We start from the raw sequence: 57,671 nt of genomic DNA, 5'->3' as shown, positions 1-57,671 counted from the left end.
CTCTTCCACAAGTCCTCTGCTTGTTACAGCAGGAGTACCTATTCTTACTCCACTTGTTGTAAAAGGACTCTCAGGATCGTTTGGAACGGTGTTCTTGTTCAAAGTGATATATACTTCATCACATTTATTTTGAAGTTCCTTTCCTGTAACACCTGTACCTCTAAGGTCAAGCAACATCAAATGGTTGTCTGTACCTCCTGTAAGTATATTGAAGCCCTCAGCTATCAAAGCATCTGCCAATGCCTTGGCATTCTTTACTATCTGCTCCTGATATGTCTTAAATTCAGGTTTTAGAGCCTCACCGAAGCATACAGCCTTTGATGCTATTACGTGCTCAAGCGGACCGCCCTGTATTCCCGGGAATACAGCCTTATTAAAGTTAAATTTCTCGGCGGCTTCCTTGTTTGCCAAAATAAGTCCGCCTCTCGGTCCTCTGAGTGTCTTATGTGTTGTTGTAGTTACAACATCGGCAATTCCGATAGGTGAAGGATGAAGTCCTGCAGCTACAAGTCCCGCAATATGAGCCATATCAACCATCAAATATGCGCCCACCTTATCTGCAACTTCTCTGAATCTCTTAAAGTCGATAGTTCTTGCATATGCACTTGCACCTGCTATTATCATTTTAGGTTTACACTCGATGGCAATCTTTTCAAGCTCATCATAGTCTATAAAGCCTTCATCATTTACACCGTAAGGTACTATATTAAAATATTTTCCTGAAAAGTTAACAGCTGAACCATGTGTCAAATGTCCACCATGATTCAAATTCATTCCAAGTACAGTATCTCCCGCCTCAAGCATTGCTAAGAATACAGCCATATTCGCCTGAGCTCCTGAGTGAGGCTGTACATTTGCATAGTCACAGCCGAAAAGCTTCTTTGCTCTCTCAATTGCAATACTTTCTACTATATCTACATCTTCACATCCGCCGTAGTATCTCTTTCCCGGATATCCTTCGGCATATTTATTTGTAAGTACTGTTCCCATTGCCATCATTACAGCTTCAGATACAATGTTTTCTGATGCAATAAGCTCAAGATTTCTTCTCTGTCTGTTTGCCTCTTTTTCTACTGCAATGCCAACCTCAGGGTCAAGTTCCTTTAAAAAGTTCATCACTTCATTAACCATATCTTTATCTCCTAACTACAACCGTATTGCTGTTGTCTATGAAAGTATACAATAAATCAAATCTCTTTGCTATATGTTTTTACCTATAATTACTTATAACTATCTGCAGGCTCTCTCTTCCGTTATACTCGTTGATATCAGGATAATATATAATATCTATCTCTTTTCTATCCCCTATATCTTCAAAGAACTCTTCACCGTCACCGAAATAGATTCCCTCAACCACAGTTCCGTCAGTATCTTCCAAGAGCATCTTTACAACATTTTTGTTCTTTCCGAGCACCTTTTTTGAAAGTATTTTTATATCTTTTCTTGCAAACTTGGGTTTTTCATTCTTATTTCCGAAAGGTTCCAGTTTCTCAAGTTCTTTCACGAAATCGAGATTCAAATATGAAAACGGAAGCGCAATATCTATCCAGACCTTTTGCACAAAATCCTCTTCGCAAAGTTTTGAATTCATATTAAGCCTGTTTCTGAACTCATCAAGTCTGTTTTTTTCAAGGCTCATTCCGGCAGCCATATGATGTCCGCCAAATTTTGCAAATACATCTTTGACTTCATACAGTGCTTCAAACATGTTGTAGCTTTCTATAGACCTGCCCGATCCCTTTATCATATCTTCCTCACCGAAGGCTTCCGTAAGTATGATGGTCGGTTTTCCGAGAGCTTCTCTTACTCTACCGGCTATTATTCCGGCGATTGATTCATGACAATCATCCAAATGTATTACAAGAATATCGTCATTTGTATATTCTTTTTCTGCAATCTCGATTGCTCTTTTTACATTTTTTAATGTCAAATCCTTTCGTTCATCATTTAATTCCTTCAGATGGGCGGCATATTCATCCGCTTCTTCTTTACTTTCAGCCATAAACATATTCAGTGCAATCAGAGCATTTTCAAGTCTACCGCCGGCATTTAGGCATGGTCCAAGTACAAATCCTATACTGTACGCACTTAGTTTTTTGCCTTCCATTCCTGTAGCCCTTATAAGAGCCTGAAGTCCAAGATTATTTGTATTCATCAGACTTTTCAGCCCGTTTTTTACCAATATCCTGTTTTCATCAATTAAAGGCATTACATCTCCGACCGTAGCTATAGCCGCTACTTCCAAGAGATCTTTAAGTTTGTGATCATCATAAATCTTTTTTCCGTTGTTTCGCTTCTCATAAATATATTCCATAAGCTTATATGCCACCAGACCTCCGCATATACTCTTAAAAGGATATTTGCAGTCACTTCTTTTCGGATTTATTACTACATTTGCAACAGGTAAAAGGTCCTTATCATTCTCCTGATACACCTCATGATGATCGGTGATAATTACTTTAATTCCAAGCTCCCTTGCAAGCTCCATCTGGGAATGTGCCGCAATACCGTTATCACAGGTAATAATCATATCTACATCCTCATTTGCGGCTTCGTTTATGATATTATCATTGATTCCGTACCCATCCTTTATACGGTCCGGTATCCTCACATCTACATTTGCACCGAAATATTTTAATGCTTTTACCAGGATATAAGACGAACATACTCCGTCTATATCATAGTCTCCTACTACTCTTATCTTTTTTCCGGTATTTATTTCCTCTGTTATGATATCATAAGCCTCATTTATACCTGCCAGATCTTTCGGATCATGCATCAGACTCATATCATTTTGAAGAAATATCGGGAAATCTTCTTCCTTTATATCCCTGTTTATTATTATCCTTGCCAATACCGGTGAAATATTAAAACGGGCTGATATTTTTTCAAACTCAGCCCGCTTTGTATAAAGCATCCACTTTGACTCCATCTATTCTCCAATCTAAAAATTCAAAACGAACTTATAATTGCTTTTTCTTATTTACCTTTGTCTTTATTATAGCCAAATGTGTATTTGCAGCTACCGCATCACTGAATACTTCAAGCACAGCTCTTTGCAAATCACTTTCAGCATCATATCTTATATCTATAGCTGTATCTGAGCTTATATCGGTAAGACAATCATAAAGTGCATCAAGATTTCCCCCGTAATAATCGGGAAACTTCATTTTCTTTTTCAAATAATTATGTATCTCATTTTTTTCGCTGAATTTATCTAATTTCAAAGTTATATTATTCATTTAATTTTCCCTAATATATTTGTTCGAAAGTATTGTAATGATCTTCTGTGTAGAATACCAGACCGTCATTTGAATAAACAAGCCTTTTGGCACCTCTGTATCCACCGTCATAATCAATATCACATTCAAAATATCTTCTTCCGTTTGCTCTTGGGAGTGCACCCTCATAATTTCCGAAAGCGCTTCCGCCTATACTCATTCCCGGCAGTATATCTGAGAGATTTCCCTTTGAAGGATCCCATCCCATATCCTGTGCTTCTTTCTTTGTAATATAGTTTACCGGAAGTTTTCCATAAGTATGAATGTATAGTGCAACTTCTTCCTTGGAAGTATAGTTTCCGTTTTCTTCTACCTGTACCTCTTTTTCCGTTACACTTTCTTGAAGCGTTTCTTCTTCAGACTCGGTAATCGTGGTAGTTTCTTCTTCTTTGCTCGTCGACTCTTTACTTTGACTTTTTCCGTCTTTGACACTTTCCGTTTTGGAACTTTCTATCTTAGAGCTTTCTGTTTTCGCGCTCTCTTTCTTTGCTTCCTGTCTTGTGCATGCACCAAGAGCAAACATTAAGCCAAGTATTATTATCGGAAGCCACCAAAGCAGTTTTTTCAGCAAATTTCCACCGTCTTTTTTCTTTTTTGTCATTTCTCTCTTACCTCACATTTCTATAATTATACGTAATGAGATAGGTCTTAGCAACCAAAAAATATATTAAGTTTGACCTTAAGTATTATGTTTTGTATAATAGTATTTGAAACAACTAAAAATAAATTTAAGGTATGGTTATTTATGAAGATACATATATTACAAACCGGAGAAGTGATGGTTGCTCCTTCTCTCGCATATAATGGAAATACCGGCTTCAATCCGCAGACACATGGTTTATTACTTAAAAGTGAGGACAGAGTAAATATTCCGGTACTTTCATTCCTTATACAAACAGGTAACAAAAATATTCTTGTAGATACAGGTATAAAAAGGGAATTGGAATCTGAAGAGCCTCTCAGCCTTGACAAGCAGTTAAAAGCTATAAAGGCACCTCTGACCTTTGCTTCCACACATTTTCACTTAAAAAAAGATTCATCCCTTTTGTCAAGACTTGAAGAGATCAATATTTCACCAAAGGATATTGACTATGTGCTTCTTACACATTTAGACTTTGAGAATGTCAGCGGTGTTGCAGATATTTCTTCGGAAACCAAAATTCTTGTTTCAAGAGATGAAGCAAAGGCTGCCGTGAAAAATCCTTTAAGATATTCAAGAAGCTGGTGGAAGGATGCAAATATTTCTGTCTTTGACTGGAACGGTAAGGAAGGACCTTTTGAAAAGTCTTTGGATCTTTTAGGTGACGGCTCCATTATGCTTATGAAGCTCTACGGGCATTCTGCCGGAATGTTTGGAGTAAAAGTGACATCTGAAAATAATAAATTTACATTATTGTACTCCGACGCAGGATATGGAGAGCTTGCATGGAAAGAGCTTGCTCCTCCTGCTGTCACAGTTGACAAGGAGGCAAGCATGCGTTCCCTTGAATGGGTAAGAATGGAATCCCTTGATAAGAACTGTGCTTACAGTCTTGCATCACATGAAGCAACCTCTATGAAAGTTTTAAGATTCTAAAAAACGAGCTGTTATAAGGTCTCCCCTATAACAGCTCATTTTATATTTCAAAGTTCTCTCCCTTTATTTTATCTCTCAGTAAAAGTGAAAGTACTATTCCCAAAACCGCAATATTTATCCAGAAAAATCCCGAATCTCCTCCTATAAAGAAAGACATAACAGTGTTTATCGCCTTGACTTTTAAAACACTGCCCATAACTTCTATTCCGGAAAAAACAGTTGTTAAAATCACTGTAACAGCCATTCCGGACTTTGAAAGTCTTACAAATTTATTTAATATAATTATTGCAACTATAACTATTGTAATCGGATATAAAATTCTAAGTACAGGCACGGATATCTTAATTATAGTATTCAGTCCGAAGTTTGACATTGCAAATCCTATAAAAGTAAATATATTCACATAAGTCTTATAATTAAATCTTGGAAATGTGTCCACAAAATACTCCGACACCACCACAATAAGACCTGCAGTAGTTGTAAAGCAGGTAAGTATAGTCATTGCACCTAAAAATACCTGTCCGAAACTTCCAAAAAGTTCATATGAGCTTTTTGACAAGATATAGGTTCCTATATTGGTATTAGGATCTGCCAATACCTCTGCCGGTACACTGAATTTATTTCCCAATGCTCCAAGACCTATATACAGGCTGCTGAAGAATATGGCCGTCACTATACCGACTATCGCCATTATCTTTATATATTCCTTCTTTGACGAAAATCCGAAAGTCTTTATACTTGAAGTTGCAATCAGGCAAAAGCTCACTGAAGCCAGCGCATCCAAAGTATTGTAGCCTTCCAAAAAACCTGTCTTAAGAGCAGACATTGCATTACTCATTTCACCCTGATTTAATGCATGGAAATTCATATTACCAACAGCTATGAGAATAATTATAAGCATTGCAAACATAGGTGTAAGTATCTTACCGACTCTGTCCATCAGCTTTGACGGGTTGATTGCTATAAGGTATGCAAATAAAAAATAAATTGCACTGAATATAAGAAGCGGCAATCTTCCGTTACCTGTTACAGGAGCTATTCCTATTGAAAATGATGTTCCTGCAGTTCTCGGTATTGCAAAGAAAGGTCCGATGGCAAGATATAATATTGTCAGATATGATGTGGCAAACTTCTGGTCCACCTTTATACTGATTTCATTTTTATATCCGCCTTTTACCATGGTGCCAAGTACCAGAGTAATTATTGCTATACCTACTCCTGATAATACAAAACCGAGTATTGCCGGATAGAAATTCGCACCTGCTCTAAATCCGAGTTCTGCCGGAAAAATCAGATTTCCCGCTCCGAAAAATATACCGAAAAGCAAAAGCCCGATTAAAAAACCCTTTTTTATCATACTCTTACTTTTACAACCACCTTTTTGGCAGCTGCAGGAGCAGTAAGTGCGCATCCGGGCATATGTGCATCTTCCGGTGCTACTACTATAAAGTCTCCGGGATACAAAATGACATGTCCATATACCTCCGGTTTATCGTAGAAAATGACGTCTTTTTCAGGCTTACTTTCAATTACTGTAAGACCTTCTCTATTGCATACCCCGAAAAATTCAACACCCTCCACCAGACACTGGATATCAAAAAATTTATCATGTGCCTCAAATCTTTTTTCTTCAACAGGCAATGTATCGTATACTTGTACATTTGCAACCACATCATCACCCGCTATTTCATACTTACCCGGCTCCAATGCCTTTAAATCATTGTTTCTTAACCAGTCATATGCAGCCAAAAACTTTTCATTTAAGTAATTATACTTCTTAGCAATCTTTATGTTTGTAAAAAACATAATCTCTCCCCCTATAATAAATATGCAGTATTCGGATCTATACTCATTTCATCTGTATAAATAATCCAATCCGTTACATCATTGACGGTATATTCACCCTCATCGCCCTCTTTCATGGCTGAAACTCTATATGGTGCCTGTGTAAGAACCGCCTTAAATCCTTCCTCTGTAAATTCTATAAGTTCAAACCAGATGTGCTCAAGATTTTCATAATCAGGCTTTCCATCCTCACCGTCTGTAGGTAATCCGACCTTTATCAATGCTCTGTAGCTTGGATTTTCCAAAATTGCATTTCTCAAAAGTTCATATCTGTCTCTTGCCATAAACTTCATATGATCTGTTTGCTCATTTGTATAATAATAGAGCGGATTTTCGATAAGCTTGTCCTCTATCTCAGAAGGCTTTGTATACTTACCGTTATTTGCATCCTCCTCAGATAAGAAAAGGAAAATAACCTGACTGTTTGTATTGTGACTGTCAACTCTGTCCGCAGGGCCTCCAAGTATATTTGAAGGATACTTCTCAATAGCAACATTCCAAGGAAGTGGTGCAACTACTATCTCATTTCCGTCTATGAACTCACCCAGGAAAATATAATCTTCTATAGCCTCATTTTGATACAGTACTCTACAAGCCACTGTATTTAATAAGTAATAAATATCATTTGCATTGTCCTGACTTACATCTAAAAGTTCAAACTCCGAAAAGCCTGTTCTGCACATACCGTGTGTATGAAGCCAAACTTTCTTTGTTTCATCATCAAATACCGCCTGTACGGTAAATAAACTTTCGGCATTAGGTGTAACACTTGACTCTGCCGCAAGTTTTACCCATCTTCCGCTTAAAAGTCTCTCTGCACTTTCATCCACTACAGCAAGTGTATCAGGGAAAAATGCCATTATAAGCTTTAGCTGTAAATGATATGAATCAAAATAATTCTTATTAAAGTTCATATGAATAACAAATGAAGTATCCTTTTCCTGTATCTCTAAAAAGTCCTCATCATGAATCTTTTGGTTCTGCAAAGAATACAAACTTTCCAAAACAAAGTCCTCAAAATAGAATCCTACACCATACTCTTCACCCTTATATTCCAATGTAAGATTGCCTGAGCCGTCATCTTTTTCATTAAACTCTATAAGTTTTACACCTTCAATCGCTTCAATTCTTTCCCTTGCACCTTCAATATCTTCATCATCTACAAGATTTGAAAGTACATGCATATAGGAGTTTTCCTCCCATGCCGCCATTGGTTGTACCTGTGGTATCTCTACCTCATTCTGCTTTTTCTTAAAAAAATTAAACATTAGTCCTCCACAAAAGTTATTATTTTTGATATTTTTCTAAAAGTTTTATAGCCTGCAAAAGGTATTTTATTCTTTTCAAAAAAATCACATGCAGTATTCATTATAAGCATAAAACTTCCAAATATTAAAAAATCAAGATATCCGTATTTTTTACCGGTTGCACCCTCAAGGAATGCGATATCATGTTCTCTGTTTTTTTCTTTCAACCTCTTCATGATATATTCAATAAGCTGATTTCTTAAGTTCATTATTTCAAACTCATATTCCAGCATATCATCCGAGTATTTTTTTTGGTCAATGCTGAAGCAGAAAAATCCGGCCGCAACTCCGTTTCTGTATAACTCATCCATTATCGGCATTTTATCAAACAGATTTGAGGACATATACTCACTTACAAGAGAAGGTAAACAGGTGGTTCCTGTATATATATCCTCTCTTATCTCATCCTCCGTTATAGAAGGCAACTGATAGCCTGAATACATTTTCAGATAGTCTTTTGCATTTATTCCAAGCCTTGCGCCCTTACCCTCGGCACATGCTCTAAGTCCTCTGTAGTCAACACATTCTTTTAAAAAATCTTCTCTGCTCTTAAACTTAAGTACTATTTCACATGTCTCATCATTCGGAGAATCAAAGTCCTCTATATCTGCAAAGTCAAATTCAAAGTCATTTGCCATCAAATCTATTTCACCGAATATATCAATAAAGAGCTTTTCAAAAACCTCCAGAGGCATATCAAATTGATCCGCATAGATAACTATCTGCCTGTCATCACTGACAAAAAATCTTAGTCCTGTTATATCATACTCTCTGTCATTAAAAAAAGATGTATCGGGAATATCCGATTTCGGTGATATACCTATTCTTATATCAAAAAGCTCTCTTAAATCCCCGGGCATTACATCAAGTACATATTGAAGCATGAAAATATATGATTTATCATCACCTGCCTCAAGTTCCATTGTTCTATCACCTGTTATATGAACATCGGTTCTTTTTGATATTTCCTTAATACTTTTTGCAATGACGGACAAAGCATTTGAATAAAAGTCTTTATCAAGTTTATTGTACTTATTTATATCTTTTCTTACATCTTCCCACATCGTGCTTACTCTTTCAGACATTTTTATTCTTAAGTCCGATTCTGAAAGCATATCGGCACAGGAAGTCATCATTTCTATAGTATCACTGTCTCCCGGCTTTGAATCCAAAGCTTTTTTGAAGTAGTGCAGGGCAAGTCCGTCTTCATCCAAATAATAGTATGAATATGCCAACCTGAAATAATACTTATGATTTCCTCTAAAATATTCTTCATGAGGCTTTAACAATTCAAGCGCCTGTGCAAACAACTTATATTCCCCCGGTTCTCCAAGGTTATTATAGGCTCTTGCAAGTTCCGAATCCATCTCAGGTGTTCTGGCATTCTCCGGCAATATCTCAAGCGCATCAACTACGCTCTCATAATCACCGTCATCATTCCAGGTTTTACATTGTTCAAGTAATTCCATGTTATTTTCCTATAAAATTTATATTTTTATCTTACTGAACTTATATCAGTAAACTTAGGAATCCATCCTTAAAACGCCTTAAGCGCAATCAATATAAATATACCATATATAAAAATTACTGTCAGCAGATTTCATAATATAATATTTTTCAATAAAAATAAGGCACAAATCTTACAAAAATAAAATTTGTGCCTCTTAATAAAAGTCTATTTAATTAGTGTAAAAATAAGCTGAGAAGCATTATTTCAACAATACCTGCAATACCTAAGAGCAATGTACATACAGTCTGTGTCTTATATCCCTTTTCAGGTGACATCGCACCGAAGTTTGTAACAACCCAGAAATATGAGTCATTGGCATGTGAAACAGTCATTGCACCCGCACCGATTGCCATAGTTACAAGTGTAGCACTCATAGGACTTGCAAATCCAAGTGCCGGTAACAGTGGAGCAACAATACCTGCAGTAGTTGTAAGAGCTACTGTAGATGAACCCTGTGCACTCTTTAAAATAGCGGACAATAAGAACGGGAAAAGCATGCCCATTGTGCTGAGAACAGCTGCATGATCCTTTATAAAGTTAACCATATCCGAAGATGCTATAACCTTACCGAGTACACCACCTGCCGCAGTCACGAACAATATAGGTCCTACAGTCTTTAATGTCTCATTTGTAATGCTGTAAAAGTCCTTCATCTTGCCTGTACCCTGAAGCTGTAATACACCGAAAACCGTACCGACCGCAAGAGCTATAATAGGTGTTCCGAGGAATTTTAAAACGTCCGCAAATACTCCGTCCATCTTCATCATTGCAACTATTGATGCAATAGCCATAAGTAAAACAGGAACTAAAATAGGCGCTAAAGACATCGGTCCGCTTGGAAGCTTGCCGTACTCGGCTACAAGCTCTTCATATGTCTTTGTAACTTCACCTGAATCAGCCTCATCATCAGCCTTTACACTCTTGCCGATAAATTTAGCATAGAATAAACCTGCTATAAGAGGGAATATGGAACATACAGCACCCATACCCATTACAAGTAAGAGGTTATCACCTATACCAAGTGTAGAAGCTGCAGCTATAGGTCCCGGTGTAGGCGGTATAAATACATGTGAAATGTAAAGACCTGCTGAAAGACCAACTGTCATAGCCACAGACGACTGAGCCGTTCTCTTTACCAAAGCTTTTCTGATAGGGTTTAAGATAACAAATCCCGAATCACAGAATACAGGAATTGAAACTACCCAACCCATAAGCTCTACCGCCAAAACAGGATTGTTTCTTCCAACCAGCTTTATAACCATATCTGCCAGTTTAAAAGCCGCACCTGTTTTCTCCAAAATAGTTCCGATCAGAGCACCAAGTATGATAACAATACCTATACTTGAAAAAGTACCTGAAAATCCTGCTCCGATAACACTTGCAAGACCTTGTATCTTTGTTCCGTCTTCCAATGTCTTATCTACAAGCGGTATTCCTGCTACAAGTCCCAAAATAAGTGATATACACATAATAGATATAAACGGATGTACACCAAACTTTGAGATGGCAACTATCATAACGATAACCGCCAAAATAAACACGAATATAAGTGGTAAACCTGTCATATAAATCCTCCTTGTCTAGACATATGGGTATAAAATCACTTCATAATTGTTAATATTTATACCCTACTCCACTTAATAATATTGTAAGCTTATTATATCATAATATCTAATAAATGCAATTATAATAACAAATTTTATATAAAGAATAAATTTTTAACAACTGTTTTCTAACAAAAACGCCAAGCTGCAAGACTTGACGTTTTTATTATTGGTATTAGTATTTTATTTTTTAACTCTATTCTTTAACATATCCATTGTTACTGCAAATACTATAAGTACGCCGCTTGTTATTTCCAGAATATGAGTATTTAACCCGAATTGTACTCCGGCATTATTGATAATAACCATAAGTATAGTTCCAAGTAAAGTACCGCTTACCGTTCCTCTTCCTCCTGAAAGAGATGCACCTCCTATAACAGCCGCTGCAATGGCATTCATATCATATCCTTCACCGCCGGTAGGAAGTGCCGACTGTACTCTGGCTGCCAACATTATTCCCGCTATTCCGTATAATAATCCTGCCAAAGCATATACTGAGTAGAACATCTTTCTTACTTTAATACCGCTAAGCCTTGCTACTTCAACTCCGCTACCTATGATATACAGATTTCGTCCGAATATAGTATATTTCAAAACAAGAAATATAATAATTGCTACTGCTATCCATATAATAGCTAATACAGGTATCAAGTTAAACAGGCTAAGATTACCCATATCTAAAATACCTTTATTCAATCCACTAACAGTTAATGCTTTACTGATTATCTTTACTATACCTCTGATAATTGTTGCACTTCCCAATGTTGCAATCATTGGAGGTACTTTAAAATCATGTATAATAAATCCGTTAATAAAACCTGCAATTACAGATACTATGACTGCTATAATCAGTGTAACAAATACATTTAAATTGGTATCTCTCTGTAATAGTGCCAAGACCATACAGGATAATCCTGTTATAGCACCACCACTTATATCTATACCGCCTGTTGATATTATAATAGTCTGTGCTACAGCCAAAACTCCGATGATAGCACACTGCTTCATAAGGTTTGTAATGTTATAGGTCGAGAAAAAGTTCTCGGTAAAAACAGATGCCAATATAAACAGACCAACTATAATAATTATTAATGTAAACTCTGTATGTTTAGCCAAATCTTTTAATTTAAATGTTTTATCCTTATTTAACATCTGTTCCCCCTATACTGCAGCTTCATGAGATGCACATAAGAGCACATCTTCTTCTCGAAGCTTAGTTACTTCTTCTCTGCTAAAATCACCTGTAACTTGTCCACCTGCCATTACAATAAGTCTGTCTGATAATCCCATCACTTCAGGCAAATATGAAGATATCAAAATAATTCCCTTGCCCTGCGATGTTAAATCCTCCATGATCTTATATATTTCTTCCTTTGCACCTACATCAACACCTACCGTAGGCTCATCAAAAATCAATATATCAGGGTTCAAGCAAAGCAGCTTTGCAATAACGACCTTTTGTTGATTACCACCTGAAAGATTTCCCACCAACTGTGAAATATTTGGAGTTTTAACATTTACCTTTTTGCAAAATTCCTTTGCTCTTTCAATCTCTTTGCTTAAAGATATAACTCCGTTACTGCTTATCATTTTATATGAATTCATATTAATATTTATACTTATCGGTAACTGCAGTGCCAATCCGTCTTTTCTTCGGTCTTCCGTTAAAAAACTTATGCCTTTCTCCATAGCATCTGCTGGATTTTTTATATCAGTTTTGGCCTCTCTAATATAAACATCTCCTGTTTTATGACTAAGTCCACATAAAGCTCTCATCACTTCACTTCTTCCGGCACCGACCAGTCCTACAAAGCCGACTATTTCACCTTCATGAACCTGAAAATTTATATCTCTAAAATTATCATCATCTGAAAAGTTCTCTACTCTCAGCAACTCTTTTCCGGGTTTAAAATGTCTTATATTGTATATGTCCGACATTTCTCTACCCACCATCATAGAAATAAGTATATCTTTACTCACATTTTCAATAGGCTGAGTGTCCACATAGGTACCGTCTTTCAGTACTGTTACACTGTCACATATATCCATTATTTCTTCCAATCTGTGAGAAATATAAATAACACTTACTCCCTGCTCTTTTAAAGACTTTATAAAGTCAAACAGAATCTTTGTTTTTTCATTTTCCAAAAGTGCTGTGGGCTCATCAAAAATAACTAATTTTATATTATCATTTAAAGCTATCTTACTGATGGTAACCATTGCTTGCATTGCCAGTGGTAGCCTATTTATCTTTTCTCTTGGGTCAATGTCCATAGAAAATTTATGTAATATCTTGGAACTCTCTTCATTCATTTTCTTCCAATCTATAATGCCAAAAGCATTGCGTGGTTGATTCCCTAAAAAATAATTCTCTGCCACACTCAATTCGTCTGCAATGTTTACATTTTGATAATTAGCAAATACTCCATGCCTTTGCGCTTCCAATGCATCAGTATTTATAACCCATTCTCCATTATAGTTCATACTGACATGACCGGTATCAGGTCGTTCAACACCCATAATACATTTAATCAAGGTTGATTTTCCGGCACCGTTCTCTCCTACTAATGCTCTTACCTCACCCTTTTTTATTGTAAAACTGACATTATTCAGTGCTGTAACTCCCGGATAATATTTGGATACATTTTCCACTTTCAATATTAAGTCTTCCATGGTTTATGCCACCTTAATCTTATTTTTTTAGTCTTGTAGGATCTAACAGATCTTGCATTTCCTCTGATGCCATATTCTCAGAATTTATAACTACAGGTGGACAATTTACCTGCTTTTTACTTTCAGGATTTTTCCCCTCTAAAAGTGTCAATATTGCATTTTCCATGCACTTGTATCCCTGTGCATATGCATCCTGAACTATTATTGCATTTAAGTTTCCTGCCTTTAATGCTTCAATCTCACTATCATCCGAATCAACTGCTACTGAAACTATCTTTGATCCGATACCTGCTGAAGCTACTGCCAAGCAAACACCATCACCTGTTATATTATTTCCTGAGTACATTCCTACCAGCTTATCACCGTATGTAGAGATGACATTTTCTGCATTACTTTGTGCTGTTTCTACTACGTTTCCGTTATAGTATGTATCTGTCAGCTCAAATCCGGGTGCATTCTTTGCCATATAATCTCTAAAGCTTTGTATTCTGTGGTTTAGAGCCTCATTTTCAACATTCATATTTACTCCAACTACACCTGAAGTAATATTCTTTTCTTTTGCCGCATTTACAAATGCCTCTGCCGCCATTTCTCCAATAGTATCATTTGAGCAATAGTAGAATTGATTATAAGTATCTGCATTTGCTCCGTCATCTCCCACACCTAATCCGCAGTTTACGAAGTTTAAAACAATACCGTTGTTTGTTGCTTCTGCAGCCTTTGGTATAGTTGCATCTATTGCCAGAGTTGCGGTTACAATGGCTGCCGGTTTCTTTGCAATACACTGTTCAAACGCTGTTATATAATCCTCTGTCTGTGCTTCCTGTGCAGGGCCTACAGTAGAAAAATTAATCTTTATACCCTTACTTTCTTCCAAATCCTTTTTTGCATTCTCAATTCCTATACCGACATATGTCCAAAACTGTGAAGCTGTTGATGGTGACAGATATACTATATCATAGGTTTTCTCATCACCACCTTGAGCCGCCTGTTCATTTGCACCGCTACTTTGAGTATTTTCACTTGTAGCAGTCTTTCCTGCACAACCTGTTAAACTACTTGCTAAAACCATCATTGCCGCTAAAAATAAAGCTGTTTTTCTCATATTTTCCTCCTTTTACATTACACCTTTTTGTAATATGATGCAGCCATAAGGCTGTCTTTCACTTGTACAAACTGTTACAAATGCATCCTTTGCTTTTTCATAAAACTTTGTTCTCTCAATTGTACCTACAGCATCCTTATAACCATACTTTTCCATTACAACCTTAATATTGTCCCAAACAGGGTTGCTTTCCATCACTACACCTGAATCACTGTCAGGTACCATGTATTCAACCGGATGAGCAACATATTCAGTATCAATAGGAAGAAGCTTAAGTATAGCCTCCAACATTTCGGGTGCAGTATTACCCTTTGCCTGTATACTTCTGGCATTTGGACTTTTGCTGAACGGTGGATAAAAGTCATCTGCAATAACCAATAAATCACCATGTCCCATATCCGCCATTGCTTTAAGTAAATCTGAACCTATTATTTCCGGAATTCCTTTTAACATATCATCTCTCCTTAAATCTAAAATTATTCTACTGTCTTATACCTAAGCTTATTTTTTATTTTGTTCCAAAATAAAATCTTCAATTTCTCTTCTATCCGGCATAGACGGTGTTGTTCCATACTTTTGTACAGATAATGCTGCTCCTGCATTAGCAAACTTAACCGCTTCAAAAATATCTTTTCCTTCTGTCAATGCTGCTAACAGAGCACCGTTAAATGCATCTCCGGCTCCTGTTGTATCGACAGCTTTTACTTTATATGGAGATATTATGGCAGACTTCTCTTTGACAGAAACATATGCTCCCATCTCTCCCAATGTAATAACTACAATTTCAACACCTTTTTCTTTAAAGAAATTTGCCGCTTTATTACAGCTTTCAAGATCTTTTACTTCTACTCCTGTAATCTCTCTTGCCTCTACTTCATTTGGAGTTACCATATATACGTCTGATAAAAACTCCTCTGATATAGGAGAGTACGGTGCCGTATTTACAATAACTTTGCAATTATGCTTTTTTGCAAGCTTGACAATTTTTTCATTTGCATCTTGATTAACTTCCAACTGCAGTAATACATACTCGGCATCTGACAGTAATTTCTCAGTACCTTTTACTTCCTCATCTGTTATAGTATTTAACGCACATGGAACTATAATAATCTCATTTTGTGCTGTGTTTTCATCTACCAGAATCAGTGCTATACCCGTATCCTCAGTATCTGAAAACAAAAGATTATCCTTAGGCATATTTAGGCTATCCATTGTATCTGTTGCCACTTTACCAAAGGCATCTCTTCCCAATTTGGTCACCATGGTAACCTCTGCTCCGGCCTTATGAGCCGCTACGCATTGATTAAAACCTTTTCCTCCCGGTCCCATCTTAAAATAGCTTCCCTTAACTGTCTCCCCGGGAACCGGAAGATGTGGACTTCTGGCCATCAAGTCTACCACGAAACTTCCAAAAACAACTGCTTTGCTCATTTTACCTCCCTTTTTTATAAATTTATTTCGTCTATATCTTCGTTATGTAATCGGTTACATATTTTGCAACAAAAATATAGTCTAAGTTCACTTCTCACACTTTTCAGATCCTCTAAGTATAATTTTGTATGGAACCATTACCTGCTTTCCGTCCATACCGTCCTTTTTTATAAAACGTTCCTGCAACAACTCCATTGCCTCTTCCCCCTGCAAACCTGCATCCCTGCTTACGACTGATATATTATATCCAATCATTTTTAGAGCATCTATATCATCAAATCCAAGAACTGAAATGTCTTTTCCAAGCTTTATATTGTTCTCAGTAAGATACTTCAAGCATCCCATTGTTGTAAGATTATTTGATGTAAATATAGCAGTAGGTTTTTCCTCCAAACTTAACAGCTCTTTTGTACACTCATACGCCTTATCTACTTTAAAATCTCCATGTACTATATACTTTTTATCTATATCTAAACCTTGTTCTTCCAATGCGGCTATATATCCTCTGTACCTGTCTTTTCCCGGTCTGGATGTCTCAGGTCCGCTAATAATAGCAATTCTTTTGTGATTTGCTTTTATCAGCTCATTCACACCGTCAAATGCACCTTTAAAATTGTCTACGAAAACACCGGCAAAAGAAGTTGATCTTATATCTCTATCTACAAGTACAACCGGTATTCCCACTTTTTCAAATCTTAATAAAAAATCTTTGGTTATAGTATCATTATATGCAACCGGCGTTATAATAATCCCCTTAAAGTGTTGTGATTCCACCATTGAGAGTATCTCATGTTCCTTATTTATATCTTCATTGGAATTTAAAAGCACCATATTATAACCATGTCTATCTGCCGATTCGGTTATTCCTGAAATAAGCTTTGCAAAAAACTCATTTTGAATATCCGGAATAATGGCACCAATACTGTTAGTCTCTTTATTACTAAGACTTCTGGCAATAGCACTTGGTATATAATTGTTCTCCTTTATTACTTGTAAAACCTTTTCTCTGGTTTCAGCTTTAACATATCCTGAATTATTTAATACTCTGGACACAGTAGCCGATGACACTCCAACCAGTTTGGCAATCTCTTTTATATTCAATTTAAAACCACCCTGCATCAGTATTTATGTAACCGATTTCATCTTATATAAATATGATAATATCACTTACTATATTTTTGTATATAGGCAAATTTACCATACTTATTTTAAATAATTGTACACATTTTATGTTGAAATTTTTAATTCAAATATTTTTAGCTATTTTAACTTTTTGCAGCCTTATATAGAGATAAGATATTTTATTTTTTGTGTATTTTTCACTCTATTTTATTTAAATCTAAAGTATAATTTTATTATCAAAAACTATCTTTAATGAGCCGATAATAAATGCTTCCACAATATATTTTTTCAATTCAAAACATATATAAAATTGACCTTACAGGCTTTTTTTTGTATAATATATATAATTCAATCTTTTGGAATTTGTACTGTGGAGGGAATAAATGTATGAATTATTTAGAACTTATTGAAAAGAGAAATTCTATCAGAGATTTTCTCAAAAAGCCTGTTGAGCAAGCTAAATTAGATGAGATTACAGGATTTTTCAATTCAGCTCAGAAGCTTTTCGATGTAAATACAAAAGTGCTTATAGCCGCAAATGAAGATACCGCTCAAAGACTTTCAGGTGTGGCCGGATATCGTGGAAATGCATTTAATGCTCCTGCTTACCTGGTTATTTTGTCTGAGAAGAAAGATAATTATCTTGTTAATGCAGGATTTATGGCTGAACATATTATTTTAAAACTTGAAGAAATGGGATTGTCATCATGCTTTTTGACTTGTGATGACAGTGATATGGTAAAGAAGGTCTTACTTATCGAATCCGACATGGACATAGCCGCTATGGTGGCATTCGGATATGGTAAAAAAGAAAAGGATACTACAAAGCTTGATATACACTCACCTTCTAATGTAAGTATAAGCAGCAAATCAGGACATATCGCTCCAAAGATTGCAGTTACAGCTTTGGCGTTTGATTCCGATTTTGATACTCCTTATAATTTTGATGACGAATATGCTGATCCGGTTATTGCCGATGCACTTTATGCAGCCAGCCTTTCACCAAGCTTTTTGAATCATCAAAATTATCGTTTCGTTATAAACGGAACTCATGTTTATTTATTTAATCAGTTTGATGAAGTGGTCACAAAGAATGACAATTTATTGGGACTCGGTGCGGCAATGCTCAACTTCCATATGATATTGTCATCAAAGTATTCGGGAATCGGAAACTGGAGCCTTGATGTTTCAAATATTAAACATGATTTTAAGAATCCAAGTGATTACACTTTGGTAGCCGCTTTGGATATCTAAGTTTTTAAAAAGGCACAGCCGTTTTCGACTGTGCCTTGAGCTTTTTAGTGTTTAGTTTTGTGCAAATGCTTTAAGCATCCACAATGTCTTTTCATATTCTTTTACATAGCCTGTAAAGATATCTGCGGTAACAACATCACCTTCCTTATCAGCCAATTCCACGATTTCCTTTGAATCGTTTACCCAGTATTCAACATCGATAGTAAGTATACGAATAGCCTCGTCAATGTTGATGGCTTTGTCCGGAAGTTCCTTTACCTTGCTAATTTCCAACGCTTCTTTTAAGTTAGCTATCGGTAGAGCATCCTTAGCAAGTATTCTCTCAGCTACCTCGTCGATAATCTCGGCTGTCTGATCGTAATATTCCTCCAATTTGGAATGAAGAGTGAAAAATCCATGTCCCTTCAGATTCCAGTGCATATTATGTAACTTAATGTACATAATCTCCTGATTTGCTAAATAAGCATTCATTTTTGCAAGTAATTCCTGTTTCATAATATATTCCTTTCTGCAAAACAATACCATTTATGCAATCCGTTTCTATCACCTCCAACTTTTCAAAAATTAATATTCAGCTTCAAATTTTTTCGCTGATATAAAACTTTTGAAATGATAGTCTCTATCAAGAGGCAATTATATTTTATCATTTTTTATTGCTAAATCAACTCTTGTTGCACATGTATACAGTATACTTATATTTAACCCTGCTACAAATATCTCTTCACATACTTTCCGGTATATGATTTCTCTATTTTAGCTATCTCCTCAGGGGTACCGGTAGCAACCACTTCGCCACCTCCTGCACCACCTTCGGGACCTATATCTATTATATAATCGGCACATTTTATAACATCCAGATTATGTTCTATAACAAGTACCGTATTTCCACTGTCTGAGAGTCTTCTAAGTATTTCCACAAGCTTATGTACATCTGCAAAATGAAGACCTGTAGTAGGCTCGTCCAAAATATAAATAGTCTTTCCTGTAGCCCTCTTTGAAAGCTCTGTTGCAAGCTTTATTCTCTGAGCCTCTCCACCGCTCAGCTCTGTAGACGGCTGACCGAGTTTGATATAAGAAAGCCCTACATCATATAATGTCTGTATTTTTCTTGCTATAGTAGGCACATTCTCAAAGAATGTTAAAGCCTCCTCCACAGTCATATCAAGTACATCATATATTGACTTACCCTTATACTTGACTTCCAAAGTTTCTCTGTTGTATCTCTTTCCGCCACAGACTTCACATGGTACATACACATCAGGCAAAAAATGCATCTCTATCTTTATGATACCGTCACCTGAACAGCTCTCACATCTTCCACCCTTTACATTAAAGCTGAATCTCCCCTTCTTATATCCTCTCATCTTGGCATCCTGAGTTGCCGCAAAGAGGTCTCTGATCATATCAAATACACCTGTATATGTGGCAGGATTTGATCTTGGGGTTCTTCCTATCGGTGACTGGTCTATTGCAATTACCTTGTCAAGCTGCTCTGTACCCTCTATAGACTTATACTTGCCCGGGATAGTATGTGCACGGTTTAGCTTCTTTGCAAGTGCCTTATAAACTATTTCATTTACCAAAGAAGACTTACCTGAGCCTGAAACACCTGTAACACATGTCATCACTCCTGTAGGTATATCCACATTTATATTCTTTAGATTGTTTTGAGCCGCACCTTTGACTTTAAGCCAACCTGTAGGTGTTCTTCTGCTCTCCGGCACAGGTATCTTTATTTCACCTGAAAGATATTTGCCGGTGATGGAATTCGGATTTGCCATTATTTCCTTAGCAGTTCCTGTAGCTACCACTTCACCGCCATGACTTCCGGCTCCCGGTCCTATATCAACTATATAGTCCGCTTCCATCATGGTGTCTTCATCATGCTCAACCACCAAAACTGAATTTCCTATATCTCTTAGATGCTTCAATGTAGCAAGCAGCTTATCATTATCTCTTTGATGTAGTCCTATACTTGGCTCATCCAATATATAAGCCACACCTACAAGTCCCGAACCAATCTGAGTAGCAAGCCTTATTCTTTGTGCTTCACCTCCGCTAAGTGTACCTGTCGCTCTTGTAAGGCTTAGATAGTCAAGACCTACATCTATAAGGAAGGTAACTCTTGCCCTGATCTCCTTTAAAATGAGTGCACCTATAGCTTCCTGCATCTTTGTAAGCTCCAAGCTGTCTATAAAATTTCTAAAATCGGTAATAGAAGCATCTGTAGCATCATAGATATTTTTTCCGCCAAGAGTTACAGCCAGAGCCTCTTTTTTTAGTCTTCTTCCGCCACAGGACTTACATGGTGCAATTCTCATATATTGCTCATACTCTTCCTTGGCAGACTGTGAAAATGTCTCTCTATAACGCTTTTCCATATTTTTTATAAGACCTTCAAATATAACAGGATATACTCCGCTACCTCTCTGACCGGTATATGCTACATCCACCTGCTCGGTAGTACCGTAAATCAATATATCATGTATTTCCTTCGGATAATCCTCAAAAGGTGTATCCAAACTGAAGTTAAACTTTTCTGCAAGTGCTCTTAGCATGGCATTACTGAAGCTTTTCTTATCATTGCTGCTCTGCCATCCAAGTACTATTATAGCTCCCTGATTTATAGAAAGTGATTTATCGGGAATCATAAGATCTTCATCAAATTCCATAGTATATCCAAGTCCTGCACAGTCAGGGCATGCTCCGAAAGGATTGTTAAAAGAAAAGGTTCTCGGCTCCACCTCATCAATTGAAATACCGCAATCAGGACAGGCAAAGTTTTGTGAAAACTTCATAGGCTCACCGTCTATCACATCAATAGTTGCATAGCCGCCGCCAAGATTCAGAGCGGCTTCCAATGAGTCTGTAAGTCTTTTTTCTATATTTTCCTTTACCGAAAGTCTGTCTATTACAATATCAATGCTGTGCTTAATGTTCTTTTCAAGTACTATCTCTTCACTGAGTTCATACATATTTCCGTCAATCATAGCACGTACATAGCCCGATTTTTTGGCACTTTCAAGTACCTTCTCATGTCTGCCCTTTTTTCCCTTTACAACAGGTGCAAGTATCATAAACTTAGTCTTTTCAGGAAGAGTAAGCACTCTGTCGACCATCTGATCAATACTCTGTCTATGTATCTCCTTACCGCAACAAGGACAATGAGGGATACCTATCCTTGCATACAAAAGTCTGAGGTAATCATAAATCTCCGTAACTGTACCCACTGTAGACCTAGGGTTTCTGTTCGTAGACTTTTGGTCTATTGAAATCGCAGGGGACAGTCCCTCTATACTTTCCACATCCGGCTTTTCCATCTGCCCCAGAAACATTCTGGCATATGAAGACATTGACTCCATATATCTTCTTTGTCCCTCAGCATATATGGTATCGAACGCCAAAGAGGACTTTCCGGAACCGGAAAGCCCTGTTAAAACAACCAATTCTCCTCTTGGTATGTCCACTGATATATTTTTTAAATTGTGCTCATTGGCACCTCTTATTTTTATATACTTTGTATCCATTACATCTCTCCATTACAATGTTCGAAGCATTCGAACATACTTTCGTAACAGTATATAATTTATTTTAATTTCCGTCAATAATGGATATTATCTTTTTTACACAATCTTCTATACTGCCGTTATTCTCCACAGTATGATCGGCATACTTTTGATATTTTGAAATCCTCATATCATACATCTGCTTAAGTTCTTCCTTTGACTTATCTCTTGCAAGAGGTCTGTTTGTATCAGAGAGCAGATCTTCATAAATCTTATCAAAATCCCTTACAAGGCATATGATAGTGCCTCCCTTTTTCAAAACCTCACCGTTTCTGTCAAAGGAAAGCATTCCTCCACCTGTAGAAATAACTCCGGCCGGCATTTCGGAAACCTTTTTAGCTGTTTCATGCTCCAAATCTCTAAAATAATCTTCACCATATTTTGTAAACATGGTCGGTATATCCATTTCATAAGTTTCTATCAAAAGCTCATCTGTATCTACATAACAGGTAGAAATCTCTTTAGCCAATGCTCTTCCTACAGTTGTTTTTCCGCTTGCCATAAAACCGCAAAGTATAATTTTTTTATTTAACATATCAGTATCCGTTTCTATAAACTAAATATACTTTTCTACAATCTTTTTCATCTCTTCAATATGTTCTTCCATATCCGAAATAAGCTTTATTTGAGTTCTTGCACGGTCAAGATTATGATTTTCTCTTGCAATTTTAAAATACTTATCACCTGCAATATAATCTCCCAAAAATCTTATACCGCATTCATAGGTCATCACTACAGCACCCAAATGCAAAAGTTCAATCTCTCTTTTATTTAAACTCTTACCGCAAGCTTCCAAAAATCCCCTTGTAAAAGCTTCAAACAACTCAATATCAAGGCCAACTTTTGACAAATCAACCTCATCCTCAAGTCCTTTATTTGCACCGAAGCGAATAGAATCACCAAAGTCAAATGCTGCAACTCCCGGCATTATAGTATCAAGGTCTATTACACACAATGCCTTCTTGGTATCCTTATCAAATAAAATATTGTTAAGCTTGGTATCATTATGTGTAACCTTCAAAGGAATCTCATTATTTGCAAGTGCTCTGTTAAAGATATGAGTATATTCCTCTCTGTTTAAGAAAAAGTCTATCTCTTCTTTAACATTCTTTGCTCTGCCCAGAGGATCTTCATTTATCTGTGCTTTAAATGTAGCAAATCTGTCCTCTGTATTGTGGAAGTTTTTGATAACTTCACTAAGTTTATTAACCGGAAAATCCGCTAAAAGATTTTGAAAATTTCCAAAAGCATAACCCGACTCATAAAACTCTTTGGCATTTGTAACCTGTTCATAGCATATAGTATCTGATATGAAATTATAGGCTCTCCAAATATCTCCTTTACTGTCCTCGTAAAAGCTTTGTCCGTCTTTGGTCTTTATAAGATTTAGAGTCTCACGGTCCGGATCTCCGCCGTTTTTTTCAATCTTATCTCTTAAAAATGATGTTACCAAGGCAATATTTTCCATAAGCTTCTTCGGCTCTTTAAATATTGACTTATTTATCTTTTGTAAAATAACCTTACCCGATCCCTCATAATCCAGAAGATAGGTATCATTTATATGTCCGTTACCATACTCCGAAAACTCTTTCAGTTCGGTAAAATTATTATATTGCTGCAATACTTCTATTACATTCGATTTCATACTTTTCCCTCTATTTCAAACCATTTTATTTCATTAGGCTCAAGTGTAAGTTCAAATGAACTTCCGTCCCCCTTGTATACATTTGTAGACTGAGATTCATAGGTATTGTTTACCACACAGAATTTATTGTTTTCCACATAGGCATTTACCTCCACATTCAAGTTGGTACTAAACCATCTGTGTATACCCTCTTCATCATGTGTAGCCCAAAGTATTGCTCTATAAAGCAATCTGTTATTTTCCAAACTGTAAGGTAAACCGCTGATATAAACCGTACGTCCTTTTCCAATTTCCTTACATGCAAGCTGTACTGAATCTCCTCTTAGTGCAAGAATATCTGTACCCTCGAGTGCATATATGAAGTCCTTGCCTTCGCCGAAATATATTTCATCACAAACTTCCTCTGTAATAAAATGTGATTTTACTTCTTTATAATACTTGCCTTTTGCCAAAGTAAAGCCGTTTTCAAGCTCCACTCCAAGCTGAGTTGCAAGCTGCAATGTTCTTCCCTGATAATTATATCCGCTCGGCTCACCTACACCTATAAAGCCTCCGCCATTATATATGAAATCTCTTATTGCTGTAAGTATTCTCTCATCAGTCCAATACTTTCCACCGGTTTGTCCTGTGTTCGCATCACCGATATTCATAACTATATCAAATCTGTTTAAAATATCCTTATCTTTTAAAATATCTTCGAAACTGATAAAGTCAATATCAAAAGGTGAACCGCTAAGTGCCTCTATTACTCCTGCATATGAATAGTTGTTCTTATAGTATATAGCATGGTGTACCATATGATTTCCCCATGCCTTATATCTTCCCCAACCGCTTAGCACTGCAATCTTCTTGATACAATGAGCCTTACAACCTTGCGCATTTGCATACAGTTCTCTAAACTCATCACATACCTGCTTTGTATAATCTATAAACTCAGGAAAATCAAGTGTAAGCTTCAAATAACCGCCATAGCCTATCCTGTCTACAGGCTTTCTAAGTATTGCTCTTCTGGCTGTTATCCAGTTTCTCTTTGCCTCTCCAAGCGGATCACCTCCCTTATGGAATGTATCCGGGAAGAAATACGGTAATAATCTGCCCTCTGTATATTTCACGCCTTCTATATCACTGATAAGTCTAAGTGTCTGTCCGTTTCCTACACTTCCAACCACTGCATCCAAACCTATATTTTTGAACTCTTCCATATAAGGCTCCATGCCGATCCAGTGATCACCCAAAAACATCATCGCTTCCTTGCCGTATTCGTGAACTATATCCACCATCTCTTTAGCAAGTTTTGCAACTTCTCTTCTTTGGAAATCTATGAAGGCAAAATATTCCTTGCATGGAACTCTGTAAGTATTGTTCATATAACCCTGATCTATAATATATTCAGGTCTGAACTTGATTCCTGTTTCCTTTTCAAATTGGTCTAAAATATATGGACTTACGGAAGCTGTATATCCATACCAATCCACATACTTTTGCCTTGCAAGTTCATCAAATATCAATGTGAACTGATGGAAAAATGTAGTAAATCTTATTACATCAACTTTCGGATGCTCCTCCAAAAACTTTCTGAGTCTCTTCATAGAATAGACTTTTGTTTTTGGCTGACGTACATCAAAAGTTATCTGCTTTTCAAAATTTGTCCAGCCGTTTGTCACCGCATTGTACATATGTACCGGATCCCAAATGATATAAGCCAAGAAACTTACCGTATATTCATGGTACTTCTTTGCATTTATAATTACTTCACCGTCTTCATAACTCCAGTCACTCACAGGCTCTCCGATTGTCCTGTCCATGACTTCCCACCATCTTTTTATATCATCATAATCATTGACTTTCAAAAGATCAGGATGTAAGCCTTCCATCAATCTGATTCTAAGAGTATCATCAGTTGCCATATGGAAGTCAGTCATTATATACATCTGCTGCACTTCATCAGGATTAGCCTTTGCCCACTCATTATCCTTTCTGGTGGTATAATAAGTAGCATAGATCTTTGCATCCAGTTCCTCTATTTCCTTCGGCATATCTGTTCCGTCACAATCTCTGATGGCGTCAGCACCCCAAAGCTCCATTATTTCCTTTGTTTCTTCAATGATATCAACATCTGTAGGTATAGTTACTCTTCCCTTTAACATTTGTCCCCCTAGGTATTATTTTTATATATTTTCAGTCAAAAAGTTTTGTACTCTCCAACATTTTCTCTTTTATTTCACATAAGACTTTTTACAAAAGCTGTCCTATCCAATATAATATTTTATTACAAAAAGTTCAACTAAAATCTCAGTTAATATATACTATTCCAATAAAAAACTCACCTCATATAAGGTGAGCTTTTAAATTAGGTTAAATTGTTTTTAACCTAAGAAGTTTATGAAAAATGTTATTGTCAAACTATTTAAGAAATCCGCAAACATACTTCCGACTATCGGCACAAGTAAGAATGCCTTTACCGAAGGCAAATATTTCTCTGTAACAGCCTGCATATTTGCCATGGCATTAGGTGTTGCACCCATACCGAAACCACATGTGCCTGCCGCCAAAACAGCCGCATCATAGTCACTTCCCATAGATTTGAATACGATAAATCTTGCAAAGATATACATAAGAAGTACTTGACCTGCCAATAGTACAAACAGAGGAAGGGCCAGTGCCGCCAACTGCCAAAGTTTCAATGTAATCATTGCCACTCCAAGAAAAAGAGAAAGGCAAATACTTCCAAGATCGTTTATCTCACCCATATGTATTCTGAAGCTGTCTGTATATTCACTGATATTTCTCATTATAGCCGCAACTATCATAGAACCTATATAAACAGGGAAGGTCATTCCTGTCTTTGAAAGTACAAAAGATACAATAGTTCCTATACCCATTGCCAATGTAATCTGATACACTGCAGGTGCATACATTGAAACTTCTCTTCTGTGCTTTATCTCCTCTTCCACAAGCATACTGTCATCTTCATATACTGCGGTATCCATAAGACTTTTCTTTTTTATAAGGCTGTTTGCCAAAGGTCCGCCCATCAGTGAACCTGCTACAAGTCCGAAAGTAGCCGCTGCTGTAGCAAGTGTTGTCGCACCGTCAACATTCATATCCTCAAGTAAAGGTCCGAAAGCTCCTGCCGTACCATGTCCACCAATCATAGGTATGGAACCTGTACACATACCTATAAGCGGATTTATGCCAAGAAGTTTAGAAAGCCCTACCGCTACAAAGTTTTGAGATATTATAAGCAGCAATACCAAAGCCAGGAAGATAAATGTACCCTTTCCGCCGCTCTTTAGCACCTTCATATTTGCCTGGAATCCTACTGAGGTAAAGAACATTACCATACATACATTTCTTAGAGTCTCATCAAAATTTATCTCAAGAATGCCAAGTGCATACAATACACAGAATATTATGGCAAAAATCATACCTCCTACCACGGGCGCAGGAATACAAAATGTTGTTAAAAACTTTATTCTTTCCTTTAAAAGTACTCCAATAAATAGTGCAAGTACCGCAACCGCAACCGTCTGATACATATCCAGATTTAAAGTTTTTCTTGAAACATTATCAGCCTTAACCTCAGCCTTTAATCCGGTTATTCCGTTCGCACTGTACCATTCACTTGCTGCTTTATGGAAAGGTACAACAATACTGTTTAAAGTTGCTTCGTCAAAAAAATTTACAGTATTACCTGATATCTTATTGAAGCTGTCTTGATGTGCTTTTATAAGATTTAATACAGTTTCAATATTGCTTGAATTTATATTGTTGTTTGCCACAAGCACAGCCATTACTCCAACTGTGGTAATATCCTTGTTTATACCCTTATATGTACCTTTTTTAATTGTAGTAACACTATATCCGCTATAACTGTTCTGAAGAAATCTTATTGCTCTGTCATCCAACGAAAGAATATCGATAGGTACATTTGAATCAGCCAAATCCGAAATTGCCTTTGTAGGTGCCGACGCCGTTACAAAGAATGCATCCAACTCACCGTTTTTTAAGGCATTTGCGGCATCTTCAAATGACAGATATCTCACATCAATATCATCTACAGTCATACCGTAGGCTCTAAGAATATTCTTTGCATTTTTTAAAACACCCGAGCCCTCTTCACCTACCGAAACTCTAAGTCCACTCAAATCCTCCACGGAGTTCAGCTTCAGTTTCTTATTTACGACTATTTGATAGCTCTCCGTATAAAGTCCTGCAACAGCCTTGGTTATTTTTAAAGGATTCCCCTCAAACTCACCTTTTCCGTTGTAAGCATCCGTAAGAGTATCATTTTGCACTATTGCCATACCGACGATATTGTTTTCAAGCAATCTTAGATTTGCCGCCGAACCGGCACTTATCTGTATACTCATGTCAATATCGCTTTCCTGCTCGGCAATATCCTTTAGGGCATTCCCATATGCAAAATATGTACCGCCTGTCCCACCTGTTCCGATATGAATATTATTGTTTTCACTTTCCTTTGCACAGCCTGAAACCAACAGTGCAAACATCAATATAATAAATACAAAGCTTAAGTTCTTTCTTATACCTTTAATACGCTATACCTCCTTAACTGAATAATAAAAGGGTAGCATATTATGCTCCCCTTTAAGTCTACGTCATTTTTTGACGAAAAGTATTATACAGAAAATCAGGCCGGACGTCAAATTTATTTTGTAATATAGGATGTAATAATGTGCAATTTGCAGTCTAGGTTTTCTATTTATTCAAAAATCTTACAGCCGACTTTCTTGCCTTTTCTATTTTCTCAGCATCCATATCTTCCACAGCCGATGAGCTTATCCATTTCTTTCCAAATAAAATCCCTGCCGCCTCTATCATAATGCCACAGGCATGTAAATCAGTCTCTGCTGCAATTGCTAAAGCAAAGCAAGGCTTTGTCTTTTCCTGAATCACTTCCTTATCAATTCCGTGAAATGACATTTGCATAAGGCTTGATGCTGACCATGCTCTGCAAAGACTGTCTTTATCTTCCGACATTTGCTTTATCAAAATATCAATCTCATTTAAAGATCCTATCCATCCGAACGTTATAATGATTTTTTGTCTAAGTAAAGCATCTTTTGTCTCTATAAGCGAAGTCATAACAGGAATAAGCCTGCTGCAAAACTCTAAGTAAAAATCTCTATGTCTCAGTTTTGAAAGAGTTTCAGCCATAAGGTATGCGGTAAATACTTTTAGATTTTCATCTTTTTCATTATCTAAAACTGTAAATAAAAACTCCAATCCCTCTTTGTCATGTTTATAAAAGCTGCCGGACAGATTCAAGTTCGCACCCTCATCCCTGTCTTTACAAATCAGCTGATAATGATATTCTATTTCGTCACTTGCGCCTAAATCCGCAATAAATTTCACTCGTTCGCCGTCCGGGAAGTTTTGCTTTTTTAATTCTTCATATCTTTTTTGTAAATCTGTCATACATATACTCACTTCTTGTTATCTGTTTTATTTTCATCTTTAAAAAGCTGAAACGAGATATTCAAATCATCAAAAATCAACATATTTAAAATGACGACAGGAATAGCGAGTATATTTTTTATAACTTTTACCACTTTAGAGTCTCTTTTATATTTTGAAATTTTCAATACTAAAAGTACAATAGTTAAAAATATAAATATAAAGTAAAACAGCATGTCAGCATTGGCATATATTATTTTCATATATTTACTCCTTTCGGGTATTGCAGTAATTTATCAACAATGTTAACACAAATTTATCATGCATATATATGATTCTTCTCAGTATTACATATTTAATATCATTCACTCATAAACTGTTCATTCTTTTGTAAAGCGTCAATTATTTCTCTAGGTGCCTTACTTTTATATATTGCATTCCAAGATTTAATCAGATTTTCCGCTGTAACAAATACAGGTTCAACCGCAACAAAAGAAGGTACCTTTTTCCCAAGAACAGCATTTGCTCCACATAAAGCTGCCGCCTGGCCTTCTTCAAAAGGCTGTTGTGCACTCAGCACCTTAATGCATCCACCTTTTGCCATATCCAATGCAACAGAAAAATCAAGATCTGATGTTGCTACAATAATGTCTTCTCTATTTATATCATGAAGAGCTTCAACTACTTTTATAGCGGGTCCCTCCCATGAAACATATATTCCGTCAATCTCAGGATGCCAAGTTAGAAGTTCTTTTGTTTTCTCATATTCATCTTTCTGTGAAAATACTTCTGTAGCACAAATTCTTAACTCGGGATATTCTTCTCTAATAATCTGTTCTACAGCCAAATCTCTCTGATTTGTGGCATAAAACTGATGTCCATATCGAATTATACCGATATTTTTCTTATGATTTAAAAGTAAATAATCACCCAGACCTCTACCTATATTTCTTCCGTTACTGCGTTCATTAACATTAATACAAGATACATATCCTTTTCCCTCGAAACCGTCAGGAACATGTCCCATAAATACCAGTTTCGTCTTTGTTCTTATTACTTCTTTAAATACATCCTGTGTCATTGTATGGTTTACCGGAAATGCGATCATAATATCAGGTTCCAGCATTAAAAGACTTTGTATTTGTTTTCTTTGCATGGAAAAATCCATCTGACATCCCATTACTGCAATTATCGTGATACCAAGTCTGTCAAAGACATCTCTAACTCCTTGTTCGTGTAGCTTCATAAATGAAGCTCCTATATAATGATAAACAATAACTGCCGTAAATTTTTTCATCCTGCAAATATCCATTTCTTTCTCTGTTAAAGTAAGCGTATGCATATCAGCTCCTCTTTCTCCAAACGGACCTCTTGCCGTGCCGATAGTTGAATCTCGAATAATCATCTTGGCAGATACAAGTATTTTAGAAGGCTTTTTAAGAATAACCTCATACTTATCATTTTCAGATAACTCTTTTATTTTATCCAACATAAGTTCAACCGCTTTACCTACAATGCGTTCACAATCATTTTCCGCCATAGAAAGAGCCGGATTTAGATACGGTGCACTACCCTCATTTCCAACACACATTATTGATAAATCCTTAGGACATCTTACATTTCTTTTCATAATATATCTATAAACACTATAAATATAGTCCGAATCTGTAATTAAAAGAGCACTTGGTGTATCATTTCCACCTAAAAGTCCCGACAACATATCCGATATCTTTTTATCATAACTGTATTTATACAACACATATCGATTTTTCAGCTTGATCCCACCGTCTTTAAGCGCGTTTTCATACCCTTTCATGAAATCATTATTATAACTTTTCAATGAGTTATCCATTAGGATAGCTATTTTTTCATGTCCGCTTCTAATAAAATGCATGGTACAATCATATGCAGCTTTATATATATCTGTTGTTACTCTGTCAAATGCGGAATCATCCACCTCATTTCCGATTATTACACATGGAATCTGTAATGACCGAATTATATTTTGTGCATATAATTTATCAGATTTAACCGAAACAAATACGCCTATAATACCGTTATTATCTGAAAGCAACTTGTTGATAATACTCATTTCAAACTCACTGTTGCAATTACACCTAACTATTGTATAGCCGCTACTCTCCATTAACTTCTTAAGTTTATTCCAAATTTCTCCGATATAATTATCATCTTCATCCTGACAAATATATAGTAAGGCTCCTTTTTGAGATTGATATATACTTTCACGAATCTTTTTTTGTCTCCTGACAACGAACTTTGGTGGAGAATCTGCATTTTTTATCGCATTCTCGACCTTATCCACAAGTTCAGGGCTTACATATCTCGTTTTATTTATTACATGTGAAACTGTTGCAGTAGATACTCCTGCCATTTTGGCTATATCTTTTATGGATGCCATACTTTCTCCTATTGCAAAATAATATAATCCTGATGTAGTTTCTTTTAATTCTATAAAGGTTTGAATTTCAACCGGTGCATATTTATTTTTAAAATATTATAGCATTTAAAACACTCGATTTCTATTAAAACCCATATAAACAGTACAAATGTTCCGTTGAAAAAGGCACTGAAACAAAATGAATCAGTGCCCTACTATCTTTAATTAATTCAAATTATTATTTAGATTACAAAATTTGTCATATACTTCTTTGACAGTTTTAATGAATCAATTACTTTTTCTTTTGATCCTTCAAAATATTTGTCTTCTATTTCTATACATGTGTATCCGTCATATCCGACATCTGTTAAAGCAGATACATATTTACCCCAATCAACATCTCCATATCCCGGAATCTTAGGTGACATATACTCCAAAGGATATGCCATTACACCCACTTGATTCAACTTGTCGCGATAGAGCTTTATGTCCTTAAAATGAACATGGAAAATTTTATCCTTAAATTCATAAATCGGCTTTATATAATCTATCATTTGCCATACAAAATGAGACGGATCATAGTTGATACCAAGGTTATCACTAGAAATAATATCAAAGACTTTTTTCCAGATAGCTGGTGTTGTCATCAAATTCTGTCCTCCCGGCCACTGGTCCGGACCAAATAACATAGGACAGTTTTCAATTGCCACTTTTACTCCACATTCTTCAGCGAGCTTAATAATTGGTGGCCATACTTCCTTTACAAGTTCCAGATTCTCTTCAACGGTCTTAGTCTGATCTCTTCCTATAAAGGTTGTAACCATATTAACCCCAAGTTTACTGCTAAACTGTATTACTTTCTTCAAATGCTCTACAGCTACAGTTCTTTTCTCCAAATCTCCGTCTAAAGGATTAGGATAGTATGCAAGAGATGAGATTTCCACTCCCTTAGTTTTGCAAATATTCTTTATATATTCTACATAGGAATCATCAGTATTTTCTACGTCAATATGACTTACACCTGCATATCTTCTCTCCGCTTTTCCTTTTGGCCAGCAAGCTACTTCCACACATTGATATCCCAAATCGGCTGCTATATCCATCATTTCTTCGAAATTGCTTTGATCAAGGATAGCACTTACAAAACCTATTTTCATTTCACCTGTACCCAAGCTTTCTTCTCATTTGATTCAAGGACAGCCTCACATACTCTATCAAGCTGATATCCTACAGTAAAGCTTGTAGTTGGCTGATATCCACCCTCTACAGCCTTAGCAAACTCATATGCTTCAATTGCCTTAAGCTCACCATAGCCGATGTTCATTCCCGGTATATTCCAAGTTACATCTCCATGTGGGTTTGCCGGACCTGTATATATCTTTCTGAAGCCTCTCTCACCGTCATTGTCTTCCATACCGTAGCATACTTCAAGCTCATTTAAACGCTCATAGTTCCATGTAAGTGAACCCTTTGTTCCGTGAACCTCAACTGTAAGGTAGTTATTACGTCCCCAAGCCATTCTTGTTGCTTCTACACTACCGATTGCACCGCTTTCAAAGTTACAAAGTACAGATACCTCGTCATCAACATCTACAACCTGCTTCTTTGCATCATCGCCAAGCTTTACTGTTCCTAAAAGGTCCACTCCACCTTCCTGAACAGGACGCTCCTTTATGTATGTCTTAACCATTGATACTACATCTGTTACATTACCTGCAAGATACTGTGCAATGTCAAGTGCATGTGTAAAGATATCACCAAGTGTACCTGCACCTGCAGTTTCCTTTACAAAACGCCATGACAGTGGAGATCTTGGGTCTGCAGACCAGCTCTGTAAATACTGTGCACGCACATTTGTGATTTCTCCAAGTCTGCCGCTTTCAATAATTTTTTTAGCTTCATCAATTGCAGGAACTCTTCTATACTGATATCCACACATTGACACAATGCCCTTCTTTGCAGCTTCTTCTGCAGCTTCAGCCATAGCCTTTGCATCTTCTGTTTTTGTTGCTATAGGCTTCTCACAAATCACATGCTTTCCTGCCTTTAAAGCGGCTATTGAAATTTCCGCATGAGAATCATTTGGTGTACATACACAAACTATATCAATCTCCGGATCATTTATTATATCCCTATAATCTGTACAAGCTTTTTCAAAAGAGAAACGCTCCTTAAAATCCTCAGCAATCTCAGGTACTATGTCACACACTGTTTTAAATACCGGTACATAAGGTGCATCTGTGAATAATTTAGGCATATTGGAAAGTGCAACACAATGTGCTTTTCCCATAAATCCCGCTCCTACAACTCCAATGTTCTTTGTTTTCATGATTTCTACCTCCTAAGGTTATTTTCTTTTTTTATTTTGAACAATATTACTTAAAGCAACTGCAAAAATAATAATTGCTCCGTTTACAATTTTCTGCTGAGCAGATGAAAGTCCTGCCAATATTAATGCATTATTAATCATTCCCATTAAAAGTGATCCTGCGAGCGCACCTATCATAGATCCTGTTCCACCTGACATTGCCGCTCCTCCAAGTACCACCGATGCAATTACCGACATTTCATCACCGTCTCCAAATGAGTATCTTCCCGACTGCATTCTTCCTGCATACATAATTCCGGCAAATGCCGCAAATGCTCCGGACATCATAAAGATCATCATTTTTATTTTTTCAGTTTTTAAACCTGAATATTTTGAAGCCAGTTCATTTCCTCCGGTTGCCAGTGCATGACGTCCGAAGCGTGTTTTATTAAACAATATAAATCCGATAATGTAGAAAAATACTGTCCATAGAATCAACACTGATACTTTACCTATATATCCGGTTCCGAAAACATTATTAAAAATTTGATTTTTAATAGGTACGGCAGCCGTATCAGTTATCCACATTGCCATTCCTCGAATTGCCTGCATCATTCCCAGTGTAGCCAAAAATGAAGGTAACTTAAGCTTAGTCACAAGCAAACCGTTTATACAACCTACAAATACACCAAATAATAATGCTATTATAACGGCAAACAATATATTATCTGTGGCCTGCAGTACAAGCGCTGAAAACATTGCACTCATTGCCGCGGTTGAGCCTACTGTCAAGTCTATTTGTCCGGCTCCAAGAACAAACACTCCGGCAACTGCCATAACAGATACCATTGCTGTCTGCCTTAATATATTCAACAGGTTTCTCGGAGCTATAAACCCTTTACCGTTCAATGCAATTGAGAAAAATATAAATACTATCCCAAGCACAATATATACGGTAAACTTACTAACCTCGAGCTTCTTATGCCATTTGGATTGCATTTTGAAGTTCCTCCTCTAATTTAATATCTTTTCTACTTATCGTTCCTGTAATTCGTCCATCATAGAGTATAATTATTCGATCACATATTGCCATCATTTCAGCAAGCTCGGATGATACGAAGATTACTCCACAACCTTGATCTGCAAAACTTCTTACTATTTCAAGTATTTCTCCTTTTGCACCTATGTCCACTCCGGCAGTAGGTTCATCAAGCATAATTACTTTAGGATTGGTATTCATCCACTTAGCTATAACTATCTTCTGTTGATTTCCACCGGATAAAAGGCCTATTTCCTGATTAATATGCTCCGCTTTGACTCCGAATTTTTTAATATTGTCTTCAACAAGCGCACATTCCCTCTTGTCATCATTAAATATTCCTTTAATACATAATCTGTCAAGGATAGGTAAAACAGCATTGTCTTTTATTGAATGCATCAATACAAGCCCTTCTTTTCTTCTGTCTTCCGGGATAAAGGCAAATCCGTTCTGTATAGCATCTGTAGGATTTTTTATATGAACTTCCTTATCCTCAAGTATTACCGTTCCGCCTTCCTTCTTCCTCAATCCAAATAAGCTTTCAAGAATCTCTGTTCTGCCGCTTCCCATCAAGCCTGCAAAACCGACGATTTCTCCATGTTTTAATGTAAATGAAATATCATTTATTTTTTCATTTACTTTCAAATGTTCTACCTTGAGTACATCTCCGGCATTCTCATCATGTTTTCGTTCTACCCACTCAAACTTATGACCTTTTCCGGAAGTTCCACCCATCATATATGAAACTATTTTATCTAATGTCATATCCTTGATGTCCTGAGTAGTTACATACTCCCCGTCTTTAAGAATTGTGATACTGTCACAAATACTTAAAATCTCATTCATACGATGGGATATATAGACCATTGAAACCCCTTCATTTTTCAGCTGCGTTATTATCTCAAATAAACATTTTGTTTCCGAATCTGAAAGTGCGGCTGTAGGTTCATCAAAAACAAGAATTTTAGCATCTTTGGAAACCGCTTTTGCAATTTCAACCATTTGACTCATTCCTACGCTTAATTCGGACACAATTGTAGATGGCGAAATATCCATTCCAAGACGATGCAAAATCTGACTCGTCTTTTCATTCATGGTTTTAACATCTCTAATACCGTTTTTTACAATCTCTGTACCGAGAAAAATATTTTCCGCAACTGTCATCGTTTGTACAAGTGAAAGTTCCTGAAAAATCATTGCGATACCTTGCGCTTTAGCATCAAGAGGCTTTTCAATTACAGTCTCTTTTCCATCAATGAAAATTTTTCCCTCATCATGCGTATATACTCCTGTCATTATCTTCATTAATGTTGATTTACCTGCGCCGTTGCCTCCTGCAAGTGCATGAACTTCTCCATGTTTTAATTCAAATTGCACATTTTTAAGTACTTTAGCATCTCCAAATGATTTGCTGATGCCTTCCATCTTTAATACTACGTGTTCCATTCCATCCCCTTAAAATTAAATCAGGTAATTTTGTACTTACTTAGCCACTTCTGTGAGCCAGTCCGGAGCATCTACATGGTAAACCGCTTCATATGCATCAACTACATTTCCCTTGTCTACCTTCATTGCAGGACATACAACGTATGCCGGTGTACTCTCGCCTATCAAAGCCAATGCCGCCAACTTAGTCTCTGCAACACCCTGATCATAGGGCATCTGTGCACCTACACCAACTACTGTACCCTTGGCAATTTCAAGTGCAATATTATTACCGAGATCTATTGCAACTAAAGCAATTTCTCCTTCCAATCCTGCTGCTCTTACAGATGAAAGAATACCTTCCATAGGAATATCCCATGAAGCATATATTCCGTCGATATTAGGGAACTGAGTTAATATAGCATCTGCCTGTTCATTACATCCGTTCTCATCTGTAAATCCCTGCTCTGCAACTATCTCAATATCCTGGAATTCTTTTTTCAAAGTATCTCTAAATCCTGCATCTCTCTGATTGGTAACAAAAAAATCAGCATCGTAATAAACCATTCCGACTTTTCCCTTACCGTTCAATTTTTCTCCAAGTAATCTTGCTGCAGCAACACCGTTTCCATAACTGTCTGCGGATACACAAGATACATAATCTTTTCCGCCTTCCATATCCGCCATGGCATTATCCATAAATACAACTTTGATTCCTGAATCTATTGCTCTCTTATAAGCATCTGCAGTAGCTGTAACATCGGTAGGTATTGAAATTATTGCATCAGGCTTCAGCGCCATTACAGTCTCTATATCAGCCACCTGCTTTTCTGCTGAGAAGTTTGCATCTGTTACAGCCACAACTTCCATGTTCAACTCTGCACAGGTGTTTTTAATAGCATTTATTTGTGCTGTTGCCCAGTCATTACCGCCATAATGCATACAAAGTGCAACCTTAAAGTTTCCTTCCTTTATAGCATTCTTCTGCTCATCACTCAAAGTGATTGTATCTGCATTAACTCCCTGTTCTCCGTGTGGGCCTTTTGTCAATATTTGCTCCTCTTCACCTGAGCTCTGAGTATTTCCTGTAGAATTACCTTCTTTAACTGTCTGCTCCGCTGCTGATTGACCTGATTCAGTCTTACCGCTATCTCCGTTTTGTGCACATCCTGTTGCATTTATAACCATTGCTGCAAGTGCTATTGCTGCCAACGCTTTAATTCTCATTTTATATCTTCTCCCTAATTCATTTTTTATATTATTTTTATACAAGTTTACCCTTTAAAAACTCATATGAGATTCTACAAGCTTCCTTTGCATCACCTGCATATCCGTCCACTTCTACAAGCCAATCACCGTCATAACCTCTTGACTTAACATATGAAATCACTCCGTCCAAATCAACTCTTCCTGTTCCAAGCGGTGCAAATCCCTCATCATTAAGGTCTTTTAAATGTATCAATGCAATTCTGTCATAATACTTTTTAATAAACTCAAGCAGATCATATCCTCCTGCAAGAAGATGCGCAACATCCGGGCAAACCTTAATATTTGAATATGCAAAAAGCTCATCTATCTCCTTTGGACTCTCCGCAATTGATCCAAGATGCGGATGGAAACATGCAACCAAGCCGTACTTATCGGTGATTTTCTCCAGCTCGTCAAGTCCTTCAGCTAAAAGCTTCGTATCTCCCGGTCTGATTCCACCTGTTCTTATTGCTCCTCCACAAACTACCAAATAAGTAACTCCCGCTTCCTTAGCCGCCTTACACACTTCTTCAACATGAGCCATCTCATCTTCCAAAGCATCTTTATAAATAAAATTGGCACCTATACACACGCTCATCATCTTTACGTCCGCACTCTTCATCATGTCCTTAAGGTTGTCAATATTATCTGCATATTTAGTTAAATTTCCGTCAAGAACTTCGATATGGTCAAATCCAATCTCACGAATCGCCTTCATAGCTTCCTGATCATCACACATTGTTACATATCTGATATCCTTAGCACTTGTCACTCCTGCTCCCGATCCCACTAAAGGTCCAAACGCATTTGTCATATAACCTAATCTCATACATATCCTCCATATTGTATCTTTTTATAATATTAATATTATTTGCGCAAATTTTAGTTTCACTTTTTAAATATAATGTTTCTATATTCTATAAATTTATTTTCGGATATTCTTCACATTTAATATCCGCTCTTTCTTTTGTAGGTGCAGCCCATAAAACCGCATTGGCAATTACTTTCAAAACTGTCGAATTGTAATAGGCCGAATTGGTATCATGTCCGGGATGGAAGTAGAAAACCTTACCATATCCTCTTTGCCATGTACAACCGCCTCTAAATAAATTACCTCCTGAAAACCAAGTGGTAAAAACTACGTCATCAGGCTTAGGAATATCAAAAAATTCTCCGTACATTTCTTCCTCATCCAGATCAAAATATTCCGGTATACCTCTTGCAATAGGATGTGAAGGAGTAGTTGTCCATATACGTGCATAGTCTCCAAAACGATACTTCAATGTACAGCTTGTACCCATAAGTCTTTTAAATACTTTACTCAAGTGTGCTGAATGCAGTACGATAAGACCCATTCCCTTCATTACTCGATTATATATTCTCTCCACTATTTCATCAGGGAAAGCGTTGTGGCTACGGTGTGCCCAAAACACAAGTACATCTGTTCCATTCAACGTCTCTTCAGTTAATCCAAATTCTTCCATATCACTGTTTAAACAAACAACCTCAAAATCATCAACATATGCTAACTCTTTTTTTATTCCTGCAGCTATTTCTGCAGCAATACCGTTCGGATAAACCTCTCTTACTCTTTCTTCCTTTTCGTGCAATTTCTCATCCCAGACAACAACACGCATTATAAGCCTCCTTCAAACTTTATAACTTCGTTTTTCTCTGAAGACTCCCAAACCGCCTCAAGAACCTGCATTACACGTCTTATTTCAGAGTTCTTAATTATAAATTCAGTCTTTCCTTCTCTTGCATCTCTGTAATTTTCGAAAAATTCAATCTGTTCATTATTAGCAATAGGAAGTTCTTCTGTTATAAGAATATCCTTATCAATTTGTCCGAATGAACGGGTTGGCCCTGCAAAAGTCATGGTTGTCTCTCCCGGAACATTGGTAAGAAGACGAGTTGTCTTTACAATTTTTCCTTTCGGGAAAAATCCGTCTGAATATGCACTTCCTTTGTCACCACCAATAAACCAGTGGTGCTCGAACCAGTTTTCTTTATCCCCTAAAAAATATGTACCGAGTTCTATTTCTGCACGAATATTATTTTGGAACTTAATATCAATTTTAAAATAATCATCAACTTCAAAATTAATAACATTCCTTACTTGAGCATAAACAGACTCAACTTTTGACGGCACCATCCATAATATCTGGTCAATTAAGTGAACACCCCAGTCATAAAGCATTCCGCCACCATACTTTTTATATACATGCCAATCATGCATATTCCCGTTTACACCATAAAGCATTGATTGAATTGTATATACATTTCCGAGCGTATTCTGATCATAGATTGTTTTCATTGTTCTATAATCTTTGTCATATCGCCTTTGATGATGAATTGTGAATCCGACACCGTATTTCTCACAGACCTCTATCATTTCATCATACTCTTTTACACTGAGTGCAACCGGCTTTTCACATATAATGTTTTTTCCGGCCTTTGCAGCTTTTTCTACCATTTCTCTATGCTTATGATTTTCAACTACTATAAGTACAGTATCAATATCTTCATTTTCGAGTAACTTGTCTGCACTTGTATATTTAATCACTCCCGGAGTTGAGGCATCGTCCATTCTTGACTCATCAATATCACAAATCCCAACTAATTCCATGCCTTCCGTCTGTGCAATCTTCAGCTCATGTTTATGCCCCATGTAACCAAAACCTATAATACCAAATTTAATCACCGGTAGAGCTCCTTTCAAAACATCTCTTTTTGTTAAAATATTTACGTAAATATTTTTCTTTTACTCTCGTTCGTTTTCTTTATTATTCCATATCCAACGTATTAAAGTCAATGTAATTGTTGTATATTCTTACTTTTCTATCTTTTAGCTAAATTTTGCAATATTTGTTTTTAGCAAACTAATTTATTTACGTAAATTTTTATTACAGATACAAGTATAAATATTATAAAAAGGCCATAGAACCGTTAATATAAACAGTTTCTATGGCCTTTTTTATTTTCAGAAATAAAAAGAAACATAACTTACATATTTCATCACTTATACTCTCGAAGCATCGCCACCCTTTTTCTCGCCATTATTAGGATTTTGGCGTAGAAAAAATACTGTTGGCGAGATAATCCGTCTTTTCCTTTTCTATTATCTTATCTTTCATCATCTGTTTAATTTCACATCCCTACACCACTATAACATTAATGCCCATGCTCTCAAGTTTGATGTAGTTTTGCTTATCTCTTTGAACATTTCCCTCCAACTTACTTTTCCAAAAATCATGATTATTCTTAGGGATGGAAGCATACTTGCAATTTTCATGCATGTGCCAAAAGCATCCGTTCACAAATATGACAACCTTGTATTTAGGAATATAGATATCGGGACTTCTGGGTAGGTTCTTATAATTTAATCTGTATCTAAACCCCATATGCCACAAAAGCTTCCTCAAATAAACTTCAGGTTGTGTATTCTTGTTTTTAACCCTTGCCATATTCTCACTTCTGGTCATCGGCTTACTCTTCTTCACTATCTGAATCTCACCTGCAAATTAAGCTTTATAAAGTCTTCTACGTTTTCACTATACACTTCCCCGAAATCATGTCTTGATGTGGATGCTGTTTCATACTTTGTATTACTTAACAAATATTCTTCAAAGTAATTTCTGTTGTATATATGATATGCAAGAACATTACCTTCCTTTGTAACTACAATATATCCTCCTGTAGCCTCATCCAAACCGTCCCACACTGTAGCAGGTTTCATTCCCAATGCTACAGCCGTCAAAAACTTTTTGAACTTATATCTATAGGCATTTACATTACCGTAGTTCATAGGATTCTCCTGTTCAAGTTTTTCCACCATCTCGTTACAATTGCTGATTCCGTCTTTATAAAAATATAAAAGAGTCTCGGCAATAATTCTATCCATATTACTGTCAATAAGAACCAAATTATCTTCAAAAACCTGATTATTCATCTTTCGATATTCAAGAGTTCCGTTTTCTTTAATTATCTTATTTATGAGCCCTCTGACATCTGTATGATTCTTACCTCCGGACACCTTGTATATTCCATTTGCTTCTCTTATCAAATCAGGATCATTTTGTACTATTTTATAGATAAAGTTTGTGGTCTTTCCTGCATTCAACACAGTAGAATATGGACCTAATTCGGATTTTATTAAAGAACCTATTGTCGGACTGTATACTGTATCTGCATCAGTTATTTTTACCATGATATCATTTTTATCTATTGCATGTGTGAAAAGCTTATAACACAAGATTTTATCCCTGAAATTCTGCGTACTTTCTACCGAAAATGCCCCCTTTGAATCTTTGCTGTTAATCTCATTCAACAAGTTTACTGACTCCGATTCAAACTCTGTCGCAGGTAATTCCTTGACTTTTGCTCCATTAATATAAATTGATATCGTTTCTTCGGCGGTATACTCGTTGATTTCACCCTTTGTTTCTTCTCTGATTGTTCTAATTATAGGAAGATAAACATCCTCAAGCTTATTTAATTCACTGTCTGCCGCATATACTTTTACATCTGCCAATATTCTTAAAAGAGCATATACTTCAGACCGTTCCCACTTATTCCCCTTAAACATATTTACCTCCGTGTAAAAGCCAATTGTTCAATTTTTTCTTCACTTGCTTCTAAATCTTAACGTACTTTGTTGACCGCCCACTACCTACCTGTTTTATTTTACTATTATCATATAATTCCTTTAAAGAACGTTCTATTGTCCTTTGTGATATATCGGGACAGATTATCATAATATCCTTTTTTGAAAGCGGCTCTAATGACTTTTGAATAACCGTTAATACTCTTTCCGGTGATGTCAATTTCTCATTTCCTATCATGTTAAATCTGTCATCACATTCTTCATATGCTTTTAATAAAATCCCAAGAATATATCTTATAAACGGGATTTCATCATTTTCACCTGTATGCCACTTTTCGCTTGATTTTTGCAACTCTTCATAATAAGACTCTTTACTCTCTTCAATCAGCATTTCTATACTTATATATCTTCCAACAAAGTAACCGAACTTATAAAGTAAAAGTAATGTCAGTAATCTGCTCATTCTTCCATTACCATCATCAAAAGGATGAATACATAAAAAATCATGTATAAGCACAGGTATTAAAATTAATGCCGGAATATTTGCTTTCACTGCTTTATTATAAGCCTCAACCATTTTATCAAAATACATTTCTGTTTCAAAACTGCTTACCGGTTGAAATCTCACTTTCCTATTGCCTAACGCATCTACTTCCATAATGGTATTGTCAAGAGTCTTAAATTTCCCCTTATAGTTTACATATGAATATGAATATAACTGATTATGGAGAGTTAAAATATCATTTTTATCAAATTCTATATATGCATAATTTTCATGAATAATGTCAAGTACATGCCTATATCCTGCAATCTCCTCCTCATTCCTGTTTCCCGGTTCTGCCTTTTTATTCATCAATTCGTTAAGTCTTGCATCATTTGTATAAATCCCCTCAATAGCATTCGAAGACTTCGTACTTTGTATTTTAGCTACATCAATCATCTTATCCAAAACATCAGGATAATTTTTTACATAAAGTTCTTGCTTTCCCTTATATTCGTGAATTTTTGCAATTGTATGATATATATTTACAGGCAAAGACAATTCCATAAGCTTCAAATAATTGAATTCTCTCAAAACATCACCTCCATTTTCTCGCCATTATAACATATTTGGCTATGAAAAATAAATAATGGCGAGAAAAATCTCGCCATTATTTGGAGTTTGGCGTAGAAAAAATGTGATTGACAAGATAATCCGTCTTTTCCTTTTCTATCACCTTATCTTTCATCATCTGTTTGATTTCACATCCCCACACCACTATAACATTAATACCCATGCTCTCAAGTTTGATGTAGTTTTGCTTATCTCTTTGAACATTTCCCTCCAACTTACTTTTCCAAAAATCATGATTATTCTTAGGGATGGAAGCATACTTGCAATTTTCATGCATATGCCAAAAACATCCGTTCACAAATATGGCAACCTTGTATTTAGGAATATAGATATCGGGACTTCCCGGTAAACCCTTATAATTTAATCTGTATCTAAACCCCCTGTGCCACAATAGCTTTCTCAAATAAACTTCAGGTTTTGTATTCTTACTTTTAACCCTCGACATATTCTCACTTCTTGTCATCGGCTTACTCTTCTTCACTATCTGAATCTCACCTGCAAATTAAGTTTTATAAAGTCTTCTCCGTTTTCACTGTATACTTCTCCGAAATCATGTCTTGATGTGGATGCAGTTTCATACTTTGTATTACTTAACAAATATTCTTCAAAGTAATTTCTGTTGTATATATGATATGCAAGAACATTTCCTTCCTTTGTAACTACAATATACCCTCCTGTAGCCTCATCCAAACCGTCCCAAACTGTAGCAGGTTTCATTCCCAATGCTACAGCCGTCAAAAACTTTTTGAACTTATATCTATAGGCGTTTACATTACCGTAGTTCATAGGATTTTCATGTTCAAGTTTTTCCACCATCTCGTTACAATTGCTGATTCCGTCTTTATAAAAATATAAAAGAGTCTCGGCAATAATTCTATCCATATTGCTGTCGATAAGAACCAAATTATCCTCAAAAACCTGATTGTTCATCTTTCGATATTCAAGAGTTCCGTTTTCCTTAATTATCTTACTTATACGCCCTCTGACATCTGTATGATTTTTGCCGCCTGACACCTTGTATATTTCGTTCGCTTCTCTTATCAAATCAGGATAATTATGTACTATTTTATAAATAAAGTTTGTAGTTTTTCCTGCATTCAACAAAGTCGGAGATGAACCCAATTCGGATTTTATTGAAAATCCTACAGTAGGGCTGTATCCTGTGTTTACATCAACTATTTTTACCGTAATATCACTTTTATCCGTTGCAGGTGCTGAAAGCTTATAACACAAAATTTTATCCATAAAATTCTGCGTGCTTTCTACCGAAAATGACCCCTTTGAATCTTTGCTGTTAATCTCACTCAACAGATTTCCGGACTCCGATTCGAACTCTGTCGCAGGCAATTCTTTCACTTTAGATCCGTTAATATAAATCGATATCATTTCTCCTGCGGTATATTCTTTGATCTCGCCCTTGGTCTCTTCTCTGATTATTTTAATAATAGGAAAATAAATATCCTCAAGCTTATTCAATTCACTGTCCGCAGCATATATCTTTCCGTCAGCCAAAAGTTTTAAAAGGACGTATACTTCAGACCATTCTCCCTTATTCCCTTTAAGCATATTTACCTCCATGTAAAAGCCAATTGTTCAAATTTTTCTTCGCTTTTCTTAGTTTTCGTATTTTCTTTTTCAAGTTGTGCCTTTATCTTTTCGGCAATCGCACGTATCACAGGAACTGTAACGGAATTTCCGAACTGCTTATATAAATGTGTATCGGCAACTACAAACTTAAAATTGTCAGGAAATCCCTGAAGTCTTGCCCACTCTCTCGGTGTCATCTTACGAATATATTCTTTGTTGACACTGCCTTTTATATGCGTAACCGGAGTAAAGTCGGTTAAACGATCATCAATTATCAAGTTTCTTTCTCTTCCCATACCGCCGCAAACAATAGCTCCCGCTACGGAGTCCAATTCTCTGATTTCATATCCGAATCCGTTCCCCTTGGAAGCATGTCTTGCCTTATGTCTTTTCAACGAATCCAGATAAATGGTGGATAAATAATATTTGGGTGATACTTCTTGTTCTTCCATTATATCCTTTATTACCCTGGTATCATCCGTTTTCTCAGGAAATGTAAAGTCTTCCGGTGCTATATCGTTCCTGAATCCGACAATATATATCCTTTCTCTATTTTGCGGAACGCCGAAGTTTTTACTGTTAAGAACTTTATAGAACACTTTATATCCCAAATCCTCCAAAACAGATTTTATAACATCAAATGTACGACCTCTATCATGGTTAACCAGATTCTTCACATTTTCACAGAATACGACTTTAGGTTTATGGTATTTTACAATCCTTGCGACATCAAAAAAAAGAGTTCCTCTTGCATCTTCAAAGCCTCTCTTCTGACCTGCAAGAGAAAAGGCTTGACAAGGAAACCCTGCAAGTAATATATCATGGGGCGGTATATCTTTCTCATCAACCTTGGTAATATCTCCAACCACATCTATACCGTCATTATAATTTGCCTTGTAAGTTTCAACCGCTTTTTTATCCCACTCACTCACAAAAACTGTTTTGATATCGCCTTTAAATGCCTGTTCAAAGCCGAGCCTTATCCCCCCGATACCTGCAAATAAATCTATTGATTTATACATCTTATCTTCCTCTTTCGTTTTCAACAATACCTTACAATATTATAACTCAACTTTATGAATATTCTACCCGAAATTTCGGATAAACAGGGGGAATCTATTGCTATTATTGGATCTGTGGGGCATCAGATTTTGATTATCCTTTGCAATTCACCTTTACTTATACCTCTAACTTATTCTATGTGGAACATATAATCCTCATAACCTCTATTCGAATGGAGTTACCATGTTTTATTCTAATATCTGTTTGTTGAAAATAAAATCTCAACTTTTAAATGGGGATATGGTATAAGAAATATAAGAAAAAGTTGAGATTGGTAATATATAACCCAAACATTTAACTATATAACCCAAAAAGCACTCACAAAACGCAAGTGCTTCTAATACTACTTTTATAAATTTATAATTTTCCCTCTGCTTTATGCTTAGATACGTAATTGTCATACATTATGTCATGTTTTAATGACTGATACTTATCTCTTAATAGTTCAAATACATTCTTATTTCTTTGATAAATATCATAAAAATCTTCCTTTGTGAGAACTATAATATACCTTTTCTCTGCAAGTGCTAATTTTTTTATAAGTCCCAATCCATCAGACCATCCCTTTCCAGTAACTCCGTCCCACGCTACCAAGATTCCAAACTTTGTATCTGTGTAACTCATCAATGAAAAAAATTTTCCAACATATGTAACATTTACTTTACCTTCATAATTTTTACACTCACATAAAAAAGTACTCCCGAGTCCATCAAAATCGTTCGTTAAACCTATTCTACTCGCAGCATCTTTCCAGCTGACTAACAAATCTACTTCATTCGAACTTGTTCTACAATTCTTCTTTACATCAAAAATATTAGGAAATGCCTTTGCAAACAAGACCGCCGTAAGCTCCTCTAATTTATTCCCCTTACTTTTTGTTGTAGAGGAAGGCGTAAAAATTTCATCATACAAAGAACAAAATTTTTCATGATTATCATCACTCATTTGTAAAAAACTTGGATTTTTATGGCATTCATAGTATAAAAAACTCGGAATGTCAAAACCGTGCTCATTTAATAACTCCTCTGCCAATTTATAATTGTCTATATTTTGAAAATCTGCCATAACTACAATACCCTATAAACCACAGATGCATGTTCCAATGGATTTTCTATTTCTTCATCACAATTTATACAATAGATTTCATCAGGAATTTCACCTATAGTTTTATAGTATTGTCCGGTATAGCGTTGACACCCTGGACAGTATATTTCCAAGTACTGCTCAATATAACCAGCCTCTCTAAGTAATTCTAAGGCATCATAGATATCTTTTATATCATATTTCAATTTCCTATGTATAGCAGTTGGATAAATCCAATCCTTAGAACTATAATGAGCTAAAAAATCTATAAAAGTATCTACATTAATATTTAATTTCTTCTCCTTTAGTAAAGGAGCTGCTTTCACAAAGATATTTAATTGCATTGTTCATTCGCTCCATTCCTATATCGCTACATGTCCCTGTCAAATGCTGTAGCAATGTATATTTTTGGTTCAAATAATCAAAGGTTATTTTCACAATATAGCTCTGAGATTCAACTGCATTTTCCCATTTGATATAAATATAAGGGTAACTTGCTGTCAATTCTATATCATTCAAATATTTTTCTATTACCCCTTTCGCTTCGTTATTAAACAAATCTACATTCTCTTCTATAAGTTCTCGAAGTTCACCTACAAATGGTAAAACAGCATCTCTACTCTCTGCAGCTTTTAACTCTGCTGAGCCTCCTGATTTTAAAGCCATCATCTGTCTATACATTCTTACAGAAGAATCCGATTTATCATTAATAACATCTATGGTATTTGCATGTTCACACAAAAACAACTTAAATTCCAGTTTCTCTACAAGCCATTTTAAACATGTACTTACTAAATTCGCATAGATATTACTTTCAGTTTGCTGAGCACTATATTTTACAGCATCATATCTTACTTCTAGCACTCCAATGTTTTTATCAATATAAATGACAATTGGATATCTATAATCTATTTGCTCGTAATCATCACCCTGAAAACATGATTTTTGTAATACAAACTTGACAAAATATTTTCCACCACTTTCGTACCACATTGGATCGGCATCTAAAAGTAAAGTTTTTAAAATATAATCCGTTGAAAAACTATTCTTTTCGAATTTCTTAATTCCAATATTTTTTAAACTTCCCTCAATCTCTTTTTCGGTTTCAAAAAAAACCGGTACAGAATACTTATATAATTTAGTATATTCCCACTCTTCAAAAAATCCCATAAAATCTGGTGTCATGGTTGTCTTCGAAATAATAGCGTCAACATCTGCTTTCTCAAAATAAATTGGACTATTGCCAGCCGTTTGGATACTCATTTGAGATTCAAATGTTATTTTGCCATCTTTCTCTAATGCACTACATATTTTACGCTTCGCCCTTTTTGAATAACATGATACACTCTCTCTATAGAAATTAAGAAATGTCACCTCATCCATCGCAGCTCTATTAGTCATTCCTCTCCTCCCTTTGGTTACATTATGCTTTATTATACCATAAACAAACAAGTGTGGCATCATATTTTTCCGATTTTGTCAAGTCTGTAAATGATTTATTTTATTATGCTTATAAGCCGTATATGATAAAGGGTATATGATAAAGTCCTAATATACCCCAAACGAAAATGTCCTGTTTATGATAGAATAGTGCTTTATACATTTTATTAAACAGGAGGAACAGACTTATCAAAAAGGTAGTTTTATCACTGAATGAGCAAAAGAAATACGAAGTTATCAAAGGGTTGGCTGACCACCCTGATACCGCTAACAAGAACAGAGCCGCTATGGTACTGGGATGCACCAAGAGGCATATAAATCGTATGTTACAGGGATATATAAAAAGTGGCAAGAAATTCTTTCTACACGGTAACAAAGGCAAAAAGCCGGCCACTACAATCTCCCATGATATTCGTAGACAAGTCATAGACCTTTACAGAACTAAATACTATGATGCAAACTTTGAGCACTATACAGAGCTTCTGAAAAAGAATGAGGGCATATGTATCTCACATTCATCTGTAATGAATATCTTGGAGTCTGAATATATTCTTTCTCCAAAGGCCACCAAAGCTAAACGTAGACGTATTAAGCAAAAGCTGAAAGCTAAAAAAGAAACTGCAAAGACAAAGAAGGAGCTGGCATCTATACAGGCCAACCTGGTAGCAATCGATGATGCCCACAGCCGTCGTCCAAGATGTGCTTATTTTGGTGAACTACAACAAATGGATGCAACCCCTTATGAATGGGTACCGGGACAAATATGGCATCTACATTTGGCTATCGATGATGCCTCAGGCGTTGTTACAGGTGCCCGGTTTGAAACTCAGGAAACTCTTAACGGCTACTACCATGTATTCGATCAGATACTTACTGATTACGGTATTCCTTATAAGTTTCTTACCGATAGAAGAACTGTATTTACGTACAAGAAAAAAGGCGCCTTATCTGATGATAAAGACACCTATACACAGTTCGCTTATGCCTGCAAGCAGCTTGGTGTAGAACTTGAATCAAGTAGTGTACCTCAAGCTAAAGGACGCATAGAACGTTTGAATCAAACCTTACAGTCACGCCTGCTGGTTGAATTCAGAATCGCAGGCGTAACCGATATCAATAAAGCCAATGAATTCCTTCACTCCTACATAAAAGAATTCAATGAGAAGTTTGCACTTCCACTTTATGGTATCAAATCTGTATTTGAAACACAACCGTCCAAGAAAAAAATAAATCTTACTTTAGCGGTTCTGACAGAAAGAACTGTTGACGCAGGACATGCGATTCAATTTGAGAAAAAGTTTTATAAGATGATAGATCATAAGGGAGTGCAGATCCATTATCAAAAAGGAACAAAAGTTATGCTTATCAAGGCATTTGATAAGTATTTGTTTGCGTGCGTTAATGACAAAGATATTCATGTGCCGGAGGAAATACCAACACATGAGCGTAAGTCTAAAGACCTGGACGCTGATTACAAAAAGCCAAAACCTAGAAAACCTTATATTCCACCAATGAATCATCCTTGGAGAAGAAGTGCCTTTAAAAAATTTGTCCACTCACAACCACACAGAATTGAACAAGACTTAAAAAGTGCATGATAAAAAGCCCCTTTTGTGGGGCTTATAAAATAATTATTTTAGGACATAATCATTTATGCTTGACCGTCTGTAAATGATTTATTTTATTATGCTTTATGCATTAGTCTAGATTATTAATAGAAAATCCTAAAAAACAAATAGCCTGCATTCATTGTTACAAACATGGAGTCATACCTGATATATAATCAGGCCCTATTGTAATAGAGGCTTGAAATAAAGCTTTATAAAGTAAACCAGACTTTGATTTTACTTCTGTCGGCAGATATAAAAGAATTGCAAATGCGAATATGATACTGACACATGCACTTTCTTATAACATATTTAATTGGTTTAAACCATTGGAATTATCTGTAAATATGCTAAAACAACCCATTGATAATATCCATTCAGGATTGCTAAAACTTTCTACAAAATTAATCTATTCAGCAAGATATATACAATCGAAATAACAACTACTATTAAACTTTTACAGATTGATAACTACTTAAAAATTCTAACTGTGGAAAGTATGCCTATTTTTAGATGTATCAAATTAGATTATAATATCATGGATTAATTTTAGAGATTCATATAACGGTTTTAAAATTAAATATTGTACCACAAATAATTCAGATTTATTTATATCTCCTTATACAATTCCTGTTCGCTTAGCAAGTTCCTTCTGTGTAATTCCAGACTCCTGTCCCACATCAATCATAGCCCGTATCAAGGCATGTTCCGGTTGCAACGCTTCATATTCGCTTCTAATTTCAGCATCATTAAGTTGTTCATTTAAGAAATCATCAAATTTTCTACTCATTACTATCTCCACTCCTGCTTAAATAGTTATCTCTATATCTTAGTGCTTCATCCGTAATATCAACCCTATATTTTACCATCAATTATGGCTCTCTCTAAATTTATCAAAAGCCTTCGCTGCGCTCTGTGTTCTACCTTCTTTATAAGATTCATATCCTTTTTGTATCTTATCATGAATCTCATCTATGCTCATTTTAGTCATATCAATACTCTCCGGGGTACTTGGTAAAGTTATTGCAAAAGGAATTCCTCCGGTCAATACAATTTGGTTAAGAAACATATCTACAGCAGTAGACATAGGAACTCCTAAACGTCCCAGCACAGATTCCGCATCTTTTTTCAGTGTCGGATTTACTCTTAAGTTCAATGTTGCCGATTTCTCCATATGTACTACCTCCGTTCTTTTATCAATATTGTAACTACATTGTCGTTACTTGTCAATGTAGCAATATCACTATAATCTAAAAGCAAAATCTACTCAACTAAAAACTATAAAGTATTTTCTTTATGTTAATGAAACTATTGATATACTTGCTTCTCAAATACGTTTTCAGTTCTCTTTATTTGAATTAATTACACAGCTTATTTATACGAGGGTTATATCACCATGATCTAAGTTAAAGACAACCTCTCATGTATTTACATATCTTTATGGCAGTTTAACCATCTCTGAAGACCGGGCATATGACGGTGTTCTTTCATAGGAGAGTCCCATAAATTGATATCTCTAGCGATGACAACCAAAAAGCCGGTTCACATTAGCAATCTTAATTTCCTCTACTTAACACAGGCTGAAATCGACATTCTCTTTCAAAGCTGCACGCTCTTGTACACCTAAAACTAGATTTTGAGAGAAACGACGGAATTCCGGTATGATAATATACTCACATTTAAATCTGTACGAAAAGTTCTACTGTCGGACTTAACGAAACAATACTAAGCAAAACGCATCAAATCTTATTTTTCAAGCCTTTTATATGCCGGCATTCCCATGTTTTTTCCATCTATATTAACAGAGAAGTACCATTTCCCATCGTCCTCAAAGGCATGAAAAACACCTAAGATTAAATAACAATCTTTCCATTTATCACGATATTTTCCAAGTTTACTATCTAAAATAAACTCTTCTTTTCTATCCAACGGAACTAACCATCCCGGCACTTTAAACATAATCTTAGTAAGATTAACAAATTCTTCTTCTGTCATATCAGGAAAAAACATATATCCCTTAACTTTACAGTATTTCTGTATTTCCATATATGCTATTTCAGCGCTTTTATATCGATCATTTTTTATCACTACCGGATTCATTTCCCAATTTTGCATTAACCACTCCTCCAATCAAATTCTTGCTAATAGTCCCACCCAAATAAACCTTACTCTCCATAATGAGTTAATGCCAAAGGAACTACATCAACAATAATACATACTATTTGGAAATAAATCAAAAAGAATATCTTCCAATATTTGATTTTAAGTCAGCATTCTTTCTATTTTCAAAGCACCTATTTTATTTTATACCCGTCCGACGATTTTCTCCCAATCAATGATACTTTAGATAAATTTCCTGCCTTCACTTCTTCACAGATACGGCGTACTACTCTTGGAATCGCCGGAGTATTGCCAAAGAAATCTCTTGCCATATAATTACCCGGAGCTATACCCGGAATTATATAATTTATAATCATTCTATATACTTTCATTTCATTTGAATTTAAAGTAATCATTCCTTTTCTCCTTTTGAAAAATCATTTGTTAAATTAGCTGCAAGTATTTTCATTTGTGACAGAATATTTCTTTCTGTTTGTGTTAAAAGACTTTTAGGTTTTTGTATTAATACTAATACTCTAACCAAAAAATCCGTGTCTGAAATATTATCAATCACTTTATAGTCTTTATATATTCTTTCAAATGAGAACGATCTTCCATGCCATAAATTTTCTTTAAAAAAACCGTCATATTCATTTGAATTTTCATTTAATAATGATCTTGAAAGTCCTGTAAATGCTCTACCAGGTGAACTTAATTTAAGTTCAGTTTCTACTTTTAAAACAACTGTGTCGTCATTTTCAAACGGTTCAACTACTGTCACCTTTTTTTGATTATAATTACTCTCAAGAGAGTTCATTTCATCAAGTTTGGCTTTAAGGAATTTCAAATGATCCTTTAAAGAACCTGTCGGATTAGGATTTGCCAATTTCATTTTTAACATTATTTGATGCATACAGTTATCTCCTTTATTTCAAATCAAATATTTAGTTTTTGATTTGAAATAATAATTCCATATTTTATTCTATATGTAAATGCTCAAAACAAAAAATTATTTTTTGATTACCAAATAGTACAAAATAGAATGGAAGCACCTGTAAAGTAGATTTGCTCTACTTTTCGGATATTCCAAACCGGTTCTTTGTTCTTGTTCAGATATTCTGAACATTTACTTCAAATTTTACCAAATTTAAACATGAATTTCTTGTATCTAGTCCTCATTACAATCGTATTGAATTTTTTATTAAGAAAGGCTGACCAAGTTCATTGCTCATTCTTTCCGTAGTGCAATAACTATTGCAGAGGCATCCGATAAAGCTAATGTTTCTACTCACACTGTATATAAGATACTTGGTACACTTAACAATTCATCTGATAGAATTGGGGAAGCTATATCAATAGATGAGTTTAAAGGGAATGCCGGAACCGAAAAGTATCAAACTATTGTTGTGAATCCTATAAAACACAAAGTTCTTGATATACTCTACTCAATAAAGAGTGCATGTTTGGTTGAATACTTTAAGTCTCTTGATAAGTCAAAACGCATGAATGTAAAATATTTCTCATGTGATATGAATAAGACTTTCATAGATATAGCTAAAACATACTTTCCAAATGCTAAGATAGTTGTTGACAGGTACCATTTTATAAGGCAGGTATATTGGGCTCTGGAGAAGGAAAGCACACTTCATAAAAGAGTTGTTTATTAAGCTACTTGATGAAAAATCATACTCAAAGCAACGAGTGCTACTTCGCGAATGGCTGCTTGAAGTGGAAAGTTCCGGCATAAAAGAGTTTAATGCGGCAATCACAGCATTTAGAAATAATTACAAATACATCTTAAATCCACTTAAGTATCGACATATATCAAATGGGCCTACAGAAGGGTTTAATAACAAGATAAAGGTACTTAAAAGAGTATCTTATGGTGTACGTAACTTTACATATTTTAGGAATAGAATTTTAATGGTGACGGCTTAAAAAATATCTGGGGACGAGGTCTTTCTGTTGTGCAAAAAAATATTTATCAGGCTTTAAATATATTATGCCAGGTAAAATGCTAAGTTCAAAAAATTCAAATATAAAAAGTGGGCTGAAAAATCAACCCACCCCAACACTTGACAAAGAACCTTAATTTAGATTCATATGTTTTTTTATTTCGAAAGCCTTATTTCTGGAGTAATTATAACTGATAGGTTCATCTATATCAAAAGAATAATACTCCATGATACCTTCTGCGCAGAAGTGTAGCTTATCTTTAAGTTCTTTATCGGAACTGTTTTTCCAAGCCTTGTAAATAACAGGCATTGCAGCCATATCACTTTCCCTAAGATCATATATATCATAGTATGGCAGATTACCGTTCATATAGGCATTAAGATTATACCCGGCAACCACTGCGTCTATATTGGCAAGACAAAGAAGTACAAAAAGTATATTTCCTGCATAGAAACTTAATTTGGTAACAGGAAAGCTCTTCTTAAATTCTCCCATTATGATAAAGGCAAATACAAAACATAAGAAAATCATAAATACACTTGGAATTATGCGCAGTGTTGTAAGTCCATAAGTGCTTATATACAGATACATCTTGGCAAAGTCAACCAATATAAGTGCCAATGTTAATATTGAATTTAGGATTATATGAATACGCAAATACTTATTATTTTCATTTTTAACTGAAAAAATTTTAGCTACCGCAATAAATACTATATTGATTAAGGCAACAGCCAGAAGTTCAAAAAATCCTCTTCTTGCATATTCTGAATAGGTAAAATCAGCCGGCAAAGAACCGCCTAAAATATCTATAAAATATATAGCCTGTATTCCTATAAAAAGAATATAAAAGCAGCAAATAACTGCATTAACGGTATATAAACTAAGTCTTGGTATGAAAGCTGCATTATCCATGGTTTTATTAAACTTATCTATATTAAAGGACTTTGAATTATCCTCTATGGAACTTCCGTAGATAAGTGCGTACAGGTAGGTTGCCATAGGTAGTGACCATATAAGAGTTCCTATATTTTCAGGAACATTGATATCGAAGTTGAATAAATGGTCAAAAATATTTTTAAAAGTAGCATCTGCACTTGAAAGCAGGAAAATGACAATCATTATAAACGGAGTACCAATCAAAAGTCCGAGAAAAATATGCAAAAAGTACTTAGTCTTTGTACTTGAAGTGCTTTTTCCCCTCTTTGAAAACATGCAAATCCAAAAAGAAGTAGCATTATGTATAGGAATAAATACAAGTGCATTGATATAGTCATATAATATAAGCGCTGAAGTTTCGCTTTTTATAAGCTTGTTAAATACCGTTACAGGAAGGTAAATAAGCATAAAATTCATAGCTATTTGCATAAATATATTAAGGGAATAGTTATAAAAAACAGTAAAGCTTATGGCTAAAAGTATCATAAGTACCGATAAAATAATACTTTCACTATTGAACTTAACAGCCTTTAATTTAGCATATGCAAGCACTGAGATAACATAAAGTACTATGTATAAGGTAGCTCCCAAACCTAAAGTTACCATACCTGTATTTAAGTTATAATATTTTATGCATAAAAATGCGAGTATAAATACAACGGGCAGCATTATTATATCTAACGTTTCAAACTTATATTTAGGCTCTTTTTTTATTGGAGTCTTATTTGAAGTTTCAGACTCCATATTAATGCCGACTGTGGGAGTACTTGCAGTATTGTTTGAACTGTCAGCTATATTATTGCCTGCACTTGCAGTGTTGTTTGAACCGTCAGCTATATTATTGCCTGCACTTGCAGTGTTGTTTGAACTGTCAGATACATTATTGTTTGCATTTGCAGTTATATCATTATCTGAATTTATAGCTGTATAATTATCTGATAAATTTTCGCTCATGTTAAATACCTCCTTTAGTTTTCGTCAGGTATGTATTCCAGTATATCTGCCACTTGGCAGTTAAGTTCTCTGCATATAGCCTCCAAAGTGGAGAATCGTACCGCCTTGGCTTTATTATTTTTAAGAATGGACAAATTGGCAGCTGTGATACCTATTCGCTCGGCAAGCTCTCCGGCAGACATCTTCCTTTTTGCCATTACCACATCTATATTTACCATAATCATAACTTTTCTCCTTATATGGTATACTCATTTTCTTGCTTTATTTCTATAGCCTCTGTAAAGACATTCTTAACTACTCTCAGTATAAGAGCCATAAATGCAGAGCCTGTAACAAGTAATACAAATGGTAGATAGAAAAATGTTAAAATAAAGCATACAAATGAGACAATAAAACAGCACCATGAAAGCATTCTAAGATACTTGACATTTTCTGCTATAAATACTTTAGACTTATGTATATTACATAAAAGCTTATATAGGAGAAACAGTGCGGTATAGGCAAGTATATCAAGTATGTAAACAGCAATCATACTGAAAATGATATACTTTCCGATAAGTTCTTCCTTGGAAAGAGGAATATAAATGCGCCTTAAGATAATAAATTTTATATCATGGTGTATGTAAATATTAAGCAGTATACCCAATATGGCAAAAACAAATACACATACCTTAGATAAAGCTATACTTTTATTTTGTGTCCAATTCATCACAACCTCCTACTTTACATATAAATATTTACAAGCTGTAAAAAATTCATTAATACTGGGAACATGATAACATATAATTTAATGTTTAGCAATAAAAATATATTGTTATTCGATAAAAAAATATTGAGATTCATTTAAGAATTGTTTTTTAAGATGAGTTGTAAGGTGATATTATTTATTAAAACATTTTGTAAAATAAAAAGTGAGCTGAAAAATCAACCCACCCCAAAACTTGACAAAGAACCAAAAAAGGGGATGTGAAAAAACTCGATTGAGTTTTTTCGCATCTCCCTTTTTACATTTATTGTGTATAGTTGACTGAAATCATACGCGAAAAAAGCGCACTTCCCCTACCCCATAGAAATTCTTTTTTTGAATCTATGCGGCAGTTCTGTTTCTCATCTTTTTTTTCTGATATTTATATAAATTATGTCCTATCGCCACGAGTAAAACTTCCAGTTTGACTGAATGAATACCTCTTCGGACAATTCTCTTGTACCAACGGTCGTTTTTCATAATTCCGTAAGCGCCTTCTGCTTGTATCGAACGGTTCATTCGTAATAACGCACCATGGATACTTTCTAGGTTTTCAATTACTTCCTGATGCATGGAAGTTAGTTCCTGATTGATCCGAACGGTTCTATTCTTATCTGTATTCTTACATTTCTTTGCATATGGACATCCGCTACAGTCTTCACATTCATACAGTTCTTCCTTGCGTCCGTACTGATTTCCCCTCACATCTTTTCTGCATAAAAA

At 35.6% G+C, this 57,671-nt stretch carries 53 protein-coding genes and 3 pseudogenes (1 of these 56 running past the window's edge); 5 read left to right on the top strand and 51 right to left on the bottom strand.

Features of this window, described 5'->3' with window-relative positions:
- From glyA to HMPREF1135_RS00255, 4 genes are all read right to left on the bottom strand, one after another.
- Positions 1-1,131, bottom strand: partial view of a serine hydroxymethyltransferase gene (gene glyA / locus HMPREF1135_RS00270; protein WP_007590780.1) — the 5' portion only. Its footprint begins 117 nt before the window's first position; the window shows 1,131 of its 1,248 coding nt (coding positions 1-1,131); its start codon is at positions 1,129-1,131; the stop codon falls past the left edge of the window.
- Between the two features lie 79 nt (positions 1,132-1,210).
- The gene (gene recJ, locus HMPREF1135_RS00265) at positions 1,211-2,932 is read right to left on the bottom strand and encodes a single-stranded-DNA-specific exonuclease RecJ (RefSeq protein WP_007590774.1); all 1,722 of its coding nucleotides are present in this window, start codon (positions 2,930-2,932) and stop codon (positions 1,211-1,213) included.
- Positions 2,933-2,963: 31 nt separating this feature from the next.
- Positions 2,964-3,242, bottom strand: a complete 279-nt coding sequence (locus HMPREF1135_RS00260; protein ID WP_007590773.1) for a barstar family protein — start codon at positions 3,240-3,242, stop codon at positions 2,964-2,966.
- Positions 3,243-3,252: 10 nt separating this feature from the next.
- A complete protein-coding gene (locus HMPREF1135_RS00255) occupies positions 3,253-3,882 on the bottom strand; it encodes a ribonuclease domain-containing protein (RefSeq protein WP_007590772.1) in 630 nt (209 codons plus the stop codon).
- 144 nt (positions 3,883-4,026) lie between these two features.
- On the opposite strand from HMPREF1135_RS00255, the gene HMPREF1135_RS00250 reads away from it, so the two are divergent.
- Positions 4,027-4,857 carry an MBL fold metallo-hydrolase gene (locus HMPREF1135_RS00250; protein ID WP_034242833.1) on the top strand — a complete coding sequence of 277 codons (831 nt, stop codon included), beginning with the start codon at positions 4,027-4,029 and terminating at the stop codon, positions 4,855-4,857.
- A 40-nt stretch (positions 4,858-4,897) separates the two neighbouring features.
- On the opposite strand, the gene brnQ is transcribed toward HMPREF1135_RS00250, so the two are convergent.
- The 11 genes from brnQ to HMPREF1135_RS00195 all read right to left on the bottom strand — a co-directional run bounded on the left by brnQ (position 4,898) and on the right by HMPREF1135_RS00195 (position 17,433).
- Positions 4,898-6,214, bottom strand: a complete 1,317-nt coding sequence (brnQ, locus tag HMPREF1135_RS00245; protein WP_007590769.1) for a branched-chain amino acid transport system II carrier protein — start codon at positions 6,212-6,214, stop codon at positions 4,898-4,900.
- On the bottom strand, positions 6,211-6,663 hold the full coding sequence (locus tag HMPREF1135_RS00240; protein WP_007590768.1) for a YhcH/YjgK/YiaL family protein: 453 nt from the start codon (positions 6,661-6,663) through the stop codon (positions 6,211-6,213). Before HMPREF1135_RS00240 ends, brnQ begins: the two co-directional genes overlap by 4 nt.
- 11 nt (positions 6,664-6,674) lie before the next feature.
- The gene (locus tag HMPREF1135_RS00235) at positions 6,675-7,970 is read right to left on the bottom strand and encodes a DUF4026 domain-containing protein (RefSeq protein ID WP_007590767.1); all 1,296 of its coding nucleotides are present in this window, start codon (positions 7,968-7,970) and stop codon (positions 6,675-6,677) included.
- The gene (locus HMPREF1135_RS00230; RefSeq protein WP_007590761.1) at positions 7,970-9,478 is read right to left on the bottom strand and encodes a tetratricopeptide repeat protein; all 1,509 of its coding nucleotides are present in this window, start codon (positions 9,476-9,478) and stop codon (positions 7,970-7,972) included. Before HMPREF1135_RS00230 ends, HMPREF1135_RS00235 begins: the two co-directional genes overlap by 1 nt.
- 214 nt (positions 9,479-9,692) lie before the next feature.
- Complete coding sequence (locus tag HMPREF1135_RS00225) at positions 9,693-11,084, bottom strand: GntP family permease (protein ID WP_007590759.1); 1,392 nt, start codon at positions 11,082-11,084, stop codon at positions 9,693-9,695.
- Positions 11,085-11,306: 222 nt separating this feature from the next.
- Entirely contained in the window at positions 11,307-12,275 is a 969-nt protein-coding gene (locus HMPREF1135_RS00220; RefSeq protein WP_007590757.1) for an ABC transporter permease, read from the bottom strand.
- Between the two features lie 9 nt (positions 12,276-12,284).
- On the bottom strand, positions 12,285-13,796 hold the full coding sequence (locus HMPREF1135_RS00215; RefSeq protein WP_007590755.1) for a sugar ABC transporter ATP-binding protein: 1,512 nt from the start codon (positions 13,794-13,796) through the stop codon (positions 12,285-12,287).
- Positions 13,797-13,815: 19 nt separating this feature from the next.
- On the bottom strand, positions 13,816-14,901 hold the full coding sequence (locus HMPREF1135_RS00210) for a substrate-binding domain-containing protein (RefSeq protein WP_007590754.1): 1,086 nt from the start codon (positions 14,899-14,901) through the stop codon (positions 13,816-13,818).
- 12 nt (positions 14,902-14,913) lie between these two features.
- A complete protein-coding gene (locus HMPREF1135_RS00205; RefSeq protein ID WP_007590752.1) occupies positions 14,914-15,354 on the bottom strand; it encodes an RbsD/FucU family protein in 441 nt (146 codons plus the stop codon).
- Between the two features lie 48 nt (positions 15,355-15,402).
- Positions 15,403-16,332 (bottom strand): ribokinase, encoded by a 930-nt coding sequence (gene rbsK / locus HMPREF1135_RS00200; RefSeq protein WP_007590750.1) that lies wholly within the window; start codon positions 16,330-16,332, stop codon positions 15,403-15,405.
- Positions 16,333-16,419: 87 nt separating this feature from the next.
- Complete coding sequence (locus HMPREF1135_RS00195) at positions 16,420-17,433, bottom strand: LacI family DNA-binding transcriptional regulator (protein ID WP_198006702.1); 1,014 nt, start codon at positions 17,431-17,433, stop codon at positions 16,420-16,422.
- Between the two features lie 408 nt (positions 17,434-17,841).
- Between HMPREF1135_RS00195 and HMPREF1135_RS00190 the strand changes: the two genes are divergently transcribed.
- Entirely contained in the window at positions 17,842-18,708 is an 867-nt protein-coding gene (locus tag HMPREF1135_RS00190; RefSeq protein WP_007590744.1) for a nitroreductase family protein, read from the top strand.
- A gap of 51 nt (positions 18,709-18,759) precedes the next feature.
- On the opposite strand, the gene HMPREF1135_RS00185 is transcribed toward HMPREF1135_RS00190, so the two are convergent.
- The 27 genes and pseudogenes from HMPREF1135_RS00185 to HMPREF1135_RS00060 form a co-directional block, all read right to left on the bottom strand.
- Positions 18,760-19,203 (bottom strand): Dps family protein, encoded by a 444-nt coding sequence (locus HMPREF1135_RS00185; protein WP_034212781.1) that lies wholly within the window; start codon positions 19,201-19,203, stop codon positions 18,760-18,762.
- Between the two features lie 212 nt (positions 19,204-19,415).
- Entirely contained in the window at positions 19,416-22,235 is a 2,820-nt protein-coding gene (gene uvrA, locus HMPREF1135_RS00180) for an excinuclease ABC subunit UvrA (protein ID WP_007590741.1), read from the bottom strand.
- Between the two features lie 64 nt (positions 22,236-22,299).
- A complete protein-coding gene (locus tag HMPREF1135_RS00175) occupies positions 22,300-22,809 on the bottom strand; it encodes a shikimate kinase (protein ID WP_007590734.1) in 510 nt (169 codons plus the stop codon).
- A 21-nt stretch (positions 22,810-22,830) separates the two neighbouring features.
- Positions 22,831-23,919: a phosphotransferase enzyme family protein gene (locus HMPREF1135_RS00170; protein WP_007590730.1), complete on the bottom strand. Its 1,089-nt coding sequence runs from the start codon at positions 23,917-23,919 to the stop codon at positions 22,831-22,833.
- Complete coding sequence (gene gnpA / locus HMPREF1135_RS00165) at positions 23,916-26,066, bottom strand: 1,3-beta-galactosyl-N-acetylhexosamine phosphorylase (RefSeq protein WP_007590728.1); 2,151 nt, start codon at positions 26,064-26,066, stop codon at positions 23,916-23,918. The genes HMPREF1135_RS00170 and gnpA overlap by 4 nt, the downstream gene beginning before the upstream one ends.
- Before the next feature lie 219 nt (positions 26,067-26,285).
- Positions 26,286-27,458, bottom strand: coding sequence for a sodium/glutamate symporter (gene gltS / locus HMPREF1135_RS14510; protein WP_315051715.1), 1,173 nt, complete (start codon positions 27,456-27,458; stop codon positions 26,286-26,288).
- Positions 27,459-27,584: 126 nt separating this feature from the next.
- Positions 27,585-28,433: pseudogene (locus tag HMPREF1135_RS14505) on the bottom strand (TAXI family TRAP transporter solute-binding subunit); the annotation flags it as partial.
- 208 nt (positions 28,434-28,641) lie between these two features.
- A complete protein-coding gene (locus tag HMPREF1135_RS00155) occupies positions 28,642-29,361 on the bottom strand; it encodes a HEAT repeat domain-containing protein (RefSeq protein ID WP_007590719.1) in 720 nt (239 codons plus the stop codon).
- 8 nt (positions 29,362-29,369) lie between these two features.
- Positions 29,370-29,603, bottom strand: a complete 234-nt coding sequence (locus tag HMPREF1135_RS00150) for a hypothetical protein (protein WP_007590718.1) — start codon at positions 29,601-29,603, stop codon at positions 29,370-29,372.
- Between the two features lie 98 nt (positions 29,604-29,701).
- Entirely contained in the window at positions 29,702-31,759 is a 2,058-nt protein-coding gene (locus HMPREF1135_RS00145; RefSeq protein ID WP_007590709.1) for a LacI family DNA-binding transcriptional regulator, read from the bottom strand.
- Positions 31,760-31,980: 221 nt separating this feature from the next.
- Positions 31,981-32,895: a sugar phosphate isomerase/epimerase family protein gene (locus HMPREF1135_RS00140; RefSeq protein ID WP_007590708.1), complete on the bottom strand. Its 915-nt coding sequence runs from the start codon at positions 32,893-32,895 to the stop codon at positions 31,981-31,983.
- The gene (locus tag HMPREF1135_RS00135) at positions 32,892-34,067 is read right to left on the bottom strand and encodes a Gfo/Idh/MocA family protein (protein ID WP_007590706.1); all 1,176 of its coding nucleotides are present in this window, start codon (positions 34,065-34,067) and stop codon (positions 32,892-32,894) included. The genes HMPREF1135_RS00140 and HMPREF1135_RS00135 overlap by 4 nt, the downstream gene beginning before the upstream one ends.
- Positions 34,068-34,085: 18 nt before the next feature.
- Positions 34,086-35,045 carry an ABC transporter permease gene (locus tag HMPREF1135_RS00130; protein ID WP_007590705.1) on the bottom strand — a complete coding sequence of 320 codons (960 nt, stop codon included), beginning with the start codon at positions 35,043-35,045 and terminating at the stop codon, positions 34,086-34,088.
- On the bottom strand, positions 35,026-36,531 hold the full coding sequence (locus HMPREF1135_RS00125; RefSeq protein ID WP_007590700.1) for a sugar ABC transporter ATP-binding protein: 1,506 nt from the start codon (positions 36,529-36,531) through the stop codon (positions 35,026-35,028). Before HMPREF1135_RS00125 ends, HMPREF1135_RS00130 begins: the two co-directional genes overlap by 20 nt.
- A gap of 36 nt (positions 36,532-36,567) precedes the next feature.
- The gene (locus tag HMPREF1135_RS00120; protein WP_007590699.1) at positions 36,568-37,737 is read right to left on the bottom strand and encodes a substrate-binding domain-containing protein; all 1,170 of its coding nucleotides are present in this window, start codon (positions 37,735-37,737) and stop codon (positions 36,568-36,570) included.
- Between the two features lie 37 nt (positions 37,738-37,774).
- Positions 37,775-38,587: a sugar phosphate isomerase/epimerase family protein gene (locus tag HMPREF1135_RS00115; protein ID WP_007590698.1), complete on the bottom strand. Its 813-nt coding sequence runs from the start codon at positions 38,585-38,587 to the stop codon at positions 37,775-37,777.
- 88 nt (positions 38,588-38,675) lie between these two features.
- A complete protein-coding gene (locus HMPREF1135_RS00110; protein WP_007590697.1) occupies positions 38,676-39,395 on the bottom strand; it encodes a ThuA domain-containing protein in 720 nt (239 codons plus the stop codon).
- Positions 39,395-40,462, bottom strand: coding sequence for a Gfo/Idh/MocA family protein (locus HMPREF1135_RS00105; protein ID WP_007590696.1), 1,068 nt, complete (start codon positions 40,460-40,462; stop codon positions 39,395-39,397). Before HMPREF1135_RS00105 ends, HMPREF1135_RS00110 begins: the two co-directional genes overlap by 1 nt.
- Before the next feature lie 454 nt (positions 40,463-40,916).
- Positions 40,917-41,261 (bottom strand): very short patch repair endonuclease, encoded by a 345-nt coding sequence (locus HMPREF1135_RS00100; protein ID WP_330369961.1) that lies wholly within the window; start codon positions 41,259-41,261, stop codon positions 40,917-40,919.
- Entirely contained in the window at positions 41,261-42,346 is a 1,086-nt protein-coding gene (locus tag HMPREF1135_RS00095; protein WP_007590694.1) for an HpaII family restriction endonuclease, read from the bottom strand. Before HMPREF1135_RS00095 ends, HMPREF1135_RS00100 begins: the two co-directional genes overlap by 1 nt.
- Before the next feature lie 49 nt (positions 42,347-42,395).
- On the bottom strand, positions 42,396-43,439 hold the full coding sequence (locus tag HMPREF1135_RS00090) for a Fic family protein (RefSeq protein ID WP_007590693.1): 1,044 nt from the start codon (positions 43,437-43,439) through the stop codon (positions 42,396-42,398).
- 76 nt (positions 43,440-43,515) lie between these two features.
- Complete coding sequence (locus HMPREF1135_RS00085; RefSeq protein WP_034242829.1) at positions 43,516-43,959, bottom strand: very short patch repair endonuclease; 444 nt, start codon at positions 43,957-43,959, stop codon at positions 43,516-43,518.
- Entirely contained in the window at positions 43,959-45,044 is a 1,086-nt protein-coding gene (locus HMPREF1135_RS00080) for an HpaII family restriction endonuclease (protein ID WP_007590690.1), read from the bottom strand. The genes HMPREF1135_RS00085 and HMPREF1135_RS00080 overlap by 1 nt, the downstream gene beginning before the upstream one ends.
- A gap of 2 nt (positions 45,045-45,046) precedes the next feature.
- Positions 45,047-46,087, bottom strand: a complete 1,041-nt coding sequence (locus HMPREF1135_RS00075) for a DNA cytosine methyltransferase (protein ID WP_007590688.1) — start codon at positions 46,085-46,087, stop codon at positions 45,047-45,049.
- 397 nt (positions 46,088-46,484) lie between these two features.
- On the bottom strand, positions 46,485-47,192 hold the full coding sequence (locus tag HMPREF1135_RS00070; protein WP_007590686.1) for a restriction endonuclease: 708 nt from the start codon (positions 47,190-47,192) through the stop codon (positions 46,485-46,487).
- A gap of 2 nt (positions 47,193-47,194) precedes the next feature.
- Complete coding sequence (locus tag HMPREF1135_RS00065) at positions 47,195-47,554, bottom strand: hypothetical protein (RefSeq protein ID WP_007590683.1); 360 nt, start codon at positions 47,552-47,554, stop codon at positions 47,195-47,197.
- Positions 47,493-48,611, bottom strand: coding sequence for a hypothetical protein (locus HMPREF1135_RS00060; RefSeq protein WP_007590681.1), 1,119 nt, complete (start codon positions 48,609-48,611; stop codon positions 47,493-47,495). The genes HMPREF1135_RS00065 and HMPREF1135_RS00060 overlap by 62 nt, the downstream gene beginning before the upstream one ends.
- Before the next feature lie 248 nt (positions 48,612-48,859).
- On the opposite strand from HMPREF1135_RS00060, the gene HMPREF1135_RS00055 reads away from it, so the two are divergent.
- The gene (locus HMPREF1135_RS00055; protein WP_034242826.1) at positions 48,860-50,248 is read left to right on the top strand and encodes an ISNCY family transposase; all 1,389 of its coding nucleotides are present in this window, start codon (positions 48,860-48,862) and stop codon (positions 50,246-50,248) included.
- Between the two features lie 628 nt (positions 50,249-50,876).
- On the opposite strand, the gene HMPREF1135_RS14000 is transcribed toward HMPREF1135_RS00055, so the two are convergent.
- Both HMPREF1135_RS14000 and HMPREF1135_RS00050 read right to left on the bottom strand, forming a co-directional pair.
- Positions 50,877-51,047 (bottom strand): hypothetical protein, encoded by a 171-nt coding sequence (locus tag HMPREF1135_RS14000; protein ID WP_007590677.1) that lies wholly within the window; start codon positions 51,045-51,047, stop codon positions 50,877-50,879.
- 78 nt (positions 51,048-51,125) lie between these two features.
- Positions 51,126-51,431, bottom strand: a complete 306-nt coding sequence (locus HMPREF1135_RS00050; protein ID WP_007590668.1) for a type II toxin-antitoxin system RelB/DinJ family antitoxin — start codon at positions 51,429-51,431, stop codon at positions 51,126-51,128.
- A 118-nt stretch (positions 51,432-51,549) separates the two neighbouring features.
- On the opposite strand from HMPREF1135_RS00050, the pseudogene HMPREF1135_RS14500 reads away from it, so the two are divergent.
- Positions 51,550-51,761: pseudogene (locus HMPREF1135_RS14500) on the top strand (IS1634 family transposase); the annotation flags it as partial.
- Between the two features lie 242 nt (positions 51,762-52,003).
- On the opposite strand, the gene HMPREF1135_RS00045 reads toward HMPREF1135_RS14500, so the two are convergent.
- From HMPREF1135_RS00045 to HMPREF1135_RS00035, 3 genes are all read right to left on the bottom strand, one after another.
- Positions 52,004-52,372: a hypothetical protein gene (locus tag HMPREF1135_RS00045; RefSeq protein ID WP_007590667.1), complete on the bottom strand. Its 369-nt coding sequence runs from the start codon at positions 52,370-52,372 to the stop codon at positions 52,004-52,006.
- Between the two features lie 179 nt (positions 52,373-52,551).
- On the bottom strand, positions 52,552-52,773 hold the full coding sequence (locus tag HMPREF1135_RS00040; RefSeq protein WP_007590666.1) for a hypothetical protein: 222 nt from the start codon (positions 52,771-52,773) through the stop codon (positions 52,552-52,554).
- A complete protein-coding gene (locus HMPREF1135_RS00035; protein ID WP_007590665.1) occupies positions 52,770-53,270 on the bottom strand; it encodes a hypothetical protein in 501 nt (166 codons plus the stop codon). The genes HMPREF1135_RS00040 and HMPREF1135_RS00035 overlap by 4 nt, the downstream gene beginning before the upstream one ends.
- Before the next feature lie 493 nt (positions 53,271-53,763).
- On the opposite strand from HMPREF1135_RS00035, the pseudogene HMPREF1135_RS14080 reads away from it, so the two are divergent.
- A pseudogene (locus HMPREF1135_RS14080) lies at positions 53,764-54,295 on the top strand (transposase).
- A gap of 150 nt (positions 54,296-54,445) precedes the next feature.
- Here HMPREF1135_RS14080 and HMPREF1135_RS00020 read toward each other — a convergent pair.
- From HMPREF1135_RS00020 to HMPREF1135_RS00005, 4 genes are all read right to left on the bottom strand, one after another.
- Positions 54,446-56,203, bottom strand: a complete 1,758-nt coding sequence (locus tag HMPREF1135_RS00020) for a DUF4153 domain-containing protein (protein WP_007590664.1) — start codon at positions 56,201-56,203, stop codon at positions 54,446-54,448.
- Between the two features lie 14 nt (positions 56,204-56,217).
- Positions 56,218-56,427: a helix-turn-helix domain-containing protein gene (locus HMPREF1135_RS00015; protein ID WP_007590663.1), complete on the bottom strand. Its 210-nt coding sequence runs from the start codon at positions 56,425-56,427 to the stop codon at positions 56,218-56,220.
- An 11-nt stretch (positions 56,428-56,438) separates the two neighbouring features.
- On the bottom strand, positions 56,439-56,912 hold the full coding sequence (locus HMPREF1135_RS00010) for a DUF2975 domain-containing protein (RefSeq protein WP_007590662.1): 474 nt from the start codon (positions 56,910-56,912) through the stop codon (positions 56,439-56,441).
- A 378-nt stretch (positions 56,913-57,290) separates the two neighbouring features.
- On the bottom strand, positions 57,291-57,671 hold a 381-nt coding region (locus HMPREF1135_RS00005), incomplete at its 5' end, for a transposase (protein WP_007590661.1).

This window comes from Lachnoanaerobaculum sp. OBRC5-5 (genome assembly GCF_000296385.1).
GTDB lineage: Bacteria > Bacillota > Clostridia > Lachnospirales > Lachnospiraceae > Lachnoanaerobaculum.
Note: the sequence above shows the minus strand (reverse complement) of the source record. Positions and strands in the feature narration are given on the sequence as shown.

Coding starts and splice junctions, on each gene's coding strand:
- HMPREF1135_RS00250 (WP_034242833.1), top strand. CDS start 4,027: ATGAAGATACATATATTACAAACCGGAGAAGTGATGGTTGCTCCTTCT.
- HMPREF1135_RS00135 (WP_007590706.1), bottom strand. CDS start 34,067: ATGAAAACAAAGAACATTGGAGTTGTAGGAGCGGGATTTATGGGAAAA.
- HMPREF1135_RS00210 (WP_007590754.1), bottom strand. CDS start 14,901: ATGAGAAAAACAGCTTTATTTTTAGCGGCAATGATGGTTTTAGCAAGT.
- HMPREF1135_RS00040 (WP_007590666.1), bottom strand. CDS start 52,773: ATGATTACTTTAAATTCAAATGAAATGAAAGTATATAGAATGATTATA.
- HMPREF1135_RS14000 (WP_007590677.1), bottom strand. CDS start 51,047: ATGAGTAGAAAATTTGATGATTTCTTAAATGAACAACTTAATGATGCT.
- HMPREF1135_RS00140 (WP_007590708.1), bottom strand. CDS start 32,895: ATGAAAATAGGTTTTGTAAGTGCTATCCTTGATCAAAGCAATTTCGAA.
- HMPREF1135_RS00225 (WP_007590759.1), bottom strand. CDS start 11,084: ATGACAGGTTTACCACTTATATTCGTGTTTATTTTGGCGGTTATCGTT.
- HMPREF1135_RS00125 (WP_007590700.1), bottom strand. CDS start 36,531: ATGGAACACGTAGTATTAAAGATGGAAGGCATCAGCAAATCATTTGGA.
- HMPREF1135_RS00220 (WP_007590757.1), bottom strand. CDS start 12,275: ATGTTAAATAAGGATAAAACATTTAAATTAAAAGATTTGGCTAAACAT.
- HMPREF1135_RS00060 (WP_007590681.1), bottom strand. CDS start 48,611: ATGACTAATAGAGCTGCGATGGATGAGGTGACATTTCTTAATTTCTAT.
- HMPREF1135_RS00120 (WP_007590699.1), bottom strand. CDS start 37,737: ATGAGAATTAAAGCGTTGGCAGCAATAGCACTTGCAGCAATGGTTATA.
- HMPREF1135_RS00260 (WP_007590773.1), bottom strand. CDS start 3,242: ATGAATAATATAACTTTGAAATTAGATAAATTCAGCGAAAAAAATGAG.
- HMPREF1135_RS00230 (WP_007590761.1), bottom strand. CDS start 9,478: ATGGAATTACTTGAACAATGTAAAACCTGGAATGATGACGGTGATTAT.
- HMPREF1135_RS00020 (WP_007590664.1), bottom strand. CDS start 56,203: ATGAGCGAAAATTTATCAGATAATTATACAGCTATAAATTCAGATAAT.
- HMPREF1135_RS00175 (WP_007590734.1), bottom strand. CDS start 22,809: ATGTTAAATAAAAAAATTATACTTTGCGGTTTTATGGCAAGCGGAAAA.
- brnQ (WP_007590769.1), bottom strand. CDS start 6,214: ATGATAAAAAAGGGTTTTTTAATCGGGCTTTTGCTTTTCGGTATATTT.
- HMPREF1135_RS00235 (WP_007590767.1), bottom strand. CDS start 7,970: ATGTTTAATTTTTTTAAGAAAAAGCAGAATGAGGTAGAGATACCACAG.
- HMPREF1135_RS00065 (WP_007590683.1), bottom strand. CDS start 47,554: ATGCAATTAAATATCTTTGTGAAAGCAGCTCCTTTACTAAAGGAGAAG.
- HMPREF1135_RS00050 (WP_007590668.1), bottom strand. CDS start 51,431: ATGGAGAAATCGGCAACATTGAACTTAAGAGTAAATCCGACACTGAAA.
- HMPREF1135_RS00150 (WP_007590718.1), bottom strand. CDS start 29,603: ATGAAAATAATATATGCCAATGCTGACATGCTGTTTTACTTTATATTT.
- HMPREF1135_RS00075 (WP_007590688.1), bottom strand. CDS start 46,087: ATGTATAAATCAATAGATTTATTTGCAGGTATCGGGGGGATAAGGCTC.
- HMPREF1135_RS00145 (WP_007590709.1), bottom strand. CDS start 31,759: ATGGCATCCATAAAAGATATAGCCAAAATGGCAGGAGTATCTACTGCA.
- HMPREF1135_RS00130 (WP_007590705.1), bottom strand. CDS start 35,045: ATGCAATCCAAATGGCATAAGAAGCTCGAGGTTAGTAAGTTTACCGTA.
- recJ (WP_007590774.1), bottom strand. CDS start 2,932: ATGGAGTCAAAGTGGATGCTTTATACAAAGCGGGCTGAGTTTGAAAAA.
- HMPREF1135_RS00185 (WP_034212781.1), bottom strand. CDS start 19,203: ATGAAACAGGAATTACTTGCAAAAATGAATGCTTATTTAGCAAATCAG.
- HMPREF1135_RS00045 (WP_007590667.1), bottom strand. CDS start 52,372: ATGCAAAATTGGGAAATGAATCCGGTAGTGATAAAAAATGATCGATAT.
- HMPREF1135_RS00070 (WP_007590686.1), bottom strand. CDS start 47,192: ATGGCAGATTTTCAAAATATAGACAATTATAAATTGGCAGAGGAGTTA.
- HMPREF1135_RS00205 (WP_007590752.1), bottom strand. CDS start 15,354: ATGTTAAAAGGAATTCCGGAAATAATAGGTTCAGATTTACTTAAAGCA.
- HMPREF1135_RS00080 (WP_007590690.1), bottom strand. CDS start 45,044: ATGCTTAAAGGGAATAAGGGAGAATGGTCTGAAGTATACGTCCTTTTA.
- uvrA (WP_007590741.1), bottom strand. CDS start 22,235: ATGGATACAAAGTATATAAAAATAAGAGGTGCCAATGAGCACAATTTA.
- gltS (WP_315051715.1), bottom strand. CDS start 27,458: ATGTATCAGACGGTTGCGGTTGCGGTACTTGCACTATTTATTGGAGTA.
- HMPREF1135_RS00155 (WP_007590719.1), bottom strand. CDS start 29,361: ATGACAGATTTACAAAAAAGATATGAAGAATTAAAAAAGCAAAACTTC.
- HMPREF1135_RS00240 (WP_007590768.1), bottom strand. CDS start 6,663: ATGTTTTTTACAAACATAAAGATTGCTAAGAAGTATAATTACTTAAAT.
- HMPREF1135_RS00255 (WP_007590772.1), bottom strand. CDS start 3,882: ATGACAAAAAAGAAAAAAGACGGTGGAAATTTGCTGAAAAAACTGCTT.
- HMPREF1135_RS00110 (WP_007590697.1), bottom strand. CDS start 39,395: ATGCGTGTTGTTGTCTGGGATGAGAAATTGCACGAAAAGGAAGAAAGA.
- gnpA (WP_007590728.1), bottom strand. CDS start 26,066: ATGTTAAAGGGAAGAGTAACTATACCTACAGATGTTGATATCATTGAA.
- HMPREF1135_RS00170 (WP_007590730.1), bottom strand. CDS start 23,919: ATGAAATCGAATGTAATAGAAGTATTGCAGCAATATAATAATTTTACC.
- HMPREF1135_RS00115 (WP_007590698.1), bottom strand. CDS start 38,587: ATGAGATTAGGTTATATGACAAATGCGTTTGGACCTTTAGTGGGATCG.
- HMPREF1135_RS00190 (WP_007590744.1), top strand. CDS start 17,842: ATGAATTATTTAGAACTTATTGAAAAGAGAAATTCTATCAGAGATTTT.
- HMPREF1135_RS00015 (WP_007590663.1), bottom strand. CDS start 56,427: ATGATTATGGTAAATATAGATGTGGTAATGGCAAAAAGGAAGATGTCT.
- HMPREF1135_RS00215 (WP_007590755.1), bottom strand. CDS start 13,796: ATGGAAGACTTAATATTGAAAGTGGAAAATGTATCCAAATATTATCCG.
- HMPREF1135_RS00095 (WP_007590694.1), bottom strand. CDS start 42,346: ATGTTTAAGGGGAATAAGTGGGAACGGTCTGAAGTATATGCTCTTTTA.
- rbsK (WP_007590750.1), bottom strand. CDS start 16,332: ATGAGCAAAGCAGTTGTTTTTGGAAGTTTCGTGGTAGACTTGATGGCC.
- HMPREF1135_RS00035 (WP_007590665.1), bottom strand. CDS start 53,270: ATGCATCAAATAATGTTAAAAATGAAATTGGCAAATCCTAATCCGACA.
- HMPREF1135_RS00010 (WP_007590662.1), bottom strand. CDS start 56,912: ATGAATTGGACACAAAATAAAAGTATAGCTTTATCTAAGGTATGTGTA.